Here is a 56194-nt window from a genome sequence, read left to right on the forward strand (position 1 = left end):
CTGACCGCTGACCGCTGACCGCTGACCGCTGACCGCTAACCGCTGACCGCTGACCGCTGACCGCTCACGTCGAAACCTGCCTTCTGCCTCCTCAATACCCACAACAGGTGTCACTTCTAGCAACGGAATCGTGCGACGAAAAAGCTTCAGGAGACTACGATCGGGTAACGTCCAGGTTTTGTACAGCGTAAAGTCAGCTCCCTGTTCAACGGCTTTGATGAGCGCTGTCTGAGGCTCTTGCTGACGAATCGAACCCTGATCCCCCGTTTTAGTCAGGAACCAGGCGATCGATCGAGCATCTTGTTCGACCTGCGATCGGCGTGTGCCAACCTGCCGTCCATAGACGCGAAAATTTTGGAGATTGCCGTAGTAGTTGATGTTGTGCTGGTTAAGTTGTCCCGTTGAAGGCACCACGCCAACGGTCGATCGCAAATAAGGCTGTGCTTGTATGACGGCTGCAATGACTTGCTCGTGGGGGTACGCCTCACCAGTGTAGGCAAAGTGCTGACCAAACACTGTTTGCAGTGGAGTGCTGCCAGGGGACATTGCCACCAGGTTGCTCAACATCAGCGCGATCGCTAATCCAACCGTACTCCACTGTAAAAGTTTCCAGCGCCTGGGCAGCAGCGTCATGCCATATGCCAACAGCAGCGCCACGATCGGCAAATAGGGCACCACGTAGCGATCGTCTTTGTTTACATTCAGCGATGACAGCACATAGCTGCCAGCACAGTAGCCAACCAGCCAGGTCAGCGCCGCTTGTGAAGTCGCGTAGACCTGCTGCCGATAGTTTTTGGGCTTCGGTTCAAAGTCTTCGCCCAGACAGCTCACCCGCGATCGCCGCCAGAAAAACAAAAAGCCGATGAGCGGCACGACCAACAGCGGCAGCGATATCATTGCAGGCATCGCTTTGAGATAGTACGTCCAGGCATCCAGAGACAGCAGGGAGGGATCACGTTCTGCGATCGCCGAATCAACGGTCGCTCGCTTAGTCGCTGACAGCATGAGCAGCCAGTTGGTGCGATACCACGGCAGCCAGATCACGGTTGACAGGCAGACTGCTAACACCAACTGCAAGAGGCGCATCCAGGCCCGCTGCCAGATTGTTTCCACTCCCGCCCATACCAGCGGCACAACGAGAAACAAGAGCGCTGGCTGCTTCACCATCAGCGCGAGACCGAGGGTAATGCCGATCGCGGCGGCTAACAACCAGTCTGAAAGGCTAAAGGATGAAGGATAAAGGCTAAAATCTGTTTCATTTTTTATTCTTAAGCCTTGAGCCTTGAGCCTTCTCCCCTGTCTCCACACGGTCAAACAAGCAAAACAGAGCGTTACCAGGGCTGCAAGGGGAAAGTCGAGCAAAAAATCGAGCCGCACTCGATACAACCCTGGCATAAGTAAGCACAGCCCTGCCGCCCATAGCGCCACGGGGAGGGTGAAAAGACTGATCCCGATGGTGTAAACCGAGCCAAGTAAAAGGGCGCTGAACCAAAGATTGACCAGTGTACTTTGATCAGCGCCACCACCAAACAGACCCACAAAGGGCGCTGTGGTGATGTAAACAAGGGGGGGAATCTTGGAGGACAACTGCCACAAACGCGTCCACCAATCACCTGAGAACCACTGTGGGGTTTGTAGTGCCTGCCAGTAGTTCAGCACGCCAGTCAAATAGTCGGCTTGATCCCAATCGGGTATGCTGTGGTCTAGAGCAAACCAGAGCCGATCGCCGATCGCCCCTACCAGCCAAATTAATCCTAAAATGGGCAAACCCTTCACCCACGGTCGCCGATTGCTTCCAATCACCGTCCAATCTGGCTCGTTAACAGCTTTTTCATCTTGACATGGGGAATCCCCGCTTCCCTAAAAACTTCGCCCTCTGGCTCAAACCCTAGCTGCTGATAAAAGTCCCGTACTGCCTCTTGAGCGTGAATGAGAACTTCTGCAACCTGTGCATTTGTCAAGAACGCCAGCGCTTCTACCATGATACGTTTGCCAATGCCAGAGCCACGTGCCGTTTTGAGCACAGCAACGCGCTCTACTTTAGCTGTGCGATCGTTGAGCCTGCGCATTCTGGCTGTACCGACGGGCTGCCCATCCAAATATGCCAGCAGATGATCAGCCGTCTCGTCTTTGCCATCAAACTCCAGGTCAGCGGCAACGCCTTGCTCGATCTGGAAAACAAGCGATCGAATGTGCTGAATAGCTGGAAAGTCGAGCGAAAAATCTGCAATTTTGATCACTAAATTGTCCATAATGTCTGCTACTAGCGATCGCCCGTTGCTAAATGTGATCAGCAAGTGTAGAAACCTGTTGAAAACCTATGGCAGAGAGTATAACGGATGGTCGATAGTGCCGTCTTCACACAAACCTGCCTTTAATTGACATCAATTCCTGGGAATACTGGCATGAGCACGTCATCACTGCTAAAGAGGGTTGAGTTTAAGCGTTGCGGCTTTAAGCTTTAAAGTTCGTCAGGGAATGACATCACGCGAGGAGAGAACATTGGTAGAAGAACGTGCTTTTTGGTTTGCCTGGTCACAGATAAGTGGCATTGGTCCCATTCTGCTCAGGCGATTGCAGAAGCACTTTGGCTCTTTGGTCACTGCGTGGGATGCCACCGCTTCAGAATTGGTGGAGGTGGAAGGGTTTGGCACTCAGACGGCAGACGCGATCGTGGCAGAGCGCCAGAAACTTGATCCATCAGTGCTCTTAGAACAGCATGAGCGCGAAAACCCCAACTTTTGGACACCCGCCGATGCAGACTATCCTCGCCTGCTGCTGGAAACGCCCGATCCACCAGCGCTACTGTATTATCGGGGCGAGGTCGATCGGCTAGAAAATCAGGGTATCACGCCAATGGTGGCGATCGTCGGCACTCGCGATCCCTCTGATTATGGCAGACGCTGGACTCGCCGCTTGACCACAACACTGGCACAGAGTGGTTTTACGGTCGTTTCGGGGTTGGCAGAAGGCATTGATACTGAAGTGCATCGAAGCTGCATTAGCTTAAATGGTCGTACGCTGGCAGTTCTAGGCACGGGTGTCGATGTCGTGTATCCCTGGTCAAATCGACATTTACACCAGCAGGTAATCGAGCAGGGGCTACTGCTGAGCGAATATCCCGCTGGAACACAGCCCGATCGCACTCATTTCCCTCGCCGTAATCGCATCATTGCGGGACTTAGCCGTGCCACGATCGTCATGGAAGCTCCCATGCGATCGGGTGCCTTGATTACAGCGCATATTGCCAATGACTACGGGCGCGATGTCTATGTGCTGCCAGGTAGTTTGGATAATCCCAAAGCGATCGGCTGTCTCCATCTGCTCAATCAAGGTGCCCATGTCATTCTCAGCGAAGCCAACCTGCTCGAAATGCTGGGTAGCCTGCCGCATCTCGTGCCACCCACACCCGCTCAGCAAACCCAACTTCCGCTCAATCTGGAACCTGAATTAGAGAAAGTCCTGCAAATCCTGACCAACTTTTCTCAGGAAAATAGCGTCGAAGCCCTACCTTTCGATCTCATCGTGCAGCAAACGCAACTTCAGGCAGGCTCTGTCTCCAGCGCCCTGCTACAGCTAGAACTGATGGGCTTAATCTCTCAACAGCCCGGAATGCGGTATCAACGACAGTAAGTTTGCACCATCTTCGCTGAACAATACTTGACGTTTTATTCGCAGTTTGCGAAGATTGCCACATCTCTGTATTCAAGGAAACGACTTTTATGGAAAAAACACTCTCAAATCGAATAAGGCTTTATGCGAGTAATAACAGAATCCAGGCTAGTGAAGTTCTGGGAGAAGCATTCTGATGCAGAAATCAGCTTGCGTTTATGGCGTAAGCTTGCACGGTTAGCGCACTGGCAAAACTTCGTTGAACTGCGTCAAGTCTTTTCCTCTGCTGACCAAGTCGGCAAGTTGACTGTTTTTAACATTGGCGGCAACAAATATCGACTCATTGCTCGTGTCGATTACAACCGTCAAATCATTTATATCCGAAACATTTTTACCCATGCAGAATACGACAGGGGAGACTGGAAAAGCGATTCATGGCTCAAGGAATAGTAGTTCCTATGGTGAGCTATTGAAGGCATTTCCACCCCGACCAGTTAAATCAGAAGCAGAATTTATTGCAACCCAACAGGTGATTGATTCGCTCATCGATCGCGGTGAGCTAACACCCGACGAAGAAGACTATATTGATGTTTTGGGTACGCTCGTCCACGAATACGAAGCGGCGCATGTTCGTATAAAAGACATTTATGGTGTAAAACTTTTGAAGGCACTAATTATTGAATCTGAGCTGCGTCAGAAAGATTTAGTGCCAATTTTCAAAACAGAATCAATCGTGTCTGAAGTCTTAAACGGACAGCGAAAACTAACGGCTGCTCATATTCAAAAGCTTGCCAATTTTTTCCACATTTCTCCGGCTGCTTTTTTCGAGTTGAGACAGAAATAAATTGACGCGATTTTCTGCTGCCCAGTTGGCTGCTTTCCTGCTACCTAATACTCGACATCTACGCCGATCGCGTGACGACAGACGGCGATCGCCAGAGTTGTTCTAAGCGGCTGGCTGGCATCGTTACGTACAGCACATCACCAGCACTAAGGCAAACTTTTAGCAAATCCCAACCGTGAATCGTCTGACTACGCGTCTCCATGTAGAGCGGTACAAAATCGGCAGCGATCGCAGCGTCTTGCACCTGCTTGCCGCAGAAAGGATGCCCAGTCGTGATCAAGGTTGCCAGTGCCACCCAGAGACTGTCAGCCGTCATGCCATTACCAAGAATGCGCCCACCTAAAGCAGCCGCAGCAAACGCGGGAGCGACCAGTTCCGCAGGGCTGAATACTGCGTCAAATTCAAACACCAGTTGCGCCATCCAGGCAAATTCTGGGTCTTGGTAGCGCACGATGACTGAGGTCTTTGGGTTAAGGCTCTTGGCATTTAGGGAAATTTCTAGATTCGCCGTATCGTTGCTGGTGACGGCTAGCAACGACTGTGCCTGCTCAAAATTCGCGGCTTTTAAGGTCGCAGGCATACTGGCATCCCCTTGAATGACGGGAATTTTCATCGCCCGTACAGTGCTTAGAAAGCGGCAGTTGGGGTCTTGTTCAATCACCACCACCTCATGCCCACAGCTATGCAGGTGGCTGACAATTTGCACACCTACACCACCCAGCCCACAAACGACAAAGTGATGACGATGGGGAATACGGGCAGCGTCCCAAAAGCGATCGAACCGGGTGCCCAACACAAAATCATTCAGCAGCGCGTAGGAGATGCCAATGATCGCAGCGCCTACTAGCATGGTGATGACGGTGAAGATCTTTAGATCATCGGGGGCACGTTCTAGCCCAATGTCGTTGCCACCAGCGCCAGTGATAATGCCAACCGAGAAGTAGAGCGCGTCGATCGGGTTGCTATGAAGCATAGACGACGTATAGGTAGCCGTGCTAACCAGAATCATGACTAGCAGCAGCAGCGCCCCAACCAGTAGTGCCCGACTGTGTTCTCGCAAATATTTTAGCCCTAGCGCCAGCCTAGCGATTCTTCGCGTGAGTGACTGCTGAGCAGTGCGCATACTTGGTTTAGTACCAATAATGAGCCGATCGCCTACTTGCAGACGGTAGCCCCGTGTGATCGCTGAGACTAAATCCACCTGGCTATCCACGGGCAAGTAGTAGATCAACATGCGATTGCGATCGTCCCACAGGTCGCTCAGCGTCCTCCCCAACCAGGGATGGTCGTCTTCAATGTGTTCTTCGTGGATGGGCCAGGTTTGCTTGAAGAGGTGCAATTGCCCGATCGCTGCATTACCCAGCGCTGCAAAGACAAAAATCGGTGCCGCCAGGGATGCCACACTCATGCTGATGTGATCCGGCAGCGTTGTATCCAGGCGATCGCCCAGACTTGTGTTGAAAAGCCGATTGATAATGCGAATGCGAGGATTCAGCACTCGCGCTTGCATCAAAACTGCCAGATTCAAGCCATCGTCACTGTCGGTCAGCACCAGCGTTTGCGCGTCTCGAATACCGGCTTGAAGCAGGGTTGCGGCAGACTGGGCATCGCCAATGATAATCTGTTCTTTCTCACTAGCAAGCGGGCGGCTGTGAATGCCTACAACATCCGCTCCCTGCTGTCTGAGCAAGCAGAGAATTTTATACCCAGTCGGACCCAAGCCACAAACGATAATGCGCGGTTTCATGCATTGAGAATGCCGATCGGGCATCAAACTGTTGGATGAGTCCCTCATTTTCGATCGCAGTTGCCATCAGGACTGTAGCTGAAAACACCGTTACTATGAAGAAGGGAGTGGGGAGATGGAGAGGTGAGGGGATAGGGAGATGAGGGGACAGTAGAAGATGACGTTTTGAGTGTCGAACTTGCCTGCTGACCGCTGCCTCCTGCCCTCAGCCTTCTCCCACCCTCTGCCCTCTGCCCTCTGCCTTCTCCCACCTTCTCCCACCTTCTGCCAAACCATGACCTACTACGTAATCTACGACGGCAACTGCAACCTTTGCACTACGCTGGTTCAGCTTTTAGAGCGGTTGGACAAGGGCGATCGGTTTCAGTACATTCCGATGCAAGATCAGCCAGCGTTGAGCCAGTTTGACATCACGCCTCAAGCTTGTGAGCAAGGCATGATTTTGATCAATGCGGCGGCTCCAGAGCAGCGCTGGCAAGGCAGTGATGCGGCTGAAGAAATTGGTCGATTGCTGCCGTTGGGTGATGTCTTTGTGTCTGCCTATCGTGCGCTGCCAGGAGTAAAATGGACGGGCGATCGCGCCTACGCGCAAATCCGCGACAACCGCTATACGCTTTTTGGCAAACGCGATCGCACCTATCAACCGCTGTATCCTGCTGCCTGTGTGTCCGATCGCTGCCGCTTGTGACTCAATCAGATCTGTAATCCTATCAGCAGTGGGCGAATGCGATGAACTCAAGCGGTTCGGTTGCAACGGCACTCTCTTCAATGCTGGGATGTCCCAGTGCCGACCTAATTTGTCGCGCGATTCAGCAACGGGTTTATGGGCGTAGGAGTTGCTTGCGTTAGCTTCAAGAACACATCTGTAAGCGTTGCCCGCTCGGTTTCGAGTCGCACGATCGGCAGCGGTTTCAAAATGTCCAGAACAGGGTAGAGCAAGGTTGGGTCAGGAATGTGAATGGTCGTGCCTTCTACCAGTGCGCCCAGATCAAGCAACCTGGCGACACGATCGTCAGGCAGCGCCGACATTTCCACCCGATAAACAGCACTCGAAAACTGCTGGAGCAACGCTTGGGTTGACTGCTCAGCCACAATTTTTCCCTGATTGATAATCGCAACGCGATCAGACAGTTCTTCGGCGATGTCAAGCTGGTGCGTCGTTAGAAGAACGGCTCGCCCTTCGCTGGCAATCTCGCGTACGAGACGCTTTACGGTTTGCGTCGCTTCTACATCTAAGCCCAGAGTCGGTTCATCTAAGAGGAGTAGCGGCGGCTCGTGGATTAATGCCACCGCGATCGCCACCTTTTGCTGCATTCCGCGCGAGAGTTTCTGTACGTTGGTTGTAGTCTTATGGCTCAACTCAAAACGATCGAGTAGCACCCGCGATCGCTGCCGTGCCACACGTCGTGATAAACCCCGCAGCACCCCGAAATACTCCAGATTCTCGGCTGGAGTGAGCCGCCAGTAAAGATTGCGACTGCCTTCTAGAACTGCTCCCACCGATCGCAGCGCCTGCGAATCGTGGTGCGGATCGCGTCCGGCAATACTAACAGCACCCCGATCGGGCAACACTAATCCTGCAATCATTTTGATGGTGGTCGTCTTGCCAGCACCGTTGGGACCCAAAAACGCGAGTACTTGCTGAGCACCAATCTCTAGGGAAACATCCTGAACGGCATGAGTGATTTTGCCCTGAGTCCGGTAGGCTTTATACAAATGTTGAACTTGGAGCAGAAGCATCACCATACTGATAAACGATCGTGTTACGAAGCGTAACAAATAAGTGAGCCTGATAACCGCGATCGCAAGTGATGCAATTTACGGTTGAGCCTCGCCGAGTGCTTGTCTTACAGTAGACACACCGCTGCAACCTTTTCCTTTAGAATCAAGCTGAAAGTACCATCATTCCTTCTCAATGTTTACGTCTACGGATTTTAACGGACTGCTTAATCAGCGTTTTTTCAATAACTTCCTGCCTGTTCCCGCTACAAACTCGTTAGCAAAGGGCATGATCACCCCTAACGTTGAGTTGCCAGATGTGACTAATGGACGATCGGTCACGCTGACAGACTTTCGCCGTCGTAGACCCGTTGTCTTAGCGTTTACACGCATCTTTACTGAAAAGCAGTACTGCCCATTTTGCTTTCCACACATCAAGGCACTGAATGAGCAGTATGAAGCGTTTCTCGATCGGGATGTCGAACTGTTGATGATTACCAGCACCGACCCACGACAAAGCAAAACCGTTGTGCAAGATTTGGGGTTGAAAATGCCTCTTTTGAGTGACCCAAGCTGCAAAAGCTTTCGTGCTTATCAGACAGGACAGGCACTTGGTGCACCGCTCCCCGCACAGTTTGTACTGAACAAAGTAGGGCAGTTGCGTTACAAACACCTGTTCTCGTTCTTAGACCACAACGCCAGCATAGAGTCATTGCTCAACGCGATCGATCGACTTTAACTAGAACAGCAGACTTTGCTGTTGAGTCGATCGCTGCGGTTACGTATGGCGATCAACTCAACAGGTTATGTTAGTGACGGCAAGCCTTCTAGATGAACTGCTTGAGGTAGGGTTGATCTAAGGGAACGCCAAGCTCATTTGCATGTGCAGTGAGGTGCTCCAGAGTCCAAGCCTGATTCATAGCAGTGGAGATAAGGGCGATCGCAAAACTGTTCGTCCGCGATTAGGCGGCATCCACTTCCATTGCCACTGCGATCGCGTAAGCCTTTGTTCCTCTGCTGATATGCCATTCTCGTCTGGATCTGCCGATGGATCTTCTGGACACGAATTTTCCTACGCGAACGGATAAGTGGAGCTAGAATGTGGCATTGCCATCAATTGAACGACTGGTAATGTCCAATGCACCATTCTCACTATGTATCCTGAGTTTAAAGATTTACCGTTTTATGACAGACCTGACCTGACTCCATACTTAATTCACTTAACTAAAAGTACCAACGAGGGCAAGAGAAAATATTCAGCATTTGATAACCTTGTCAGTATGCTCGAAACTGGAGAGATTTGGGGAAGTCAGAGAAAAGGATACATCAAAGGGAAAAATTCAGCTACTTGTTTTATGGACATACCCTTTGTTTCATTGAAGTATGTTTTGAATAAGGACAACACCGATCGGATGAACCTCGATATGAACCATATGGTATTTTCATTACTAAGAAATATGCTTATAGTCGAGGCTGCCGTCCTGTACTTTATCTTTCACCTGATGAGGAAAAACAGCTATGTATTCCAAAGGAAGAGTTGTAGCGCGTTGTACGTTTTGAAGTGAATCAAAATGGATGGATTATTTGGTTGCATGAGCGTGAGTGGAGATCTCAGGGAGATTTTACCCTTCCAGACAATCCTTATGGAGTTTTATTGAAAGATACTAGAGATGTAGGAAGACTTCAAGAAATAATTGCAGCTAATCCAGAGAAATTCAAATCCAAACCGCGTAGTATTATTCCACTAGAAATTGTTTGTCAAGGTTTAACACATATGTGGTAATTGCCGTTGGTTAAATTCATCAAAAGGATTCGATTTTTCCTTTACTCAATACAGAGCTAATACCCCAAGGTTAGGATCTTCGTGAAATTGCTTAATGTTTTTGTTGTGCGATCGCAACATCTCTTCAATCTGATTGGTTGAGCAGTTACCACGTCGAATCCAAATAACCTTTGGCGGAAACCCTCGTAGAATATTCAACTCACTAAAATCTGAATCTCTGGTTACGACAGTGAAATCATTCTGATTGGCGTACTCCCATAATGTATGATCGCCTGCCTGATCTAAACCAATGAAGAAAACGTGTTGAGAGGCAGGATAAAGATCCGAGAGGCGATTGACCAACCGAGGCGATAGATTCTGATCAAACAACAATTTCATGCTTGAATTGTCAGCGTTTGTTGTTCCCGCTCTGCTGCATAGCTCAGACAAGCCAAGATATCCTCTTGAGTTAGATACGGAAAGTCATCTAGAACTTCCTCATACGTCATGCCTGAAGCCAGATAAGACAACACATCGTAGACTGTGATTCGCATTCCGCGAATGCAGGGTTTGCCGCCTCGCTTTCCAGGTTCGATCGTAATGATGTCTTGATATCGCATGGTTATTCCTCACCCTGACTAGATGGTTGAAAGCTGTGGATCGGGGATAGTAGCTGATTGGGTGGAGAGCGATCGCACCTGTTCGATCGCCCACAACGTCGCCTCTGGGGTTGCTGGAGCCGCAAGGTTTACAGCATCGGCTGAGCCAAACGCTGCCACCGCCTCTCGGATCGCTTCCCGTACCGACATTGCCAGCATCAAGGGCGGTTCACCCACCGCTTTACTGCCGTAGATCACGCCGTCCTGCGCTGCCCGTTCTAGGAGATGAACGCTGAAGTGTGCGGGGATTTCGCTGATGGTGGGAATTTTGTAGGTGCTGGGCGCATCGCTGCGGAGCCGTCCCTGTTCATCCCAGACCAGTTCTTCCATCGTCAGCCAGCCCATGCCCTGCACAAATGCGCCTTCTATTTGCCCACGATCGACCAGGGGATTCAACGACTCGCCCACGTCATGCACGATATCCACCTGCCGGAGTTTGAAGGTGCCCGTGAAGCCATCGACCTCGACTTCGCTCACGGCGGCACCGTAGGCAAAGTAGTAAAACGGTCTACCTTTGCTTGTTACCTCATCCCAATAGATGTGCGGTGTGCGGTAATAGCCCGTGGCAGAGAGGCTGACGCGATCGTCATACGCCTGCCTCACCACATCAAGGAAGGCAATGCGGACTTTGGGATAGGTTTGGCAGAAAATCCAATCGTCTTCAAACACCAGATCTTCGGCTGCGTCCAGGTTCATCATTCTTGCGGCGACAGGAGACAGACGCGCTTTGATGGTTTCACACGCATCTTTTACCGCCTGCCCGTTGAGGTCTGACCCGCTGGAGGCTGCTGTGGCGGAAGTGTTGGGCACTTTGTCGGTGCTGGTGGGCATCAGGCGAAACCTATCCACACTCACGCCCAAAGCGCTGGCTGCCACTTGCAGCATTTTGGTGTGGAGTCCCTGCCCCATCTCAGTGCCGCCGTGGTTAAGCTGAATGCTGCCATCGGTGTAAATGAGCAGGAGCGCGCCTGCTTGGTTGTAGTGGGTTTTGTTGAACGAGATGCCGAATTTGACGGGCGTGATGGCTAAGCCGCGTTTGGTATGGGGATGGGTGCGATTGAAGTCGGCGATCGCCCCTTGCCGCGCTGCAAACTTGGCGTTGGTCTTTGCCTCTTGCCAGACGCGATCGAGGCGATTGTCGTAAATTTCCTGCCCATAATGAGTGGTGTTGGTGTCGCCAGTCCCATGATAAAAGTTGCGTTCGCGCACCACATTAGGCGGCAGGTTGAGAGCACGGGCAACGCGATCGATCACTTCTTCGATCACAATCATGCCTTGAGGTCCGCCAAACCCTCGGAACGCTGTATTCGACACCCGATTGGTGTTCGCAATGAGTCCCGTTACTTTGAGATGGGGAATGTAGTAGGCGTTATCCACATGGAGCATGGCGCGGAGCAGCACCGGGGGCGACAGATCCAGACTCCAACCGCCATCGGCATAGAGGGAGACATCCAGCGCCGTCAGCATCCCTTCGTTTGTAAAGCCGACCTTGTATTGACCAAGAAAGCCGTGGCGTTTGCCTGTGAGCGTCATATCGTGGCTGCGCTTGAGCTTCACGCGCACGGGACGACCTGTTTTGTGAGCCGCGATCGCAGCAACCGACGCGTAGGGGTTCGCTTGGGATTCCTTGCCGCCAAAGCCGCCGCCCATCCGTAAACATGTCACCGTCACCTGATTGCTGTTAATGCCCAGTACCCGTGCCACGATGACCTGCGTTTCGGCGGGATGCTGGGTTGAGGCATAAACCTGATAATGTCCTTCGCCATCGGGTATCACCCAACTTGCCTGGGTTTCCAGATAAAAGTGATCCTGCCCGTTCATCTCGATTTCGCCATCGAGAGAGCGATCGGCTGCATTCAATGCGGCAGTCACATCCCCCTGCCGCATCACCTGTGGCTGGTTGTGGAAGCTCTCGGCGGCGATCGCGGCTTTAATACTTAAGACTGGTTCCAACGGTTCATAGGTCACGACAACTTTTTCAGCTCCCAATCGAGCCGCATCGTCCGTTTCGCCCACCACCCACACGATCGCCTGTCCGTAGTAGCTCACCGCTTCTGTGGGAAACAACTCCTCATCCCGCACGATCACGCCCGTATCGTTTTTGCCGGGAACATCGTCGGCAGTCAGTACGGTGACGACTCCTTCCACCGTTGCAGCACCGGAGACATCAATCCCCGTAATTCTGGCGTGGGCGTAGGGAGCAACCACAGGATACACCGACAGCATCCCCGCAGGCTGACGCTGATCGTCGGTATAGACCGCTTTCCCGCTGACGTGGTAAACAGCGCTTTCATGCTTCGAGGGTTTGCCCACTACGTTCATTTCGTCACCTCTACTTGTTAAACCTGCTGTAAAATCCGTCTTTAAACTCGTGACTGCCATGCTTTCGGATCGCGCCTACCATGAAAAATTGCGGTTACAATGACTCGGCTAGATACAATCCGATAGTACACAGCATACGGAAAGCGCTTTACGACTGCCCGCCGCACATCTCGGTACACAATTGCATACGATTCTGGCATCAAACAAATGCGGTTAGTGACCTCATCAATACAGTCTAGAAACTCATCTCCAAGCCCTGGTTGTTGGCTTTCGTACCAATCGTATGCCTCGTTAAGCTCATTCCGAACCTGTGGACGAAAGACTAAGACATCGTTCATTGCCGTCTCTTAATCGATGCTTTGACTTCTTCCCAGGACAGACTATTGTCTGGATTCATTTCAAAGTCTTTGATCCGGGCATCAAGCTCTCTCTCCTGTGCTTCTGTTAGCTCAGGATAAGCTTGCTCAGCGGCAATACTATCCCAAATTGCTTGTACCAGAAAAAGTCTATCCTCAATACTGAGAGAGGCAATTTCGTTGAGCGTTGCTGTAATATCCATCTTAAAAAACCTGAGTTGAGATTGATCACTAAGTTTCTTGTCTAATTTTCTTGAATGTAGCGAACGGGATTCTGCCCATCAAATTGAATGCTGCAATTTATGATGTGTCCGTCCAAAAATTTTACAATGAGTCTGCCATCTTTTCGATAACTTGAGTTTCGATCAAAGACACCCTCAATCATTTGTATACCTGCAAAATTTACAACCTGGATAGGTGTAATTTGCTGAACTTTATCATCCGAGATAACCCAAACTGGAGATTCAGATTTGGCAAGCAAATCTAGCAGGTTATCGTTTGTTCGGACTTGAAGTATTAGTTTAGACATACTTATTTGAGGCAACTGAACGACTGGCATTCCACAAAAAACTTTTCAAAGAGATTGGCAATTAACAGTTTGCGATAGTCGGCGCTGCCTCGCAGATCGGTTAGGGGTGTGAAGGCTGATCTGAGAGTCGGTTTGATTTGCTGGATGGTTTCCAGCGTCCAGGGTTGCCCGATGAGCATGGCTTCAACCGCGATCGCCCGTACTGGAGTTGCCGCTACGCCCCCATAGGCAAGGCGGGCATGCACAATGCGATCGCTGGCATCCAGATCGATCGTAAACGCGGCTGCAACGATGCTGATGTCATCCGTGCCCCGTTTGCCAATTTTGTATGACTGGCTGAGACGACGCACGGCACCGGACGCGATCGCCCTTGGTATCGTTACTGACACAATCACCTCTTCCGGTTTGAGATCGGTCTGACGGTAGCCTTTGAAGAATTTTGCTAACAGGACGGTGCGGGTTTCGGTGGCGCTGGCGATCGTAATCTCCGCATCCAGTGACAGGAGAACGGGGGGCAGGTCGCCGATCGGGGACGCGGTGCCCAAATTGCCGCCCAGCGTCGCTCGATTGCGGATTTGTCGTGCCGCGAACCAATGCAGCATTTCATCCAGGCTGGGAAAGATGCCGTGTAGATTGGTTTCGATGTGGCTCAGAGGCACGGCTGCGCCGATCGTCACTGCCTCTGGGGTTTGCTCCACGCGCTTGAGTTCTGCCACCGCTTCAAGCGACACCATCACCGGAAAGTGTTGGCGACGATGGGTGAGTTCCAGCCCTAAGTCGGTGGCACCTGCGACCAGCGTGGCGTTTGGATGCTGCTGGAGCAAGGTCAGAACCTCACTTAGCTGAGTGGGACGGTAAAACTGTTGCTCGTTGTCGCTGTAATTCAGTGGGGTAGCATCGATCGCGGCTTGGGTCAATTGTGTTGCAAAGCTATCATCCAGTAAGTCGGGCAGGGCATCATTCACCAACGCAGCCGCGCGACGAATGGAGAGATAGCCCGTACAGCGACACAGATTGCCTTCCACAGAGAAAGCGTCCACGGCGCGATCGTAATATGCCGTAAACAGACTCATGATAAACCCCGGCGTACAGTAGCCGCATTGGGAACCCAGCGTTTCGACCATTGCCGCCTGTACGGGATGCAGTGCCCCGTTTGCGACCCCTTCCACCGTGATGATCGCCCGTCCCGCTACGGATGCCAGGGGAATCAAGCAGCTATTCATCGCCTGATAGTGGGGTTTGCCATCGGCACCTTCAGCGACGATCGCCACGGTACATGCCCCACAGTCGCCATCCGCGCAGCCCTCTTTCGTCCCCACGCGACTGCTGTTACGTAGATATTCCAGCAGCGTCATGGTAGGAGACACGTCTTTAAGGCGGACAGCGTCACCATTAATGGTCAACGTTAAAGTCACATCTGACATGGGCGTTCTTTCGTTGCGTTAACTAAAATTGTCTCTACTTTCACAGTCTTGCTGATTAAGAGTATGAAAAAGCGATATAGATCCCCGACTTCTTTGGGCAATCCTGATTGGATTGGCTGAATCGGATTCAGAAGTCGGGGATCTGGCAAGCATCATCTCTTTATCTAGCAACGCTTCTTTTATTACTGTGTCAGGTGTGGCATGACTTGATTGTTAACTTAGAGACGTTATGGCATGTGTAAGAAATGTTTCTAAGGATTACGGTTGCTCAACCCAGGCATCTCAAAACCTCATTATGCTGGAGAAGACAGGAAAGGGGATACGCATGACTGAGCCGCCACACGATCAAACCTCACAGGTACAACAACTACCAACGCAAAAAACACCAACGATCGCACCCCTAACAACGATAACGATTGCCGTGATTGGCGATGTCCACGATCGCTGGGATGCCGATGATGCGATCGCGCTCAAGCATTTAGGGGTGGATCTGGTGCTACTGGTCGGCGATTTTGGCAACGAATCGGTTAACGTTGTGCGATCGATCGCGGCACTAGATATTCCCAAAGCAGCGATTTTGGGCAATCACGATGCCTGGTACAGCGCGACAGAATGGGGCATTAAGAAATGTCCCTACGATCGCACGCAGGAAGACCGGGTACAGCAACAGTTGGATTTACTGGGAGAGGCGCACGTTGGCTACGGCAAACTCGATTTCCCAGCCTTCAATCTAACGGTTGTGGGGGCGCGTCCCTTTAGCTGGGGCGGGTCAGAATGGAAGAATACGGATAGTTTTTATCGATCGCGCTACGGCATCACCAGCTTTGCCGAATCCACCGAACGAATTGTAGAAGCCGCCAGTAGTAGTGCTTGCGACACCGTGATTTTTCTGGGGCACTGCGGTCCTAAAGGGTTGGGCGATCGCGCCGAAGATATCTGTGGCAGAGATTGGAGTCCTCCGGGTGGCGATCATGGCGATCCAGATTTTGCGGAGGCGATCGAGGCAACCCGTAAGTTAGGCAAAACGATTCCCTTAGTCACCTTTGGGCACATGCACCATCAGTTGCGCCACACCAAACAGCACCAGCGCGTCTCGATCGTCGATCGGGATGGCACCATTTACCTTAACGCTGCCAACGTCCCCCGCATCGTGAAGACGGACACCGATTGTCACCGCAATTTCTCGCTGGTCTCGCTTCAAAATGGGATTGTAACGAAGGCATCCCTTGTTTGGCTAAATCAAGGGATGACCCCGATTTCAGAAACGGTACTTTATCAGGATGAAACGTTCTCTAGTAAACCTCATCAAGGGCGTGAAGCGATCGTGTAGTTTATCAAATCTATGTTGTTTGATTGGGACAAAGAAAAAGCTAGAAGCAACCTGAGCAAGCATGGTGTTTCTTTCGATGAAGCTACTTCTGTCTTTGATGATCCACTATTTTTAACCTTTGCCGATCAGGTACACTCCCTGCAAAAGCGCCGTTTCATTATCATGGGAGAATCAGCCAAAGGGCGATTGCTAGTAGTTGCTTACACTGACCGTGCAGGCATTACACGCCTCATTAATGCCCGTCCAGTTACCCGTAAGGAACGTAAAGCCTATGAGTCAGATCTCTGAAATGGATGACGATTTACGTCCTGAATACGACTTTACTCAACTTCCGGTTGTTGCCCGTGGTCAAGGACGCAAGCAAACCGCCCTTATGGTTCAGCTAGAGCCTGATGTCGCAGCCATGTTTCCAGATGCTGGTGCAGTCAATGAAGGGTTGCGTCTCTTGATGAGATTGATTCAGCAGCCACCATCCCAGCCAGATGTACAGGCTCTAACGACATCAAAAGAGGTGTAGCTATGAGCCTCATGAATTTAGAAGGATAACCTGATATTCCTGGTATGTCCTGCTGATGAGTCATGGTTGAGCGTTAGCGGTCTTTCCTGCTGCTGCACACAACGGATACTGAAACCCGATCGTTCCTCTCCTACAATACGGACGATCGCTCACGTTCAAATAGCCCATGCTCCACTTCTACCAACAGCTTGCGATAGCGCTTCAGGACGGTTCGGTTGTGCTGGCAACGGTCGTCGAGGTCAAAGGATCGGTGCCTAGAGAAGTGGGCGCGATGATGATTGTTTGTGCGGATGGCGAGATTATTGGCACGATCGGCGGTGGGGCAGGTGAAGCCAGCGTGATTGACCAAGCCAGACACGTATGCGTCACAGGTGAAAAGCAAGCAGTCACGATCGACCTTTCAGGCAATCCAGAGCAGCTTAAGCAAGGCATTTGCGGCGGCATGATGCAGGTTTGGCTAGAACGATGGCAAGGTGAACCCGCAATCGCCCTCACCCACGACATCATCGCCCTCCTGCAAACTGGACAATCCGGCTCTCTAGTGCTCCCCTTCACTGCCGATCGATCGCCCTACCTGCTCACACCCCACACCCCACACCCCACACCCCCTACCCCCTCCTTCACCCTCCCCCTTCTCCCACCCCCCACCCTCCTCATCATCGGCGCAGGTCATGTCGCAATCCCTCTGGCGCAAATGGCATATCTGCTTGATTTCCATATCGTCGTGCAGGACGATCGCCCAGAGTTTGCTAACGTTCAGCGGTTCCCCAATGCGACTGTTCTAGCGCAGCCGATTGATACAGCCGTTGCAGCATTGAATGATCGACCGCAGCTTTGTGTTGCGCTGGTGACACGCAGCTATCAGCATGACTTGGCGGCATTGAGAGCGCTGTTGCCGCGATCGCCTCGCTACATCGGCATGATCGGCAGCGCAAAGCGAGTCAAAACCGTGCTGCAAGCGCTGCGAGAAGAAGGCATTCCAGGGATGGATTCATCCTTGGTGGTTTCCCAGCTAGAAGCGGTGTATGCGCCGATCGGTCTGGATCTCGGTGCCCTCACGCCCGCTGAAATTGCCGTCAGCATTTGCGCCGAGTTAATCACCGTTTATCGGGGTGGCAGTGGACGATCGCTCTCCAAGCCGAGCGCGTATGGTGCAGTCAGCAACCGTCCCTGAACAAAAACCACGTCATGAGGCAGCGATCGCCAGACATATTGCCAGATATGATGCGGAGCAAGCACAACAATGAGCAAGAGGGCAAGGCGCTACTCAAATCTCAAACTTCGTTCTTGCTATTCCTTATTCTTTCCCTCTCACCAATGCCCGAATCGTTTCTTCAACCGATCGCGGCTCCCAACCTAACTCTCGTCGGGCTTTGCTGCCATCTACACGGACACAGCGATCGTAGACGTAATGGACGCGCTCTCGGCTTAAGGGCGGTTGCCAGGAGAAAAGACGACCGATCGGATCGAGTAGATTGCCCACCAGTCGCACGATCGCTTCCGGGGTCTCGGCTGGAGCAGGAACGCCAGACTCTTTACTTAACAGCGCAAACATTTCGCGGGTCGTCATATCACCAGCCGAGATGATGTAGCGTTCTCCTCGCTGACCCTTTGCAGCAGCTAAAAGCATTGCTGCTGCCAGATCGTCTACATGCACGATGCCAGTCACGCGATCGCCGCCTGCCCAAAGTTTCAAGCCACCGTTGAGAAACTGTTTCATTACGGGACCAAAATGCGGGTCATCGGCACCAAAAATGCCAGATGGTAAGACGCTGACGACATGAAAACCTTCCGCAGCCGCCCGATCGACCAGTTGTTGCGCCTCGTACTTGGTGCGATCGTATGCCGACGAAAAATCTTCTTGCGTGCGTTCAAAGGTTTCGTCAATGACTTGTCCTTGTGTATCGCCAAAAATGCCGATCGTGCTGCAATACACCATCTTGGAAACGCCTGCTGCCTGAGCTGCCGCCAGCACTGCACGAGTGCCTTCCACATTGACTCGCTCCATCTCTGCTGCATCGACAATACCCAGTTCGACATAAGCAGCCACATGAAAAACTATGTCCACACCCGTCAGAGCTGTTTTCAAAACATCAACATCGCACAAATCCCCATAGACCAACTCCACATTGCATCCATTCAGTCGTGAAAGATTGCTGGATTTCCGCACTAATCCCACAATAGAATCGCCACGCTGCTCCAACGCTTGAATCAAATGCGATGCCGAAAATCCATTTGCCCCAGTCACGAATGCTTTCATGTGGTTAAGATCGGTGAATTGAATGAACAATGCTTCTCTTAAGTGCCATTATTCCGATTTTGTAAAACGTCGAGAATGCGGCAATTTTCGGTTTGCAGTCCTCTGAATTCTGACTGCATTTCTGAGATGTCGCGTTGTGAAGCCGCGATCGCCTGAAGCGTTTCGATTTTCACATTTGCCAATCGATCAATTGCCTGCATTGTCGTTGCTAATTGCTGCGTATTTTCGTTGGCGCGATCGACTAATTGTTCCAGGATAGCTTCAATGCGATCGAGTCGAGTTGGTAAATCATTCGACTGAGTCATAGCGCTCATCGTTATTCTATTTACAATACTCCATCCCAAAGCCCATTTATAGCCGCTTAGAGGATCATTAGCAAGTTTCTTAGCTCAAGCTTTTCTCGTAAATGCGGTAGGTTTTGTAAATCGTGCCGCCAGAAGCTTCGATAAGTTTACGAGAGGGAAAATTGTCTTCGTAAACATGCCCTAGTTCAGCCCGCTTATAAGGTTTTCCCTTCTTAATGCCGCCCTGCAAACCCAAATAAATTAGTCCTAGAGGCACCATTTTACGGCGATATTCTGGGAGAGAACATATAACGATTACTCTTCCTTGATCAATTTGACGGCGATACCAAAGAAACTTGAGGATACCAAGCCAATCAAGCTTACCGTTGACATGCTTGAGCGCAATGTTGTAGTCTGGCAGACCCATCCAAAAGCCAATCATTTCACCGTTGTATTCAGCAACAGGAAAAACATCTGGGTCAACTAAGCTTTGCAGATCACGCGCTTCTTCTAAAAATTCTGCTTCTGTATGAGGTGTTGCGCTCCAATTATTGGCGAACAGGGTACTGAAAAGGCGATGAAGACTAGCGCAATCTTGCCTAAATCCCTCTCCTTTTGTTCTAAGCGGACGAAAGGTTACACCTGATTTCAGCGCAATTCTATAACCCTTCTCAAATTCAGGTGAGAGCGGTTTGTTTAACGGAAAATTGTAAGCGTAAGAATCTTTCGCTTTTTGCCAGCCGTCTTGCTCCACAAACTGCGGGTAGTAAGGCGGATTGTAAGGAGTCATAATCATGGGTGGTGTGTCGAAACCGTCAACCAGGAAGGCGCATCTATTATTGGTGAATAGGTCGATCGGTCCTCGCACAGTCGTCATGCCCTGCGATCGCAACCAATCACATGCTGCATCCAGCAACGCTTTTGCTACCGTAAAATCGGGCACACATTCAAAGTAGCCAAATAGCCCTACCTTCTGCCCTTCGCGATCGATGAGGCGATCGTTCACTGCCGCAACAATCCGTCCTAGAAGTGAGGGGTGAGGAGAGAGGGGTGAGGGGTTGCCTTGCTGCCTTCTGCCTTCTGCCTCCTCACCCCTCACTGCAATAAACTGTTGCAACCGCCCATACTGAAAAAATGGATTCGTTGATGCAAGCTGTTTGGCAATGCTGCTACGTAAAGGCGGCACCCAGTTTGGATCATTAGCATAGACAACCGCTGGAACATCGAGAAACCATTCCTGTTCAGCCGCTGTGGTCACAGGAATGATCTGAACGACGATCGCAGCCGGATTGCCTGACGACGATGACAAGTTTACATTACCAGAGGGATTCATCGATTATTGTCTGCTCTCTACGCTCAATTTAATGGTCATGCAGCCTTTTATCGAGCACTATACAGTTTTTCGTTCATTAATGCCTGCGAAGTTTGGACGATCGTAGACCAGAGGGAAAGTTGCTCAGGGAATCGAGAATATCCGCTGGATTAGGGCATTCGCTAAGCAAGCCAACAGTGACATCCTGACAGATTTCGCGTCTTCTCCTGTCTGCTTCTTCGTCAGCGATGAGTTGGTTTGCTTCTTCAATCAGCCGATTTCTTTTCTCAAGCCAGGGAGGTGCGATCGGCAACCGTCTTGCTTCATGAATGGCATTCTCTGGTTCGCCCTGTTCAATCAATTGCTTGGCTTTTTGCACACGTGACCATAACTCGGCTCTTTGCATCATGGCTGTTTTCTGAGCTTGCCAACGAGGATCATTGGTCATTTGTCCAGCTTCTTGTGCGGCAGTGATGCCATCCTCTTGCTCTAACGCTTGCTGCGCCATTTGCAAATGCTCTTGGTTGTTACTCTCATCGATCTGCTGCTGTTCTTCCCATTGCTGAAGCAACTGCTGGGCGTTTGGGAACGCGTCGCTAGTCGCAGGAACGGCTCTAGCATAGTCAAGCGCCACGGCTAGTTTGTTCACGGCATAGAGTCGTTGAGCCGATTGCAGTAGCTGATCAGACCATTGGTTGATCGATTGTCGAGCCGTGCCATACGAAGGGCTATCGAGTTGAATGTTATTGGCTGAGGCGATCGCGTCTTTGAATTTGCCGATCGCTGCGAATCGTCCAGCACGGTCAAGGTGCATTTTCGCCGGAGCGTCTGCTAGAGGGTCTTGTACGCCTGGCTTGACATCAGCATTGAGAACTGTTGGTTCGCTTTGACCGAATTTCTGCTGCTTCGGCTCTAATCTTTGTCGCTGATTCAATGGTTGTCGGGACTCCAATTGGGCAATCACGAAATTGCTCGTCACGTAAGTCACTACTGAAATTGCCGTCATGCCAACCACGATCGCGATCGTACCGAATAGCATCTGAGGAATGCGGTTAGAGCGCGATGATTCTGTTACCTGACTTGACACATTTGGATAGGAGGTTGATGCCTCTGGCGATGGCAACTTAGGAGTAGACGGTATTGCTACATTGCCATGAGAGAGCGAGTTAAAAAACACTATTTTTTGCGGACAGTTGACTGTTTGCATAGGATGGTAGTAGCAGTAGTGATTAATGGACGCGCGTAACCGTTGCTCCAGGATGGAGCATTCATATTGCAACTAATGTCGCAGTTTTAGCTTTGAAGATTACTTGGTTTGCAAGCCTTAGCTTCTTGCTTTTATGTGTCTTTCTTTTTCTCTTCTTTCTTCTTCTCTTCTCGCTTCTTCCTGTTTTCAGCGAGATATTTTGTGACAGCTTCACCGATTTCTTCTTCTGGGGTTTTCGGCAGCTTAATCTGAGAGAGAAAATCTACAATGATCAGGAAGACTAAACTTGTAAAGATTGCAACAGCAAACGCCATTGTGTTAGTCTCCTTGTACAGGCTTTGAGAACATAGGTTCGACATACAGCGTAATGGTTTGGCGACCAATCACATGTACAATCATTCCAGGAATAAGCGTGATTCCTTGAAGGCAGCGGGCTGTCCACCAGGAACCTTGAAATTTAATTTGTCCCGTTTGTCCAGGTGCGATCGTGCGAGTTACCACAGCATCACCTTCGCGCTTAGCGTGGCAAGCAACACATAGACCGCGCTTGGGCGTATTGTGCTCTGTAACCTCTATTTGAGAAGACGATCTCATTCGGAGAGAATTACTCATACTCATATTGAGCATATTAGGCACTCCTAGATGCAGTAGTTGGTTGTTGAGTTAATTCAGATGATTTCAATCGAGAAGGCTTGTGATAGATTTAGACTAAGCTTTGTGCTTATTCAATCGTCAGTTGATCAATCACCTTTTAGCTATGGAGCATTTAAATGGCTGATCCACAAGAACCTCTGAAGCCTCTCTTAGGTCTTTATGAGGAATTAGAAGGAATACTGGCTTCACTTGAAAGTAGACTGAGTCGTGATGATCTAAAAAATGTTCCAGAGATCCAGAAAGCTTTGGGGGATCTGAAAACTATTCAGAAGCGAGCGGAGGAAGCTAAGCGAAATTACAAGAAAATCAATCCTCAGCTTCCTCCTCGCAATAAGAACTAGTCTTACTTGATTCACGGCAGCGAAATGCTCTTGATTCTTGAGATGTTGTCTTACTAAATGAAATAGACTGCTAGGGTTGAGGAAAGATCTTTTGAATCAAGTAGTCAATCAGATGGCTGACATAGTCTGAGTAGCCAGGAGTTCCTACTTCTTCCATTCGATCTTTAAAGACCGTTAGTGCAGTTGTGTAAAGACTAGCTCCATCGGTCATACCACTTTTCACAGATGAGGTATACCTATCAGTTTCTACTTCGTAAAGATTGTAGTCTTTGATGCAGTATTGGAGCCAATGAATACATTCTTTAAGGTCTTCGGTGAAACAGGGTAAGTGTTTTTCGCTAAGACTGTGACTTGATTTGACCTTTTCAATAGCATCACTTATTAAGGAAGCCTGGTTGTTTTCTTCACTTAAAAAGCTTGCAACTTTTTGGCTAGGTCTCATAAGAGCAACATATCTCTCGTGAAAGCCTAGTAATCCTCGACGAACTTCCTCTAAGATCTTGTCGCGCGTATCGGCTGAAATGCTCGACGACTCTATCGTCTCCAGTACTTTTTCAATTTCCCGCTCAAATTTCGCATAGGATCCAATAATTTCTGACTCAGCCTCTCGCTTTGATTCTTCCTTAATTTTTTCTGAAGCCTCCCTCACAGCGTCTTCGATATCCTGTGAAACCATTCTTTGGGTTCCTGATAAAGCGCCAATTATGGTAGCTGACGAAGCAACCGTTGCCCAAAGCACCCTTTCTACGTCTGAAAGCTCTTTCTTAAGAAGAAAGCTTGGTATAGATCCTGCTGTAAAACCCAAACCAAAAGTAGCAATGCTGAAAAGTGTGACGAAAGGCTTGGAAAATCTTAGCTTTGGAGAAGTTTCCTGAAGCATATATTCATCCTTGAGAAAGTGTTCTAGACAGAATTGTTGACTGAAGAAGTGATGGAAATGATTTAGCGAGAAGAGACAATTTGCTTGTAGAACGGTTTGCGGGCATTGAGGCATTGTTTGAGTTCTTCGGTGAGTGCCCTGGAGCCTTCCATGCGATAGGCTGATGCACGCATGAGTGCAGTTCGCCTGTCTGATAGCGCTCCAAACAGCAAGGTCTTCTCGTCTTGTTGAAGCAGGGCAATCCTGCCAACGCCATAAACTGAGTAGAGTTTCGGGTTTTCGCGGACTGGAAAAATGGAAGCAACAACCGCTTTGTTGGGATGCGACGATCCCATGTAACACATACGATCGCTCCCTTGCCGCATAATGGTGATATAGCGGGAACCACCGCCCCAGTAAGTGCCTGGTTGCAATGGTTTGGCAACGGCTGATTCTGCCAGACAAAGCATGGTAAGCGTTGCGACCACACGTAGCATGAGGGGCGATCGCGCCAATCGTGGTTTTAATGTTTCTGGCTTTACAGTCCGATCGATGGCTGTGTTAATACCAGGGTTGAGTTGACTTGACGCAGCAGTGTGGAAAAGATTAGCTAGTTTCGACATCAACGTTCTCCTGAATTGCCTTGAATCCAGAATGACAAAAGACTAAGGGGTTGCCAATTCAGGCAACTCAAGACTTTTTCACGAAAGAAAATACCTGAAATTGGGTAAAGTTCAGGATAGTTCAGGATAGTTCAGCCTTACACTAGAGCACAGGCATCTACTTTAGGTTTGGCATGAACGCTGACGAAGCACTCAAGTTTGTTGAGCAGCTACTTTTAGAACGGGAAAAACGGCTCAATGATCTCCAAAGAGTCATGTTCAGGGGAGCATGGGAGGGCAAAAGTTCTAAGAAGATCTACCAGGAATGTTCGAGTCGCTGTACGTATCAGCACTTGATTCAAAACGTTGGACCAGAACTATGGCGACTCCTTTCGGACGTTGTGGGCGATCGAGTCAGCAAACGGAATCTGCAAGGACCGATCGAGCGAATGAGAGAACGGCGATCGCACCTGGAACCCAACGGCAGAGCTGTACTTTCTGAGCAATCGCCAGCCGAACCAGGCTTGCGGGCTGAACCAGAACCCAATCCATTCTGGGATGAGCGTAAACCGCAACGAGAAGATTGGGGCGATATTCCAGCAGTGTCGTCAGTGTTTGGGCGCATTAAAGAACTTCAGCAGCTAGAAGAGCGTGTCAGGATCAATGGTTGCCGCTTACTTGTTTTGTTTGGGTCACCTGGCATTGGTAAAACAACGCTGGCAGCAAAATTGGTGCATGAGGTGAGAGACCAATTTGATTACTTTATTTGGCGATCGTTAGAGCGCTCACCCTCTCTACAAGCGCTGACTGCTGAACTTTGCCACTTTCTCTCTGATGGCGAAGATAGCAGCACGGATCTAGCCCGTTTGCTTTATTACCTGCGAAACCGCCCCTGCTTGATTGTTTTGGATGGCTTGGAATCAGTGCTAAGAGGGGGGGTGCACAATGGGTCTTATCGGGACGGCTATGAAAACTATGGCGAACTGCTGAAGGCGATTGGTCAAACTGGGCACCAGAGTTGCTTTGTGTTCACCAGTGCGGAAAAACCGAAAGACGTTGCCAATATGGAAGGTAGTCAGCGTGTCTTTGCCTTAAAGCTGGATGGGTTAGGAGAACTGGCGGCACGAGAATTTTTGACGGCTAAAGGGGCTTTCTCCTGTGCCGATAGCGATTGGCGTTTGATTATTCAGCGCTACGAAGGCAATCCGTCGGCTTTAAATGCGATCGCAACCAATGTCCGTGAAGTGTTTGATGGCGATGTCAAACACTTTTTGGAACAGTTGCAGCAAGGATCGGCATTGTTTGAAGACATTCGATCGCTGCTCGATCGTCAATTTAATCGTTTGTCAGATTTAGAGCGCGACATTGTAGAGTGTTTGGTCACTCGTCATGAACCGCTGACAATTACCGAAATCCTCCAATTCGTAACGCACCCGATCTCTACTGTAGAAGTTCAGGAGGTTTTGCAATCACTGTTCCGTCGATCGCTGATTGAAGGGAGCGCCGCTGGCTATTCTCTACAAACACTGATGACCGAATATGTGATGCATCGAGGACTGAAGTAACTGCTGGCGATCGTTGCAGTTTCATGCTTTTGGCGGATGTAATACAGAGCATTGCGCCTTGAAGACAGTGGTCAGTTGATCAAGTGTCCTGATTATCGTTCCTGGTAGAATAGACTTACCGTACAATCACAGACATTCCAGCAATCGTTCGGTTTTCCCCACCTGGCTGTCAGGTTCCTGTCAGCGTCAGGTATACATCTTTGTTGCTCAAGCGCTTGCGATCGGTTCGTTTGAAACTCTACATACGGGTGCTCCCTAAGGAAGGCTTTTCTAATGTCAGGCTACTCCTACCAAAATTTCCAAAGCGATAAAGAACTTCTCTATACCCATTTACTCAGACTGCGAAAAGTAGAACACCCCCATCAATTGCTCGATCGTCTTCACTACTTGTTTATTGAAGGCAAAGATTACCCTGAGCCTGAAATTTTGGTTTCGCTCAACCGTATCGTGCTTTCAAAATGGGCAGGGCAAGAATTCAATCTCATTCTTAACCGCTGTTGCTACATTTTAATGAATTACTGGTGGTCATACATCGGGCGTGAAGAAACTGCCTTTGAGCTAGTAGAGCTATTTCGAGCAGCGCCATCAACATCTGCTAGTTTTGAAGCAACGCAGCGCTTACGCGAATTAGTGAAGCTCTTCAATCACAGCGAGCAGTACACAGCGTTGAAGCATCGAGTTGCAGCCGCAGAAGAAACCCCTCCCGTTGAAGACGACAAAAGTCAACCCATTAAAAGCTTAGTGCCTCGCTATCCTTACCTTTACCCTCATTGTCTAATGAGCTGGGATAGTAGCGATTTAGGGCATCAAGTAATGAGCCAACTGCAAGCGAAGAAAGAGCAACAATTTGATCACGACTTACATCGATACACGATGCAATTGTTGCGTCGATCGCAGTCTACTCATCAGAACACAGCACCTGCTATCACCAATCCTACTCTGCTGAGTAACCAGCAGTTAGAAACGTCGATTCGTAAATTTGCCGGGAAGGCAGAAGGACCGAAGACGTATCAGGAACTGGCTCAGCAATTTGTTGGTTCCAGTCGTCAGGCATCGTCATACCGAGCGGTAAAACGACAGATGTATGATTATTTGACGGCTTCGATCGACCATTCTAATTGTCCAGATTATGGTAAACACCATTTCAACCGTTGGTTAGCCGATCAATTAGACGCAACGCTACCGCAAAACGATACGCTCAGACCGCACAGTGGCTTGCTCGTGCAAACCTGTGGACAGTTGATCGATTGCTTAATTGCGAACCCGAAGCAGCAGCCAAACAATCACGGCGTTTTCGTTGACCTAACAACTAACTTAGGTGCAACGTTTACGATCGGTCTACTGCTAAAAATCATGCTGCTTTGCCGAGAAGCAAAGGATGCCATGAAGTCGTATTTAGCCAAACGCTTTGCGATCGTGCTCAAGCATTACGAGACGAAAGTTAGAGGCGAGACACAATGGTTGGTTGAATGTCTAGAGAATCTGATGGTTGCTTTTAGCATTCACTTTGGGCAGGCTAACTTTTCTTGGGTCAACCTTATGAGTTAATCGGTTGCTAGTTGTTAGTTTTTAGCCGATAGATTAGCTTATGTCTGCTCAGCAGTACGTCCTTCTCGCTCTAGCAACTAACAACCAACAACTTCCAACCTTTCTCAAGCGCTAATCGTTGGTTCATAGACTAAATCGCGCACTTTCACCATTGTTGCAACCAGACGATCCATTTCCTCTTTGGTATGGAGCGCGTTAACCGTGACACGGATGCGTGGCTTAGCGATGAACCAAATCGGCGAAACCCAAATGCCGTACGCCATCAGTTCTCTAGCGTACATCTTGGGGTTAATTTCGGCTGGCAAAATCACAGGAACGACATTGGTTTCACCGATCGCCATAAAGTCGTTCGCTGCAAGGCGCGATCGCAAGTAGCGATTGTTTTCCTGAAGCTGCTTTACGCGCTCCGGTTCGCGCCGAACGATACGAATGCTCTCCAGCGCAGCAGCGGTCGTCGGTGGTGGTAGAGAAATGGTACCGATCGACGTTGGCGACACATCTAACAAGGGCTTGAGTTCTGCTACATGGCTACTGATAGCGGCTCCGGCTGACGCAGCAAACTTAGAAAACGTTGTCATAATCAGCGGTACAACGCCCCGTTCAATTGCCTGCTGTGGTCGCAGCCCGAAGTGCTCGTAAATACCTCGACCAGTCGGACCGATCGAGCCGCTAGCGTGTGCCTCATCCATCACGAGCACACTACCTTCGTAGTGGCTCATGACATCAAGCATTCCTGGTAAGGGAGCAATGTCACCATCCATTGAGAAGACCGCATCAGAAATAACCATAATGCGATCATCTGGGCGAGCATAGCGCTGTAGCCTGCGAGCAAGATCTTCCGTATCGCAATGACGATAAGCACGGACACGGACTCGCGGATTGTGACCAAAGAGTTTGCCAGAGCGCGTGCCCGAGTGTGCCAGAGCTGACACAATGCAACCATGATTGAGCACATCGGTCAAAATCAGCGTTTCGCGAGAGTGCTGAAAATTGGGCACCGGAATCGCCAGGTGGCAAAAGGCATCAATCAGTGCCTGCATTGCCATCCACGCATTTAAGAAGAGCTGTGTGTGTGGCAGGTCTTTAAATGCCGAAATTTCTTGCTCTAACTGTCGGTGCAAATCAATGCGACCACTCAGCGCCGAGACCGAGCTATTGGACGTGCCGTATTGCAAAATCGCGTCGATCGCTGCCTGTTTTACAGCCTCTTCCTGGTTTAATCCCAGCACATCATTGGTACAGAAAGTAAGAACCGTTCGGCGTTTGCCAGTCGCTTCCTCTTCAATCTCGACGACATTGCCTTGCTTCTTATGACAAATGTAGATGTCGGGATCTAGCCCGCTTTCGTACCAACGCTGGATGTACTCCTTGACAACTTGCACAGTAAACTCCTCTCACCTTTTGTAGATAGCCGAATCGCCTCTCGCTCAACAGTATATTTGCCTAGCAAGTTATTGGCTATCCAGCCCGACAGAATTTTGCACTTCTGTCGGTTTGAACCGTATCAACTAATTTCATAGAGCAGTGTGATGCCAACTCACTTCGATCGCAGACACGATAACAGCCATTTGTGCGCCCTAAAATGCGTACGTTCATCCATGTTTATGTAGAGTCAGCACGGTCAGGCAGCCACCGCTCGTGAGGCAGAGAGGCTTGACTTTCTACAGAGCGATAGACGGCTAGATTCGGCGCTTTGTGCCCATTCATTTGAGTTGGACTAGAACTCTGCTTAAAACGTTCATACTGTCGTATAATCAGCCGCTGGACAGCAATGATAGCAGGATTAATCTCAACGCAACGGCGCGTTGGTTCTGCAAGATATTGGCGTTGTTCGCTTTCCATCATTTCAATGTCTTGTGCCAAAAAACGCATCAAAACAAAGCGCTCTAATAGTCGCTGAAGCAGCGGCTCAATCAGTTTGAGTAAGCGTTGCGGTAGGCGAACTTTAAAGAAAAAGAGCGCAAATGAACGGCTCTCAACGGGGCTTACGGGGAGCCGCATCAGGTACAGTGCTGAAACCCCTCGCAAGCTACTCTGATAGTGGGGATAGCGATACTGCACCGCGATCGGTAAGGTCGTTGCCTGGTCGGCTCGCTCACTCAACCCCAAAAATTTTGCCATCCGTCCTTTGTAAGATACCTGATATTCAGCACAGACTGCATCCTCCGTTTCTTGCAGGCTGAGTAGAAGGGGATCGAACCAGCCTTGCAAATTCTCGTGTAGAAACCCGTGAAACACATCCATTGAGTTCTCATTGCAGATAGAGAAGTGCGCCTTGAAATGACCTGTAACGGGAACTTTAAGCCAGCCCCCTTGCGAATCTTCTGGCATCAGCGGCAGTTGACGATCGGCTGCGATCGCTGGATCGCCTGGAAAGACCCAAAGCAAACCATATTTTTCCTGAACGGGGTAGCTTCGTGCCTGAGCACAAGGCAGCTTTTGACTCGGTGGCAGGTACGGAACATGGACACATTGACCGCTTGGCTCAAATTCCCAACCGTGATACCGACAGGCTAAGTGCTGCCCATGCACTTTGCCTCGATGTAGCTCTACGCCCTTGTGCGGACAGGCATCAGCGAGTGCGTGTGGAGTGCCCGCAGTATCCCGGTAGAGCGCGATCGCTTGCTGCCAAACAGTTACCTTCGTTACCTGACCAGGTTGTAGTTGCTTAGCCCAACCAACTGCGTACCAGTGATTTGGGTTAATTCCAACTTCCCGTATACCTGCCCGAACGGTCTGACTGGTTAAGGTTGTAGCCAGTTCCATTCTTCTCTCCTCCCGCTAGGTCGCCTCGCCACTGTAACGTTCGTCAAACTGCTTCGTCTCAATACAGCCATAGTCCTATTGATTAGGATGGAGTGCAGGGGGAAACCGCCTAAGGGAACCGTCCCTACATCCCTTGATTCCAGTATCCTAAGCGTCATAGCGACCGCTATACGTTGATGGGCTAATAGCCATATTGCGGTTGCATACTAAAATCTCAACGATCTAAAATCTCAAGAATAGTAAACATGGGGAAGATGATAGCACTTAATTTTTGTTTACAAAAGTTTGCTAATTGAGCTGGGCTGGAGAACCAGGTGGCATCCCATCAGCTAGCAAAATCTTAAAATATCCGGTACGCTTCAGTCTAAGGTAAGAGTGAGAAAGTGCAAATGCCCGATCTAACAAAAATGGCTATAGGAGTGACCTGTTTTCTGTTCGCTTTTGTACTTGCCAGTTTGGTGGAATATTGGGTGCATCGCTTGATGCATGTGTCACAGCGACTAGGCGAACGTCACCGTGATCATCACCGTCGTAACGAAGGACAGGGCGTTGTATGGGAATTTCTTGACTATGTGAAGGGCACGTTTGTCATCATGTTGTTGCTGTTTTTTTACTCGCTAGAAGCAGGGCTTGGCTGGTGCTTCGGCGGTCTTGCATTCGCTGCCTTTTCGTCTTATGCCCATCAGTTACAGCATGAAAACCCAACCAGGTGCTTCTGGATGAAGATGCCCGTCCACTACGTACATCACAAGTACGGTATGTGGCACCACAACTTTGGGTTGGCAGTGGACTGGTGGGATCACATTTTTGGCACCTACAAGCCCGTAGATTGGCTGACGGATGAGGAGCTGAGCCGACCCATCCGGGGGTATGCTGAGTTGCGCTGGTGGTAGTGCCCAATTCCAAAGACTTTTGATCGCTCCCGCACGCTCAGGATTTGTCTGTGGTATCGTTCCATAACCCGACTACAAACTACCTCGGAGGAGGCGCTTTGAGCTACTTCCAAGATGCAAAGGCACATTTTATTGCAAGCCATCAGAACCCGATCAATCAAGCGCTGCACCATCTCACCAATCTTTTGGCGATCGCAGCGATCGTTTTTCTGTTCTTTGACTGGCGCGTGACGCTGGTCTGCTTAGTGCTAACCCAAGTCTTTGCACTGGGTGGACATGCCGTCTTTGAAAAAAACGAACCAGCGTTCGTCAAGTATCCCGGTATCACGATCCTGGTAGCGATGTCGTGGTCATTTGAGCGCTGGTTTGGTCTCCGTCAAGTGCTGAATTCCTTCAGCCGCACAGCGCATCCTGAAAATTAAGCTAGGACGATCCTGTCCCAGACTCACCTCCAAAGAGCTAAAGCATTAGGCTTGAAGACTGTGTGAGGATGTTGCCCTCAAAGAGGGTTCCACTCCCATAGCCTCTCCTCGTTCACTGCGTCGATCGCTTGCAAAGCTAAGTTGACTGAGGCTCTCTCTGCTCCAGAAATTCTCCATGTCTTTTTGCTGAGCCGGAGAAGGGATCGATCCATGCGCCTGTCTTCTACTACAAGAGTGCAGTGTCATGGTTCGTGCAGAGTTCGATCATCAAGGCAGGCAATCTAAACGGGTGCTTTGGTGCAAGCGATACACTCTCAAAGTGCGTCACACCCTCTAATTGTTTCTTACCCCCACGAAAGGAGAACTGCATGTACGAAGGTTTACTGGTCGTTGATGCCGATGCTCACAAGCTAGAGAATCCTCTAGTTTTACGAGACTACATTGAACCAGAGTACCGCGATCGCATTGGCTTGGTTGTCGATAGCCTGGGCGACCAACGGGCAAAAGTGATTGATGTGAATCCCGCAACAGGTAAAGCCGACTACCTCCGCATGTTCCCTCAGCCGCAGGGGCTGGGCAAAGGCGGCTTCCGTAATCTCCACCCTGACACCACTCTGGGTGCGATGTTTAACAAGGTGCGGATTCAGCACATGGATCAGGAGGGGGTTGATGTCCAGGTGATCTACGGCACCTTAAACCTGATTTTCTCCAGCCTGTTAGACAAAGACTTGGCGATCGCCCTCTGCAAGGCATACAACAGCTACATCGCTGACGATTGCCGGGGCTATGATCACCGCCTTAAGCCGATCGGTGTCCTGCCACTTCAGGATGTTGATGCCGCTGTCGCCGAAATGCACCGCTGCGTCAATGAACTGGGACTCATTGCGGTGGCAGTTGCACCTAACATGCCGATTCCTCATCCCAAAGCGCCAGATGCCTTCCCCGAAATCCGTACCTGCAAAGCCATCAGTCACCCTGATTTCCGACCCATTCTGCAAGCAGCCGTTGATCTTGACATAGCGTTAGGGATTCATGGCGGTCCTGGTTCTTACATGATGGGCGGCATTTCTGACCACATGGAAACCTTTGTGTTGAACCACATTTTTGTGCAGCGCAACCAGCAGCAGCACGCGATGACCCGCATGGTGTTTGATGGTGCGTTTGAACAGTTTCCGACGCTGCGGGTTGGCTTTCTGGAAGGCGGCTGTGGCTGGGTACCTGACCTTGCCCACGCCATGCACGAACATTGGGAAAAGCGGATTCGCGACTTTGATCCCAAGCATCCCTACCGTCCGTCACTCATGGACTTCACGAAACTGATGATTCAGGAACGCGGCACACACAACAATACCAACATCATCAGCCAGGCGAAAAGCATCTTTGACCTGATGTGGACGAAGGAAAACGACCCCACCAAAATTGATGATGCTAGCCTCTACGAACACTACGATCTGCGCCACCGTGATCCAATGGATTACTTCAAGCGTGGGCAAATCTTTACGTCCTTTGAATCAGATGACCCTGGTCCGTCTTACCTGCCGATCGGTCTAGGTGAAGCGGGCAAGCATCTCACCTGTTTCTCCGGTGACTACGGTCACTGGGACGGCGTTCTAAAGGACTGCGTGAAGGATGCGGCAACAGGCGCAGAATACGATCGCGACTACCTCGAATTACTACTGGGTGGTAACGCGCTGGCTCTATACGGCGATCGTCTTCGCCAAACGCTTCCAGCTTATGTCGCCGCTAAACCCAGTTTGAGCGGGTCTACCCACTAGCGATCGACCTGCGGTTTGAGGTTTGAGTTAGTTGCTTAACTGAAGCCTCAAACCGCTTGAAGGACTCATATGTATAACTCATATGTATTAAGATTAGAAGCTCTTGATGCCAGATTGCTCGGCACGGGAAACAGTATTGCCTAAGCTGCGTTCTCAGATATAGCTGTCGCCACAACGCTTAGGACATTGGAAGCAAAGGGGGTGTGGGGCGTTGCCTCCAGCCAGGGGTTCTACCCCTGTACCCCGTCCTAACCAGTATGGCTGTGGCTATACATCAAATATGGCATCCATTGCCCGCAAGAATTTATTTGAGGATATACCCCGCTTCTTGGTTGCTCAGGCGGGGATTATGTTTGCAGTCAGTCTGGTCACCATTCAGATTGGGATTCTGAATGGCTTTACGCGATCGACGGGTTTGCTCATTGACCAGTCCAGCGCTGACCTTTGGGTTGCTTCTGAAGATATGGTGCATTTGGAAGTCACATCTCCCCTACCGTTGGAGCAGATGGTCAAAGCGCGGGATGTCGAAGGTGTAGAGCGTGCCGAAGCATTGATGATTCGAGCCGCACTCTGGCGCTCCCCTGATCGTCGCATTGCGCCTGTTCGTCTCTATGGCTTTGATCCCAAAGGACAATTGTTCGCAAATTGGAAACTGGCTCAAGGCGAACTAAACGCCTTGAATACCCCGTATACCATGATGGTTGATAAGGCTCAGTTGTCAGCCATTGATTTGAAGCAGGTCGGCGATTCTGGCTCGATCGGTGCCCTTCCGGCAAAATTAGTTGGTTTGGTCGAAAACACTCAATCGATGGCATCCAGTGCGGCTGTCTTCACATCGCTTGAAACGGCAAATGCCTTCTCAACGTCTGGTCTCAGTTCAACGGCAAATATTCGCATTCAAAACGGGGAGGTTCAGGTTCTCAACAATGTCGATGCGGCTCCCGCGCGATCGTCCACTGGTACTCCGCCACCGCCACCCCGCAAGCTCTCTTTGTCCGACTCCATCACCTTTATTCTGATACAGGCAAAGCCTGGTCAGGATCTGCCAACCCTACGCAAGCGCTTAGAGTCAGCTCTCCCTGGTACTCGTGCTTTAACGAGGGCTGAAATGGCACAACAAACCCGTGATTACTGGGAAAAGCGGACTGGAGTCGGCTTTATTTTAGGCTTAGGTGCAACGGTCGGTTTCGTCGTGGGCATGGTGGTGGTCAGTCAAATTCTTTACTCCTCGGTTGCAGATCACATTAAGGAGTACGGCACACTCAAAGCAATGGGTGCATCTGACTGGATCATTTATCGCGTGATTACGGAGCAGGCGCTGTGGATGGCTGTCTTGGGTTACCTACCAAGTATGGTGCTCTGCATTGGCTTAGGTACGTGGACTATGGCAGCGAAGGGTATCATGATTTTGATTAGTCCGATGACGGCTGCTGGTGTCTTTTTGATCACAGTCGTTATGTGCGTTGGATCAGCAATGTTCGCGATTCAAAAAGTGACAAAGGTTGATCCCGCTATTGTGTTTAAGGCATAGCCGTTCCTCAAACTCTGCCGAAAGGAGCGATGCGAATAGGTCTATTGATTCGTTACACTATACAGAGCGTTACGCTATGTAAATTAATCGTTTCAACCGCATTAAGTAGGCTAGCGTGGCTTGACTTTTTAAGGAAAAAGGGTCTGGCTGGGTGAAGCTAATCTAACCACTACGACTTATGCTCGGTTTTTCCGACCTTTTTATGCTTTACCGTTGCTATCTGATCGATTCATCGACTCTAAACGAATGACTGCTTCTCAAGTTAATTTTGCTAGTTTTACTCAGGTTCGCGATCGAGCTGCGTCTCCCTCAGTGGTTGTGGAACGGTATAAGGAGCAGGCTATTGAAGCGACGGGTGTTGAAATGGTATACCACTCTGGTTCGCAAGTTTACCAGGTACTACGTGGAGTGGACTTAGCAATTCAACAAGGCGATATTCAGCTCTTAATGGGACCGTCCGGTTCTGGTAAAACGACGCTGCTGTCGATTTTGGCTGGTATTCTCACCCCGACTGCGGGCAGTGTCAAACTGCTTGGTCAAGAAATTACGAAAATGTCGAGAGAACAACTCGCCCATTTCCGGTTAGAAAACATTGGCTTCATCTTTCAGGGCTTTAATTTGTTTCCAGCTCTAACGGCTTCCGAGAACGTGGAGGTGGCGTTAAAAGTCAAGGGTATTCGTGGTGCCTCTAATCGTCGTCGAATGGCGCAGGAACTGCTCTCACAGGTAAGACTAGACGATCGCAGCAACCATTTGCCACGAGATTTGTCGGGAGGTCAAAAGCAGCGAGTGGCGATCGCCCGTGCGTTAGCAGGCGACCCGCAAATCATCATGGCAGATGAGCCAACGGCTGCACTTGACTCTCATAGTGGGCACGCTGTCATCGAACTCTTACGTCAGCTTGCTAAACAGAGCGCTCGCACGGTCTTAATTGTGACTCACGATCCACGCTTAATTGATGTTGCCGATCGGGTCGCCATACTAGAAGATGGCATTTTGCAGGACTGACTGGCAGTTTGCGGTTGCTAGTTGTTAGTAAGGCTTCAGACGCTGACGATCAACTTTTACACTGTTTTATGTCAGCATTCGTCAACTTAGTGCAGAATCTCCAGCACGGCTTGATTGTGTCGTGTCAGGCTCCGAGCGATTCGCCGATACACAATCCTGTTGTCATTGCGAGCCTTGCCCAAGCAGCCGTCAATCAGGGAGCGGTTGGTGTGAGGCTGGATACACCAAATCACGTAGAGGCAGTACGCCACCAAACCACAGCGCCGATTATTGGGCTATGGAAGCAGCAAATTCCAGGGTTTGAGGTTTACATTACCCCGCAATTTCACCATGCACAGGCGATCGCACAAGCAGGTGCAGACATCATCGCGATCGATGCCACTCTCCGCGCTCGTCCTGGTGGTGAAACGCTAGAGTCACTGATTGCCCGCATTCATACGGAATTGGGCAAACCTGTGATGGCAGATGTGGATACCTTAGAGGCAGCGATCGTGGCTGCCAGGGCTGGCGCTGATCTAATTGGCACCACGCTCTATGGCTATACCACTGCAACAAGCCATCAGAGTCCGCCTGGGTTTGATCTCCTCGCTCAGATGATCAACGCGATCAATGTACCGATCATTTGCGAGGGTGGCATTACGTCACCGCAGATGGCACGACAGGCGCTTGATCTAGGCGCTTATGCAGTAGTAGTTGGTACTGCTATTACTGGAGTCGATCTTCAGGTCAGAGCATACAGCGCAGCACTTCAAACTACCGTTTGCACAGGTAAGACGTTAGCAGAGAGCAAGCACGCTGGCTCGCTACACCATCGTTTTGCGCTGTTTGAGACAGAGAACCAGTCTTACCGCAATTACATCAATGCAAAGCTGGATATATTTAGCGAAGGGTGTTCTGAAGTCGAAGCATTTTTTACAGCCGCCGCACGTCAAACGAAAAAACCGCTGGAAATTCTGCTGCTGGATGAGCAACAAACAATTTTGGGTGGACTTATAGGCTCAACGTCTTGCTGGAACTGGCTTTTAATTGATTTGCTGTGGGTACACGAAGCGTATCGCTACCAGGGTTACGGAAGACAGCTCATGAAATTCGCAGAGCAAGAAGCAAGCAATAGAGGCTGCACGGTTGCCAGATTAGGTACGTTCAGCTTTCAGGCAAGGGGATTTTATGAGAAGTTGGGTTATCAGGTCGTAGCGCAATGGAATGACTATCCACCTGGGCAGGTTCAGTATTGGCTCAAAAAAGCGCTGCCTTAAACGGCTTCTGACAGTGCGTTTGAGCGTTTCAAGATAATCATCTCGGAACCAACGACAGGACTACGAGCAAGCAATTTGCCGGATGCATCGACCATTTCAAGCTTGATGAAGTCCAGCGTTTCAGTACGCCGCAAAATTTCGCCTGCTAAGTTGTCTTGCTGCGATCGGCTCAAGTCATACCACCCATCACTGATATTGACAATCAAGCGGCTACCACGGAAGTTCGCCTGCACAGATTGAACCAAACCGCTGGCATATTGGTTGCTAATGGCTGAGACCTGGTTCTGAATTCGGGCAATTAATGCCTGTTCTGGAGTCAATCTGAGAGGTGGAGGAGAAATGACTGGTTTGCTTGGAGCGGGGCTAATTTCCACGGACTTAGGCACGTCTGGTGCTTTGACAAGGGGTGGAATTGGCGTTGGTGCAGGTATCGGCGAGGGAATAACCGTCTCGGCTGGAGGTGTTTTAGCGATCGTGGTCGGCTGTGGCTTCGCAGGCAGCAGTGACGATGCCGTCCACAAGAAGAGAATGAGGATACCTCCGATCGCTCCAGTTAACGCTTGATCCGAAAACTTGCGGTTGATTGCGGCGGGCAGGCGATCGCGAATTTGCCTGAGAAGCGGTCTCCACGATCGCCAGACCTGCTGCCAGAATGCACGGTACTTCTCCCCCAGCGCGTCAGTCGAAAAGGTCGGTGCCCGTTTATTAGTAAGCGCTTGCGAAGACGAGGGCAAAGCATTCTCAGAAGCCTTACTTGACGCTGGTGCTCTTTTTCTAGCCTGTTTGGGTACAGGTTCAGCTTCCAGGCGCTCAACTGTTTTTTCTAAGAGTTGGATAGTGCTCCGTAACGCTTTAATGCTCTGATTTTTAAGCGGCGGCTGTGCAGCTACAAACGCTTCGCCCACAAGTCTCAGTAGTGTTTGCGGTAGAATTTCATCGTTTTCTGAGGAAGATCTGCGTGTAGGGGTCGATCGCTGGCTGACCATTTCTGGATTTGACGATTCCGCTGCCGTTGAGGGTTGCTCTGCTTCTACGCTTGCCTCTGTTGTAGCAGCTTGTGAAGTTTCTACTGCGGCTTCTAGTGACGGTTCAGAGCTGTTTTCTGTTGATGGAGGCTGATCCTGCGACATAAAATTTCTCTCCCAGGCAGCACAAACAGGCTTAAACGCGGTAGATTCTTACGGGTGCTACCTTAGCAGAGATCATCTTAGCAGTTAGCGGTCAGCTTTCAGCTTTCAGCTTTCAGCGGTTAGCGATCAGTGATCAGATTTCTGTAAGCTTTCATCCTTTAGCCCTCATCCCTTTGTCTATGAGTCTCAGCCGTCGTCAGTTTTTAGTCTTGAGTGGAGCGATCGGTGGGGTTGGCGTGGCGACTCTGGCGCATAAAGTGTTGACGAGCGGTGCTGCTAATCGCCCTCCGTCTCTTCCATCGACAAGTGCGCCCTCGCCTACAGTTGCAGCAACCGGGCAATCAGTGGCAACCACAACAGTGGCAACCACAAACCGTGCGATCGCGCCCAAAGGTTTGTTTGCTCCCGTGCGTGGGGATGCCCGTATTGTCGTCATTAGCGACTTGAACAGTGCCTATGGCTCAACAGACTACGAGGCAGAAGTACACAAGGCGATCGCGCTCATTCCCGACTGGAAGCCGGATGTAGTGCTCGGTGGTGGCGATATGGTCGCTGGTCAGTCGCCGTCACTCGGTCGTGATCAAATTCAAGCAATGTGGGATGGTTTTGAGCGGCACGTTGGCGCACCGCTGCGGCAAACAGGATTACCCTTTGGGTTTACGATCGGGAATCACGATGCTTCAGGAGCGCTGTCTGTTGGGGGTAAGTTTCTGTTTAACGACGATCGTGAACTCACGGCGGCGTACTGGAATGCGCCTGGTCATAACCCGAATCTCCAGTTTGTCGATCGTGCAGGCTTTCCCTTCTATTACACCTTTCAGCACAAAGATATTTTCTATTTGGTCTGGGATGCATCGACTTCTCGCATTCCACCAGAACAGATCGCCTGGGCAGACAAGAGTCTGGCAAGTCCGGCGGCACAATCTGCCAAAATGCGCTTTGCGATCGGGCATCTGCCTCTTTATGCGGTTGCTGTTGGACGTGATGAATTGGGAGAAATTATTGCTGGCGCTGACAAGCTACAGGCGATGCTGGAGAAACATGGCGTGCATACCTACATCAGCGGGCATGACCATGCGTATTACCCTGCTCACAGCGGCAAGCTAGAGCTGCTTCATACCAGCGCCTTAGGTGCGGGTCCACGCCCGTTGCTTAACAGTCGACTGGCACCATTCAAAACGCTCACGGTGATTGATGTTGATTGGGATGCTGCGTCTACTCGCTACACCACCTACAACATGACAACGCTGCAAGTGGTTGATCACAAAACCTTGCCTCGGCTGATTGTAGGACCGACGGGCAGAGTACTGCGGTTAGATGTGCAGGAAAGTGACCTCACGGCGGCAGAGCGATCGCTGACCTTTACGCCAAGTAGCTAAAACAACAGATTCAAACGCTCAGCCAGTGGGCATAGAACGACAGCTTTATGGACGTTTCTACTCCACGATCGTTTGTCAGGTTAGCTCTTTCTATAGGATGAGTTAATGACACGTGGCTTATCACTACACTCGACAGTGTTGTTGTAGGTCAAATTGGTTATGGAAAACATTCAGAATACGATCGAAAATGCAAAAGAGGCGCTGCCGAATCTAACCCCTACACCACCAGGCTTAAAAGCTGAATCGTCTGCTCACGATCTGAAGTCGCGTTTAGAGTGGGGCGAACCGGCGCTGACCATACTAGATGTGCGCGATCGTGATGCCTTCAATCGAGGTCACATTATGGGTGCTATGCCGATGCCTTTAGAGCGGCTAGTCGATGGTGCCCAATCGGTTGACCAGGTGCGTGACATCTATGTTTATGGTGCTACCGACGACGAAACCAATCAGGCAGCAACCAAACTGAAGGAAGCAGGTTTTCTCAATGTGGCGAAGTTAAAAGGTGGCATGGAAGCGTGGAAGGCGATCGATGGTGCAACCGAAGGTCCTGAGGAAATCACTCCTCCTGGTTCCGACGCTTACAACGTGGTTTCTCGCCTTGCTCACCATCAGCAAGTTCAAGAGAAGTAAGGCTCATTTGCGTCAAGTCCCCCTTACAGCCACGAAAGCTGCGTTGGTTCAGCAGATTCCAGGAAGGTACGCTCAACGCTTCCACGCTGATACATCGGCGTTTTGTAGCGACCAACGAAACGGGGGAGTACGCCTGCTTTTTCAAGGCGCGATCGTGCCTGCTTGCCTGAGCAACCCAGAATGGTAGCGGCATCACCTAAAGGCAACCACTGCTTGGCAAAGCGAGGCAGTAACGTCTCATCTGTCTCGTTTTGCACCTCCGTGAGTAACCGTTCTGCCAGGAGCCAGCAAGCGATCGTATCCGCTTCGGCACGATGCGAATGACCCACCGGAAACTGAAAATGCCTGACCAAATCAGGCAAGCTACGGGAGGGCAAATCGGGCAACATCAGGCGAGCCAAAATTACAGTGCAGAGCTGTTCGTTGGGCGATCGCGCAAACGCTATCTCTAGCTGAGCAAGCTCTGCACACAAAAACGCATAGTCAAACGCAAAGTTGTGAGCCGTCAGTACGCCTGTGTTTAGCAATGGTAAATACAGGTGCCAAACATCTTTCGCTAGCGGCGCTTGCTCCACCATCGCCTGATCAATGCCTGTAAACCGTGTAATCATCTCTGGTACAGGCACTTGTGGATTCACTAAATGCGTCTGCTGCTGCCGAATACCCTCGCTCAAAGTCGCCTGTAAAACGGATACTTCAATGACGCGGCAGCCTCCAGAGGCACGATGCCCAGTTGTCTCCACGTCCACAACGGTCAACAGTTGCTGACTGACTCGACGATAAAAAGCAAGAAGGTCGGTTGAGAGCACTGTAAAGACTGTTTAGAGACAAGAACTACAAACTAGGGTGGGCACTGCCCACCCTAGTACAATTCACAAGCTTATTCTAAGACCATTGTCTCAGTGATAACCGTCATCGCATCGCATCAAGAACTGGCATTAACGATCAAGCGACGGCGAGACTTGGTTTTCAGCATTGCCAGCGCCTCTGCCGCGTTTGACGGGCTTAGGCTTGGGCGAACCGCTACCACCATGAGAGCCGCCCCCATGAGATGGCTCCTCAACGTGATCTTGATTGGAACGCATCCAGGTAGGACGAGTCTGGTCGTATGCCATTTGCAGTGCGGCGGCTGCGATCGCGTGTGGCTCATACTCTTCCGACAGTTGTGCCACGATCGGTAAGAAGGATGCCATCCGTTCGCCCACCAGCGCTTCTCGAATTTGACCCTGAAGCTTTTCGAGCTGACGACCTTCAATCTGAGCGCGAGTAGGAATAGAGACAATTTCCAACCGTTGACGCATGTGGAATTCGATATCGCGCAGCTTGCGGCGATCGAGCGAATGTACCAAAGAAATTGCCGTACCTTCTTTACCAGCCCGTCCAGTCCGACCAATACGGTGGACGTAGTTTTCGACGCTATCGGGTAAATCGTAGTTGATCACGTGCGTCAGATCATCAACGTGAATGCCACGAGCCGCAATGTCTGTCGCTACAACCCAGCGCACTTGGCGTTGACGGAACCGTAGCAAAAGACGTTCTCGCTGCGACTGGCTAAGATCGCCATGATATTCATCGACGCTATGACCAGCCGCTTGCAGTTGACTGGTTAGTTCTGCCGCCGCTTTGCGGGTACGGACAAAGATCAGCGCGGCTTCAGGATCTTCCAGTTCCAGGATCGGCTGAAGGGCACGTGCCTTTGTCCAGCCGCGAGGGATCATGTAGGCAACTTGATTGATACGGGTCGGTGCAGTTTTCGGCTGCTCGATCGTGACCGTGATGGGCGATCGCAGGAACTTTGTCACCAACTTCCTCACCGATGGCTCCATCGTGGCAGAGAAGAAAGCCGTTTGGCGCTCGATCGGTGCCTGACTAAGAATTTTCTCTACATCTTGAATAAAGCCCATGTTGAGCATTTCATCGGCTTCGTCAAGCACCATCCAGGTCAACTGGTTTAACCGTAGGTCACCGCGACTAAGAAGATCGAGCACGCGTCCGGGTGTGCCCACAACGATTTGAGCACCGCGCTCAAGGCGAGAAATCTGTTGATCGATCGCCTGACCACCGTAAATGGTGACAACTTTTAGACGGCGATCGTCGATAAAGCCACGAATTGCCTGACCCACTTGCATCGCCAATTCTCGCGTCGGTGTGAGGATAAGCGCCTGCACAGCGGGCAGTTTGACATCAATGCGGTCTAGAATGGGCAACGCAAAAGCGGCTGTTTTACCAGTGCCCGTCTGTGCCTGCCCCACAACATCGCGTCCGCAGAGGAGGTGGGGGATCGCTTGCGCTTGAATCGCAGTAGGGACTGTAAAGTCCATTGTTTCGAGGTGCCGAATACGAGCTTCGGAAAGACCAAGACTATTAAACGAAAGGGTCATTGAATCTCCTAGGTTGAGAATATAAGAGTTAATTAGCTGCAAAAAGTTGACGCAAAGATTCGGTTGGTTGCATTAAGTCAAGTCATGACTTAACGCAGGTACAGCGCTCTGAACGTTGAATCAAGGGACAGCTAATAGCTGCGTGGGAAGCAAATCAGCCGCTGTTGCTACACGACCATACAGGTCATACACATCGGCATCAGCGATCGTCACGGGAACCAGCGTACCCAGTGCTGCGTGACCCTGGACGTAAACCAAGCCATCGACTTCGGGTGAGAAACGAGCAGACCGACCAATCAATTCACCCGTTTCAGGGTTTTCTTGCTCGATCAGGACATCAACCACCTTGCCCACCTCTGCCCGGTTTCGCTTAAGGGAAATGGGCTGTTGGATGGTCATCAGCGCGTCCCGGCGATCGTCCATCACAGACTGAGGTAGTTGATGAGGCAAGCTGTACGCGGGTGTGCCCTCTTCAGCCGAGAAGGTAAAGACACCGACATGATCAAACTCGTGACGCTGCACGAACTCCAGCAGGTGATGGAAATGCTCATCCGTTTCACCGGGGAACCCGACGATAAACGTTGTTCGCAGCACTGCATTGGGGATCGCTGCCTTGATACGATCGATCACGCCATCATTCACCTGCCCCTGCCACGGACGGTTCATCGATCGCAGCACCTCTGGATGAGAATGCTGGAGGGGGAGATCCAGGTAGGGCAAGACGTTGGGCGTAGCCTGAATCGCAGCAATCACGCTGGGGGTCAACCCAGTTGGATAGGCGTAATGCATCCGAATCCAGGGAATATCCACCTTGCCCAACGCCCGCAAAAGCTCTGCCAGACGAGGTTCGCCGTAAATATCCAGCCCATAATTAGTAGTGATCTGGGAAATTAAAATAATTTCCCGCACGCCCTCAGAAACCAATCGTTCTGCTTCCGCCACGATAGACTCGATCGAGCGCGATCGTTGTTTTCCTCTTAAATGAGGAATGATACAAAAGGCACAGCGGTAATCGCAGCCTTCTGCAATTCTAAGGTACGCTACGCCTTCAGTCGTGGTGCGATAGCGGGGCGTTGACTCATCAGCGATGTAAATCGGCTCTTGAGACACTTCCTGAACGCGTTCTCCCGACTCAGCGCGCTCAATGACGTTCACGATTTTGTGATAATCGCCTGTGCCAACGATCGCCACAGCCTCTGGCAGTTCTTCCAAGAGCTGCTCCTGAAAGTGCTGTGCCATACAGCCTGTGATCACAATCTTTTTATCCGCCTCTGCCAACTCTACTAAAGTGCGGACAGATTCTTCGCGGGCAGCTTGAATAAAACTGCAAGTATTGACAATAACGTAATCGGCTAGATCTTCATTGGAATCAACTTCGTAACCTGCTTGAACTAAAAGTCCCAGCATATGTTCTGTATCAATGCGATTTTTTTCGCAGCCCAAATGTGTAACGGCAATCGTTGGCTTGTTGCCCATGAAATCCTATTTCTGATGGAGTTGGGAAGGGTGGTCGGTAAGCTGTAGCGATCGCTCATGCGACGGATTAACCCTTCGCCTCAAACTCAACAGCAGCCTTTGCAGCTACCGCTCATTGCAATCGCCCAGATGTCAACACTGCTTATCATAGCGCAAAAATTAGAATATTACGATACTTTACGCAAATGCCCATGGCATCCTGAACGAGATAGTTGGATGGCAGCGTCTCCATTGAGAGCTAAAGTCCTTTTGCAAGCAATACGAGGACGGTTAAAAGTTATGATTCTAACAGCCAGTCCTTTTCAGATGAGTCCGAATCCTTTACGCACGTGGACTTAATTCAAATCTTCAAGACTTCTAACCCGGTTATTGGTGTTGTTCATCTCTTGCCGCTGCCAACCTCAGCACTGTGGGGTGGCAGTTTGAAGGTAGTGATCGATCGCGCTGAACAGGAAGCCACTGCCCTTGCCTCTGGTGGCGTTGATGGCATCATAGTCGAAAACTTTTTTGATGCGCCCTTTCCCAAGGATCAGGTTGATCCGGCTGTGGTAAGCGCCATGAGCTTGATTGTGCTCCGCCTACAGCAAATGGTGACGCTGCCGATCGGCATTAATGTTTTGCGCAATGATGCAAGGAGTGCGCTGGCGATCGCCACTTGCACCGATGCCCAATTTATCCGCGTCAACGTCCTGACTGGAGTGATGGCAACCGACCAAGGGCTGATTGAAGGCAACGCGCATGAACTGCTGCGCTATCGACGTGAATTGGGTAGCGGGGTCAAAATCTTTGCCGACGTGCTGGTTAAACATGCTCATCCGCTCAGTTCGCCTAATCTGACGGTCGCGGTGCAGGATACTATTGAGCGCGGTTTAGCCGATGCCGTGATTTTATCTGGGTGGGCAACGGGCAGTCCGCCCAGTTTGGACGATCTGGAACTCGCTGCTGCTGCTGCACATGGCACACCTGTCTTCATTGGTAGTGGTGCAGACTGGGAGAACGTTTCGACGTTGATGCAGGCGGCTGATGGTGTGATTGCCTCTACATCCCTCAAGCGGCACGGTCGCCGTGAACAGCCGATCGACCCGATCCGTGTGGGTCGCTTTGTTGAAGCGACTCGCCGCAGTGTTGCCGCCAGGGAGTTAAAGCCGATCGCCTCTATACCTCTGCCTTCTTGATAGACATCATCGGTAGCAGTGCCAATCGTTAGCGATCGGTCACGCGATCAAGCCTTGCTGTCGTGAGAGCACTGTCTTCACTAGGGCTTATACCATTTCACTAAACTGTGGCTACACAGGCAAGCTTCGGCTGGCAGTCAGCGGTCAGTGGTCAGCGGTCAGCAGCAAGAACAAATCTGTAGGGCGATTTTATAGAATTGGTATTGCGCAAACCTCGGAGGTTTTAACCAAGCATCAAGCATCCTCACCAATGTCGTCGCTTTAACCTCAGAGGTTCTGGTCAAACTGCGTCAGTTCTGTTCACTTAAGCACTGTTCTCATAGTGATGGCTGTCTGTCTGGGAGCCGCTGCCTTTGTTTGAATGAGCTGCCTCAAACTTGAAAGGGCTTTGGTGTATTGAGGATCGGCTGCTGTTGCAACCTGACGCTTTTGGACTAGCGTTTTTTTCTGATCATCGGTGAGTCCGACAATCACATCGGGGGTAATACCAACGCGGTTGATATCACGACCTTTAGGGGTGTAGTACTTGGCGATCGTGAGCTTAATCGCAGAACCATCTTCCAGTGGCTGTACGGCTTGCACCAACCCTTTCCCAAACGTGCGCGTACCAACCAGGACAGCACGACCATTATCCTGAAGCGCCCCTGCCAGAATCTCGCTGGCGCTGGCAGAACCACCATCTACTAGCACGACTAAAGGTTTGTTGGTCAGCGATCGCCCGCTTGTTGCATAGCGTTCTCTGACGGCTTGCCGATTGACCAGAGAGACGATCGGCTTTTGCTCCATCCACATGCTGGCAATTTTCAGGCTGGCATCCAGCAGCCCACCGGGATCTGAGCGCAAATCAAGGACGTAGCCTTGCACAGCCTGCTTTTCTAGCGCGACAATGGCTCGATTCATCTCAGCCGGAGATGTCTGTGTGAACTCTGGTAAGCGGATGTAGCCAATCTTGCCAGCGGCAGTCGTTTCGGAACGGAAAGACACTGGATTAAGCCTGATGTTGGCTCTGGTCAGCTTAAACGTAAGGTTTTGGTTCCCACGAAGAATACTGAGCACCACCTGAGTGCCTGCTGCACCTTTGATTTGCTTCACCGCGTCGTTAATATTCATGCCCTGCGTCGATCGCCCATTGATTTTAGTGATCACATCGGCAGGCAAAATGCCCGCAGAAGCCGCAGGCGATTTTTCAATCGGAGCCACAACCGTCAGGGCTTTCGTTTTATCGTTGGCAGCCAGTTCAAGCCCCACACCCGATAGGTTGCCGCTAATTTCAGTATTGAGGGCGTTATACGCCTGTGGTTCAAAGAACTCGGTGTAGCGATCGCCCAGTTTCGCAACCATTTGCTGAATCGCTGCATACGCCTGTTTTTTAGAACTATAGGAGCGACCGATGTAGTCTTGCCGCACCGCTTTCCAGTCCTGCTGGTTAAAACTGCCATCAACGTAGTTTCGATCGAGAATCTGCCAGACTTCATCAACCAATTGTTTCGGACCGGGCTGCGGCTCTGCCCAACTCTTAGAAATGCTGGCAGCACCCGTAACCAGGACAGTTGTAGCCACTAGAACAGCAGTGCGGGCGAGAAATTTCTGCGTAGTCATACGTTGTTCAAACGAATAGGGCTTAGGGGTTTTGGATTAGCGGCATCGCCAGGACGAAGCAAGCATTTGTAGAACGTTAGACTGCCTGACGTGAGAAGAGGTTCAATGCCATTTAAACAATGGTGTCTTAGCCGCTCAGGAGGTTATACAGAAATCACAGCATGGTCTGTAGCCGTCAGCCGTCAGCCGTCAGCGAAAAGCTGATAGCTGATAGCTGATAGCTGATAGCTGATAGCTGATAGCTGATAGCTGATCCAAAAATGTGCAGTTGTTTTTTAGCCAGCTCTTAGGCTCATAAGCTGCGATCGAACATACGTGCGACAGTGGCATTCACGCATGGTTGAGGCGATCGTGTCAGCAAGTCCTGGCGATCGCTTGAGAACAATCACCCATAACGCAACGAATCGGGGAAAATAAACAATACGTTCCTGGTGCATCAGCTATGACCTGTTGTCTCAATCCAGACTGCCAGCATCCCCAAAATGCCGACGAGGCTGAATTCTGCCTGAGCTGTGGCACGAAGCTGATACCGCTATTGAGAGGACGCTATCGAGTGATGCGACCGATCGGGCAAGGGGGGTTTGGCAGAACTTATTTGGCGGCAGACGACGATCGACTCAAAGCCTGGTGCGTCATCAAGCAGTTCTCGCCCCAGTTGCAGGGCACAAAAGCGCTCGAAAAAGCCGTCAAGCTGTTTGAGCAAGAAGCAGTGCGGCTCAATGAATTGGGCGAACATCCACAAATCCCAGCGTTACTGGCGTATTTTGAACACGATCAACGTCTCTATTTAGTCCAGCAGTTCATCGAAGGCAACACGCTGCTGCAAGAACTGGCGCAAAATGGTGTGTTTATCGAGCAGCGCATCCGCGAGGTGCTGGCTGGCATCTTGCCCATCCTCAAATTTGTACATGACCATCAGGTGATTCACCGGGATATTACGCCGTCTAACATCATTCGCCGCAAGTTTGACAACAAGCTGGTGCTGATTGATTTTGGCGTTGCCAAACTGTTGTCGATCGAAACGGCTGCCCAACCGGGGACAAAAATTGGCACCGAAGGCTACGCACCGATCGAGCAGTTGCGGAGCGGTAAAGCGTATCCCGCCAGCGATATCTATAGTTTGGGTGCCACCTGTCTTTTTCTAATGACGCAAATCAAGCCAGAAGATCTCTACGATCCGTTAGAAGGACGCTGGCTCTGGCGCGACCGTTTGAGCGAGAAGGGGCGGACGATTAGTGAACCGATCGCGCAAATCTTAGACAAAATGCTGAAGGATTTGGTCAGCGAACGCTATGCCTCTGCGGATGCGGTGATGAAAGATCTACGGACAGCACTCTCACGTTCCCCGATCGCTGCCAGCAGAAATCCAGTCGCCCCACCAACGGCTTCAGCGCCACCCGCTCCTTCGGTAGCCAGCAACTCACCTGTCAGTCGATCGCCTATCAGTCAGCCAAACGTCAGTAAACCGCCCAGCAATCAGCCACGTGTATCGGGTGCGCCGACCTCCAGAGCACCTGTTTCCAGGCAACCAGCATCAGCGCAGACATGGCACTGCCTCCATACTCTCACGGGGCATTCCCGTTGGGTGACAGCCGTGGCGATCAGTCCTGATGCGCAAACGATCGCCAGTGGTGGCTTAGATGACAGCATTAAAATCTGGGAACGGACAACCGGATCGCTGTTGCAAACGCTAACGGGACATCATAAACCCATCAACTGCCTGAGTATCAGCCCGGATGGACAAACCCTGGTCAGTGGCAGTGATGACGATACGGTTCGTCTCTGGCAACTAGCCGATGGCAATCTGCTGCGAACGCTGGCTGGACACACCAGAGATGTAAACTCAGTTGTGATCAGCACCGATGGGCAACTGCTTGCCAGTGGTAGTGAAGACCGGACGGTAAGGCTATGGAAACTGGCAACAGGTGATCTATTACGCTCCTTTTCCGGGTTGGCTGGCATGGTGCGATCGGTTGCGCTCAGCCCCAACGGTCAATTTCTCGTCAGTGGTGGACTGGATAATCAGATTAAGCTATGGAGCCTGCGAACCAATGAGCCAGTCCGCACCTTGCCCAATGGACACTTCAATTCGGTCAACGCAGTCGTGATTACACCCGATGGTAAGACGCTCGTCAGCGGCAGCAAAGACAAAACCATCAAGGTATGGGATCTGGCTACAGGTGCTGTGGTGCGAACTTTGGCTGGGCACATGGATTCGGTGAACGCGATCGCCCTGAGCGGTGACGGCAAACTCCTGATCAGCGGCAGTAGCGATACCACCATCAAACTCTGGAATCTGGAAGCAGGCAGTCTCATGGGCACTTTGACCGCACACATTAGCGCTGTTAATGCTGTAGCCCTTGCAGCCGATGGACAGGTGCTGGTGAGTGGCAGTTCGGATAGTAAGGTGAAGGTTTGGCAGTTGGGATGAGGTGCGGTTTTGCTTTTGACCCAACTTCAGGGGGTGATTGAACTATGTGTGACGTTAAAACCGCGACTACATAAACCCTCTCAATCGATCGCCGCAAAACGGTTCAAATAGTCCAACAACGGCTTCAAACCGCTAAAAATTTCAATCATTTGAGCCGGAAAGGTAGCCGCTAAAACGGCTTCATCAGACACGGGATGAGTTGCAATCACCTGTTTGAGTCGCAATAGCTCAATCTCTTTGTGGTCACGAGCATACCCTTGCGGAGCCGTCTTCAGTTTTTCGCCGCTGAGTTCACCAAACCACTGCTTAAATGTTTTGTGGTTAAGCAGCGCTTTGAAGGGTTTGGCATCGTGATCGATGGTTTTTCGAAAGCGAGTCAGTTGTGCCGCTGTGGGCATATACAAGCCGCCAGCAAGAAAGGATTGATTCTGCGGTGCAAGGTGCAGGTAGTAGGGCATTCGGGATGACTTTTTGCCGCCAGCCGCGATCGACGCGGCGAAGTGCGTTCGATACGGCGACTTGTCTTTCGAGAACCGAACATCTCGATAAATCCGCATCACGCAGTCTTTGGCAGTAATGTTTCCCAGATCTTCGATCGCTCTAAATTCAGCAATCACTTCATCCACAAGCTGCTCGAATTGCGTTTTGGCATTCTCGTAACTGGCTCGATGCTGCTCAAACCAAGCGCGATCGTTGTTGTCCTGAAGCTGAATCAGGAAATCCAGCACTGGCTTTAGATTGATGGCATTACTCATAATGTTAACGTTCAACATTCCTTAGTTGTAATTACCATCCACTCATTAAATGTAAATAGCACAAGAGATAAAGGTACGTATGAACTGTTTGTTGCTATCAAGCTCGCTCATCTGCTGCTGCCTTTGAACAAAAGAGCCTTTTGTTCGATTTCGTAGACCCCAAGTACCGTTTCGTAGACCTCAAGCGTTATTTAGTAACTCTCAAGCATCGTCTTGTGGACTTCAAGAGTCGTTTTGTAAACCTCAAGAGTCGTTTTGTAGACCTCAAACATCGTGTTCGCTACCTCAAGATGCGTTTCGCAAACCTCAAGAGTCGTATTCGCTATCTCAAGATGCGTTTCCCAGACCTCAAGATGCGTTTCGCAGACCTCGAACATCGTATTCGATCCCTCAAGATGCGTTTTGCAAACCTCAAGAGTCGTATTCGCTATCTCAAGATGCGTTTCCCAGACCTCAAGAGTCATTTCGCAGACCTCAAGAGTCATATCTTAGAACTGATCCTTTAAACGCATCGTGCCTTCAAGAGGACTGATTTAAACTTTCAGACATCGTTGACTGCCAGCAAATCATGCCGTAACCTGTAGCCTGGATGCTTCTCGGTTTTTAACCAGCTTGCCATCTTCCATGTAGATAATGCGATCGGCAACATCAAGCACTCGATTATCATGCGTCACCATCAAAATGGTGCAGCCCTGTTCTCTGGCAAGTTTCTGCATGATATCCACTACATCGCGCCCCGATTGTTTATCTAAGGCAGCAGTCGGTTCATCCGCCAACACGATTTTAGGATGACTGACCAGGGCACGGGCGATCGCCACACGCTGCTTTTGTCCGCCCGACAGGTTTTCTGGATAGTACTGACTACGCTCCTCTAAGCCGACTAGCGCCAGGATCTCCAGGGCACGATCGCGTCGCTCTGCACGAGAATACGTGCCGTGTACTTCCAGTCCCATCATCACGTTTTCTTGAGCAGTGAGACTGCTGTGCAAATTGTGTGCCTGAAAAATGTAACCACAGGAGCGCCGCGCCTTCACTGCAACGGTTTTGGCTGCATCTACCAGTTCTGTATTCAAGATACGGAGGCTGCCCGATTGGGGCGATCGTAGCCCACCCATCAGTGAAAGAAGAGTTGTTTTGCCGGAACCGGATGGTCCCGTGAGAATGACGATTTCACCCGCGACGATCGAGAGATTGATGTCAAACAAAACCTGTTTACGCAGTTCGCCTGTGCCAAAGAAATGGTCGAGTTGCTCAACGTGAATCGCAGGTGTAAAAGCATCAGCGGACTGGCTTTCCGATGTCGGTACTTGATGCATCGTTGCTCCTAAAAACTATCGGCAGGATCGGCAGACTGCACCTTACGCATGGCAATCATGCCAGAGATGGAACACATCACTAGCGTCAGAAAAAAGATAAAGGTAAACCGGGCAAACGTCATGCCGATCGGCAGTGCTGCCACGTTACGAATCAGCGCATACTGTCCTAGCGCCAAAGCTAAGCCAGGAATGAAGCCCAGGGTTGCCAGGATGATGGCTTCCTCAAGCACAATCAAGAGCAAATAGCGATCGCGATAGCCCATTGCCTTGAAGGTTGCATATTCACCCAGATGTTCGTTCACATCGGTCGAAAGAATCTGAAACACAATCACGGTGCCGACGACAAACGCCATGACTGTACCGAACGTGAAGACAATGCCGATCGGTGTCGTTTTTTCCCAGTAGGCTTGCTCAAGAGCAACATAATCTTGCTTGGTAGCCGCGATCGCATCGGGGGGCAAAATCGCTTTGATCTGGCTCAATGCCTGCTGCGGATCAACACCCGGTTTGACTTTAACCAAGCCTAACGTGACCTGCCCCGCACCGCGATCGGGAAAGAACCGCAGGAAATTTTCCTGGCTCGTGATCAGCGTGCCATCACTGGAAAAGGATGCACCCAAGGAAAACAGCCCGACAACTCGAATGCTCCGGCGCTCGATTTCAGTTTTAAGCGTTTGCCCCTTTTCGGCTTGAGCGACCACTGTGGCATAATCACCCCGCGCTAGACGATCGAAGAGAAAGGCATCGGGTTGTTTGAGTTTGTCAAGCTGTTGATTGATTTCTGCCAGGTTAAACGCTGGGCGATCGAGACGTTGACCAACTAGCGTCAGCTGTGTTTTGCGGCGAGTTTGCGGGTTTTTCCATTCTTTGGTGGCAATATACAGCGGCTCGGCAGACTCTATCCCCTCTAGCGCTTGAATTTGATATAAGCGACGACGTGGAAAGGTATTGGATACAGCCAAATCTCGATACTGTGTACTCCGAATGATGATGTCAGCATCTACACCCCGATTGAGCAACGTATTGCTGTCGAAGAGTGCCGCTTGAATGCCCAATTGAGCAAACATCAGTAAGTCAGCAAACCCAATACCAGCGACGGCAACGAGTAACCGCGTTTTATTCTTCTTCAGTTGTAGCCAGCCCAGGGGAGTGCGGTCTTGCATACTCTGCCAAAAGTGGCGTTTCAGTAGACGCGGTGCCTGTTTTGGCTGCGGTTTTTTCTGCTCCGGCAGCGTCAGCGTCATAATTGAATCTCTCCTGTCACCTGCAAGTTGGTCAGTCCAGCCACTTTCTGGATAGAAGCGGCATCAAGCTGCACCCGCACTTCCACAACGCGGGCATCAATGTTGCTGGACGTATCAGAATTCACGACATTCTGGCGCTTGATCTTCACACCGATTTCGCTGACCTTGCCAGAAAGTGGCTCAGCGCGACTGTCGGCAAAGAGTTTGGTCGGTTGTCCCAGTTTCACCTTGCCGATGTCTGTTTCGTAGACTTCCAGCAGAGCAGTCATGTGCTGCGTTTGACCCAGTTCCACAATGCCATCGGTAGAGATCAATTCACCAGGACGAGTGTGAATGTCCAGCACGACACCCGCCTGCGGCGCGCGTACCGAGGCTAGAGCAAGCTGTGCCTTTGCCTGTTGCACCGCCGCGATCGCCTGATCCACCTGTGCCTGTGACGCTTCGACATCAACGGGACGCACTTCAGCAATGCGATCGAGGGTCGCTTTCGCCGATGAGAGTTCGGGCGATCGTGTGGTCTGAATCCGCTTCAGCACCACCTGCGCTTCTTGCAAACTGCGTTGTGCCGTCGCTAAAGTCAAGGTCTTGGTATCCCGAGAAGACGCTGAAGTCGCACCTTGCTGGTATAGCTGTTCGTAGCGCAATGCCTCCGCCTGAGCATTTTGCAGTTCTGCCTGAAGTCGGGCAACGGTTGCTGCTTGTGCCTGACTGTCGCCCTGACGCTGTGCCTCCAAGCGTCCAATCTCGGCTTTCTGAGCGTTTACCTCGCCTCGTTTTGCGCCTGCTTTAACGACTGCCAGATTGGATTGGGCAACCTTTACTTGCTCCTGTGCCTCAGCTAACGCCGCTTGCAGGCGATCGTGGCTATCCAACACAGCCACGACTTGTCCCGCTGTGACCGCATCGCCCTGCTTCACCAACAGTCGATCGACACGGCTACTGCCACCGGATGAACTGGGAGCCGATAGCTTGATGACTTTGCCGCGCGGTTCCAGGTAGCCCAACGCTGTCACTGTCTGAATTTTAGGCGCGACTTCCGTTTGAGCAGGCTGAGTGTTGGCGGACTGCGATCGCCATACATAAACGCCAATGCCTCCCGACAGAAGCAGAGCCGCCACCATCAAAAACCTCCAAGAAGGCAAGCGTTTTCCGATTGCACCGATCAGTTCACTCTGCATGATGCCTGCTCCTGCTAGAATATATTCAACTAAACCGTTTAGTTAAGCAAAGTTGTCTTTAAACTAAACGATTTAGTAAAGTTGTGTCAAGCCTATGTTTTGCTGATGGAATCTGTTAAGCCACCGAACCCCATACGACACCTATCGCCAGAGAAAACTGCTGCCATTCTGGATGGTGCCACGCGCATTTTTCTGGAAGAAGGATATGCTGGCACCACGATGGATCGGGTTGCTATGGCAGCAGGAGTATCGAAACCAACGATCTACAGCCACTTCCAGGATAAGGAGGGTCTGTTTAACGCATTGATGGCGCAAATGGTACAGAAAATGCAGTGGGCACACTGCGCTCAAAGTTTACGGGAGTCGCCCCCAGAGTCACCTGAAGTGGTGTTACGTCAATTGGCAAATAATATGCTGGATAGCTGCATTGGCAACCTTGAACGGATCACCTTCATTCGGCTGGTGATGGGAGAATCTGGTCGCTTTCCAGCACTCGGTCGCGCTTTTGTGCAACACGCCGAAAAACCCACTCTAGAAGCGTTGACGCATTATCTAACCGCTTGCTCAGCACTGCACTTACCCGATCCAGCCGTCGCCGCCCGTATGTTTATGGGTACGGTGATTTATTTCTTCATGACCCAAGAGTTGCTGCATGGGGAGGACATTATTCCACTGGAGCGCGATCGACTGGTCGATCAACTCATTGCTCTCATAGTGACGCATCACTCTGCCACCTCAACCATCGCATCAAGTTAAGCTGGGAAGAAACATAAAACTCATTGCTGATCGCTCTAAGGGGACGCAATCTACTTTCACAACTGCAAACAGTATTGATTGCTACAAAACTCCTTTTGCTTTGGTATGTCTTTAGATAGACTTTTCTTATCTCAGGCATAGGGGTGAGGGAGTGATGTTTCAATTGTGGGTACTCTAGTGACTATCACTTCATTAAAGCGCTCATGGATTCTGCCCAGTACCCGTTTGGGAAGATGCATTACTTCTCCAGAATGGCTGACCATGCAAAATGGCAACGGCAGGAGAGTAAGCGCCACATTCTGCGATCGCAGTTGGGTTTCACGGATGTGACACCGTCTCGCCCCAAGCCCTGTGTTGGGTGCGCTAACTATCATGGAGTTGCGTATGGCTACAGCCGCGAAGCGAGAACGACGCTTATTTGTGGGTTCCATCCTTACGGTTGGCAAAGCAGTAGTACCTGTCCCGATTGGTGTGGCGCTCATTGAGCCAAGAAGTTAGCTAGAGTGGTTGGCAGCTTATCTGCATCTACCCTTTTGCTGCGAGGTCTGTTTTGGCTCGGCTCACGTCACGTCTCTTTTCAAAACGCTCGACCATCTCAAAGGAAACGAAAGCAGGTTTTCGCTCTTCGCGATCGACCCATGCATCTCAGGCGCAGCCTTCACAACAGGCTCACCCAATCAAACGTTTGCTGGACTATGGGCAGGGCTACCACAACCAGGTGCGTTGGGCGATCGCGTGCTCCATTTTAAACAAAGTCTTTGATCTGGCTCCCTCGGCGTTGATTGGGACGGCGATCGACATTGTGGTGCAGCAGCAAAATTCACTGTTCGGTCGTCTTGGCATTCAGGATCTGTTTACTCAATTGGTCATCCTGTCTCTGTTAACGTTTTGCATTTGGGGACTGGAATCAGCCTTTCAATATGCGTACGATCGTCTCTGGCGCAACCTGGCGCAAAACATCCAGCACAACTTACGGCTGGATGCGTATGACCACTTGCAGGAGTTAGAACTGGCATATTTTGAAGAACGCAGCACGGGCGGGCTGCTGTCGATTCTCAATGACGATATTAATCAGCTCGAGCGGTTTCTCAACGGTGGCGCAAACGACCTTTTGCAAGTCAGCACCACTGCCATTATTATCGGGAGCGTGTTTTTTATTCTGGCTCCCACCGTAGCATGGATGGCAGTGTTGCCCATGCCGCTGATCGTTTGGGGTTCAATCATCTTTCAACGCCGCCTCGCACCCCGCTATGCTGATATGCGCGAGAAGGTAAGCTTGCTCAATGGTCGGCTGTCAAACAACCTGAGCGGCATCACCACCATCAAAAGCTTTGCCACTGAAGCATACGAAACGGTACGCATCGCACATGACAGTGAGGCATATCGCCAGAGCAACCGACGCGCGATCGCCCTCAGCGCCGCCTTTATCCCATTGATTCGTATGCTCGTGCTGCTGGGCTTTTTGGCAACGCTGCTGTATGGCGGACAGTTAGCGATCGCAGGCAAGCTTTCGGTTGGCAGCTACAGCGTTTTGATCTTTCTGACTCAATCGTTGCTGTGGCCCCTAACACGTCTGGGCGAAACCTTTGATCTCTATCAGCGGGCAATGGCATCGACCAGGCGGGTGATGGATTTGTTGG

General features: G+C 50.7%; 59 protein-coding genes and 1 pseudogene (1 of these 60 cut by a window edge). 27 read left to right on the forward strand and 33 right to left on the reverse strand.

The window, feature by feature from the left end:
- Positions 1-1803, reverse strand: a 1803-nt coding sequence (locus AC5JO6_RS07530) for an ArnT family glycosyltransferase (RefSeq protein WP_496080440.1), incomplete at its 3' end; no start/stop codon positions are given.
- Positions 1800-2297: a GNAT family N-acetyltransferase gene (locus AC5JO6_RS07535; RefSeq protein WP_496080441.1), complete on the reverse strand. Its 498-nt coding sequence runs from the start codon at positions 2295-2297 to the stop codon at positions 1800-1802. The genes AC5JO6_RS07535 and AC5JO6_RS07530, both read right to left, overlap by 4 nt.
- A gap of 205 nt (positions 2298-2502) precedes the next feature.
- Between AC5JO6_RS07535 and dprA the strand changes: the two genes are divergently transcribed.
- The 3 genes from dprA to AC5JO6_RS07550 all read left to right on the forward strand — a co-directional run bounded on the left by dprA (position 2503) and on the right by AC5JO6_RS07550 (position 4456).
- Entirely contained in the window at positions 2503-3633 is a 1131-nt protein-coding gene (gene dprA / locus AC5JO6_RS07540; protein WP_496080442.1) for a DNA-processing protein DprA, read from the forward strand.
- Between the two features lie 123 nt (positions 3634-3756).
- On the forward strand, positions 3757-4062 hold the full coding sequence (locus AC5JO6_RS07545; RefSeq protein ID WP_496080443.1) for a type II toxin-antitoxin system HigB family toxin: 306 nt from the start codon (positions 3757-3759) through the stop codon (positions 4060-4062).
- Entirely contained in the window at positions 4010-4456 is a 447-nt protein-coding gene (locus tag AC5JO6_RS07550; RefSeq protein ID WP_496080444.1) for a helix-turn-helix domain-containing protein, read from the forward strand. The genes AC5JO6_RS07545 and AC5JO6_RS07550 overlap by 53 nt, the downstream gene beginning before the upstream one ends.
- 58 nt (positions 4457-4514) lie before the next feature.
- On the opposite strand, the gene AC5JO6_RS07555 is transcribed toward AC5JO6_RS07550, so the two are convergent.
- Together AC5JO6_RS07555 and AC5JO6_RS07560 are read right to left on the reverse strand one after the other, a co-directional pair.
- Positions 4515-6203 (reverse strand): potassium channel family protein, encoded by a 1689-nt coding sequence (locus tag AC5JO6_RS07555; RefSeq protein ID WP_496080523.1) that lies wholly within the window; start codon positions 6201-6203, stop codon positions 4515-4517.
- A gap of 93 nt (positions 6204-6296) precedes the next feature.
- On the reverse strand, positions 6297-6479 hold the full coding sequence (locus tag AC5JO6_RS07560; RefSeq protein ID WP_496080445.1) for a hypothetical protein: 183 nt from the start codon (positions 6477-6479) through the stop codon (positions 6297-6299).
- Between AC5JO6_RS07560 and AC5JO6_RS07565 the strand changes: the two genes are divergently transcribed.
- On the forward strand, positions 6478-6891 hold the full coding sequence (locus AC5JO6_RS07565) for a thiol-disulfide oxidoreductase DCC family protein (protein ID WP_496080446.1): 414 nt from the start codon (positions 6478-6480) through the stop codon (positions 6889-6891). The two genes, AC5JO6_RS07560 and AC5JO6_RS07565, sit on opposite strands and share 2 nt — an antisense overlap.
- A 104-nt stretch (positions 6892-6995) precedes the next feature.
- Here AC5JO6_RS07565 and AC5JO6_RS07570 read toward each other — a convergent pair whose 3' ends face one another.
- A complete protein-coding gene (locus AC5JO6_RS07570) occupies positions 6996-7943 on the reverse strand; it encodes an ABC transporter ATP-binding protein (RefSeq protein WP_496080447.1) in 948 nt (315 codons plus the stop codon).
- A gap of 175 nt (positions 7944-8118) precedes the next feature.
- Here AC5JO6_RS07570 and AC5JO6_RS07575 point away from each other — a divergent pair, with 175 nt between their 5' ends.
- The gene (locus tag AC5JO6_RS07575) at positions 8119-8661 is read left to right on the forward strand and encodes a peroxiredoxin-like family protein (protein ID WP_496080448.1); all 543 of its coding nucleotides are present in this window, start codon (positions 8119-8121) and stop codon (positions 8659-8661) included.
- Between the two features lie 822 nt (positions 8662-9483).
- Positions 9484-9705, forward strand: a complete 222-nt coding sequence (locus tag AC5JO6_RS07580; RefSeq protein WP_496080449.1) for a hypothetical protein — start codon at positions 9484-9486, stop codon at positions 9703-9705.
- 45 nt (positions 9706-9750) lie between these two features.
- Here the strand turns inward: AC5JO6_RS07580 and AC5JO6_RS07585 are convergent, their stop codons facing one another.
- Genes AC5JO6_RS07585 through xdhA form a run of 7 tightly spaced genes read right to left on the reverse strand, consistent with a single transcriptional unit; the run spans position 9751 to position 14974 of the window.
- On the reverse strand, positions 9751-10083 hold the full coding sequence (locus AC5JO6_RS07585) for a DUF5615 family PIN-like protein (protein WP_496080450.1): 333 nt from the start codon (positions 10081-10083) through the stop codon (positions 9751-9753).
- Positions 10080-10304 (reverse strand): DUF433 domain-containing protein, encoded by a 225-nt coding sequence (locus tag AC5JO6_RS07590; RefSeq protein ID WP_496080451.1) that lies wholly within the window; start codon positions 10302-10304, stop codon positions 10080-10082. Before AC5JO6_RS07590 ends, AC5JO6_RS07585 begins: the two co-directional genes overlap by 4 nt.
- Before the next feature lie 18 nt (positions 10305-10322).
- Positions 10323-12665 (reverse strand): xanthine dehydrogenase molybdopterin binding subunit, encoded by a 2343-nt coding sequence (gene xdhB, locus AC5JO6_RS07595; protein WP_496080524.1) that lies wholly within the window; start codon positions 12663-12665, stop codon positions 10323-10325.
- Between the two features lie 41 nt (positions 12666-12706).
- On the reverse strand, positions 12707-13003 hold the full coding sequence (locus AC5JO6_RS07600) for a type II toxin-antitoxin system RelE/ParE family toxin (RefSeq protein WP_496080452.1): 297 nt from the start codon (positions 13001-13003) through the stop codon (positions 12707-12709).
- Positions 13000-13224, reverse strand: coding sequence for an addiction module protein (locus AC5JO6_RS07605; RefSeq protein ID WP_496080453.1), 225 nt, complete (start codon positions 13222-13224; stop codon positions 13000-13002). Before AC5JO6_RS07605 ends, AC5JO6_RS07600 begins: the two co-directional genes overlap by 4 nt.
- A gap of 41 nt (positions 13225-13265) precedes the next feature.
- Positions 13266-13580, reverse strand: coding sequence for a hypothetical protein (locus AC5JO6_RS07610; RefSeq protein WP_496080454.1), 315 nt, complete (start codon positions 13578-13580; stop codon positions 13266-13268).
- Positions 13553-14974, reverse strand: a complete 1422-nt coding sequence (gene xdhA, locus AC5JO6_RS07615) for a xanthine dehydrogenase small subunit (protein ID WP_496080455.1) — start codon at positions 14972-14974, stop codon at positions 13553-13555. The genes AC5JO6_RS07610 and xdhA overlap by 28 nt, the downstream gene beginning before the upstream one ends.
- A gap of 325 nt (positions 14975-15299) precedes the next feature.
- Here xdhA and AC5JO6_RS07620 point away from each other — a divergent pair, with 325 nt between their 5' ends.
- The 4 genes from AC5JO6_RS07620 to AC5JO6_RS07635 all read left to right on the forward strand — a co-directional run bounded on the left by AC5JO6_RS07620 (position 15300) and on the right by AC5JO6_RS07635 (position 17995).
- Entirely contained in the window at positions 15300-16304 is a 1005-nt protein-coding gene (locus tag AC5JO6_RS07620) for a TIGR04168 family protein (RefSeq protein WP_496080456.1), read from the forward strand.
- Positions 16305-16316: 12 nt separating this feature from the next.
- Positions 16317-16592 carry a BrnT family toxin gene (locus AC5JO6_RS07625; protein WP_496080457.1) on the forward strand — a complete coding sequence of 92 codons (276 nt, stop codon included), beginning with the start codon at positions 16317-16319 and terminating at the stop codon, positions 16590-16592.
- Positions 16576-16821: a hypothetical protein gene (locus tag AC5JO6_RS07630; protein WP_496080458.1), complete on the forward strand. Its 246-nt coding sequence runs from the start codon at positions 16576-16578 to the stop codon at positions 16819-16821. The genes AC5JO6_RS07625 and AC5JO6_RS07630 overlap by 17 nt, the downstream gene beginning before the upstream one ends.
- Before the next feature lie 166 nt (positions 16822-16987).
- On the forward strand, positions 16988-17995 hold the full coding sequence (locus tag AC5JO6_RS07635) for an XdhC family protein (RefSeq protein WP_496080459.1): 1008 nt from the start codon (positions 16988-16990) through the stop codon (positions 17993-17995).
- A gap of 123 nt (positions 17996-18118) precedes the next feature.
- On the opposite strand, the gene AC5JO6_RS07640 is transcribed toward AC5JO6_RS07635, so the two are convergent.
- The 6 genes from AC5JO6_RS07640 to AC5JO6_RS07665 all read right to left on the reverse strand — a co-directional run bounded on the left by AC5JO6_RS07640 (position 18119) and on the right by AC5JO6_RS07665 (position 22478).
- Complete coding sequence (locus AC5JO6_RS07640) at positions 18119-19081, reverse strand: NAD-dependent epimerase/dehydratase family protein (RefSeq protein WP_496080460.1); 963 nt, start codon at positions 19079-19081, stop codon at positions 18119-18121.
- Positions 19082-19119: 38 nt separating this feature from the next.
- Positions 19120-19386, reverse strand: a complete 267-nt coding sequence (locus AC5JO6_RS07645; RefSeq protein ID WP_496080461.1) for a hypothetical protein — start codon at positions 19384-19386, stop codon at positions 19120-19122.
- 79 nt (positions 19387-19465) lie between these two features.
- Positions 19466-20674: a hypothetical protein gene (locus tag AC5JO6_RS07650; RefSeq protein ID WP_496080462.1), complete on the reverse strand. Its 1209-nt coding sequence runs from the start codon at positions 20672-20674 to the stop codon at positions 19466-19468.
- A 100-nt stretch (positions 20675-20774) separates the two neighbouring features.
- Positions 20775-21884 carry a hypothetical protein gene (locus tag AC5JO6_RS07655; protein WP_496080463.1) on the reverse strand — a complete coding sequence of 370 codons (1110 nt, stop codon included), beginning with the start codon at positions 21882-21884 and terminating at the stop codon, positions 20775-20777.
- A 131-nt stretch (positions 21885-22015) separates the two neighbouring features.
- Positions 22016-22198, reverse strand: coding sequence for a hypothetical protein (locus AC5JO6_RS07660; protein WP_496080464.1), 183 nt, complete (start codon positions 22196-22198; stop codon positions 22016-22018).
- A gap of 4 nt (positions 22199-22202) precedes the next feature.
- On the reverse strand, positions 22203-22478 hold the full coding sequence (locus AC5JO6_RS07665) for an NfeD family protein (protein WP_496080465.1): 276 nt from the start codon (positions 22476-22478) through the stop codon (positions 22203-22205).
- Positions 22479-22654: 176 nt separating this feature from the next.
- Between AC5JO6_RS07665 and AC5JO6_RS07670 the strand changes: the two genes are divergently transcribed.
- Positions 22655-22879, forward strand: coding sequence for a hypothetical protein (locus AC5JO6_RS07670; RefSeq protein WP_496080466.1), 225 nt, complete (start codon positions 22655-22657; stop codon positions 22877-22879).
- Positions 22880-22949: 70 nt separating this feature from the next.
- Here AC5JO6_RS07670 and AC5JO6_RS07675 read toward each other — a convergent pair whose 3' ends face one another.
- Positions 22950-23759, reverse strand: coding sequence for a hypothetical protein (locus AC5JO6_RS07675; protein WP_496080467.1), 810 nt, complete (start codon positions 23757-23759; stop codon positions 22950-22952).
- 62 nt (positions 23760-23821) lie between these two features.
- Positions 23822-24361 carry a hypothetical protein gene (locus AC5JO6_RS07680; RefSeq protein ID WP_496080468.1) on the reverse strand — a complete coding sequence of 180 codons (540 nt, stop codon included), beginning with the start codon at positions 24359-24361 and terminating at the stop codon, positions 23822-23824.
- A gap of 173 nt (positions 24362-24534) precedes the next feature.
- On the opposite strand from AC5JO6_RS07680, the gene AC5JO6_RS07685 reads away from it, so the two are divergent.
- Both AC5JO6_RS07685 and AC5JO6_RS07690 read left to right on the forward strand, forming a co-directional pair.
- On the forward strand, positions 24535-25905 hold the full coding sequence (locus tag AC5JO6_RS07685; RefSeq protein WP_496080469.1) for a helix-turn-helix domain-containing protein: 1371 nt from the start codon (positions 24535-24537) through the stop codon (positions 25903-25905).
- Positions 25906-26178: 273 nt separating this feature from the next.
- Positions 26179-27453 carry a Sll1247 family protein gene (locus AC5JO6_RS07690; protein ID WP_496080470.1) on the forward strand — a complete coding sequence of 425 codons (1275 nt, stop codon included), beginning with the start codon at positions 26179-26181 and terminating at the stop codon, positions 27451-27453.
- 104 nt (positions 27454-27557) lie between these two features.
- Here the strand turns inward: AC5JO6_RS07690 and AC5JO6_RS07695 are convergent, their stop codons facing one another.
- Both AC5JO6_RS07695 and AC5JO6_RS07700 read right to left on the reverse strand, forming a co-directional pair.
- Entirely contained in the window at positions 27558-28835 is a 1278-nt protein-coding gene (locus tag AC5JO6_RS07695) for an aminotransferase class I/II-fold pyridoxal phosphate-dependent enzyme (RefSeq protein ID WP_496080471.1), read from the reverse strand.
- 220 nt (positions 28836-29055) lie between these two features.
- On the reverse strand, positions 29056-30219 hold the full coding sequence (locus tag AC5JO6_RS07700; protein ID WP_496080472.1) for an aromatic ring-hydroxylating dioxygenase subunit alpha: 1164 nt from the start codon (positions 30217-30219) through the stop codon (positions 29056-29058).
- A 389-nt stretch (positions 30220-30608) separates the two neighbouring features.
- Between AC5JO6_RS07700 and AC5JO6_RS07705 the strand changes: the two genes are divergently transcribed.
- The 7 genes and pseudogenes from AC5JO6_RS07705 to AC5JO6_RS07735 all read left to right on the forward strand — a co-directional run bounded on the left by AC5JO6_RS07705 (position 30609) and on the right by AC5JO6_RS07735 (position 37104).
- Positions 30609-31112, forward strand: coding sequence for a sterol desaturase family protein (locus AC5JO6_RS07705; protein WP_496080473.1), 504 nt, complete (start codon positions 30609-30611; stop codon positions 31110-31112).
- A 98-nt stretch (positions 31113-31210) separates the two neighbouring features.
- A complete protein-coding gene (locus AC5JO6_RS07710; RefSeq protein WP_496080474.1) occupies positions 31211-31534 on the forward strand; it encodes an Mpo1-like protein in 324 nt (107 codons plus the stop codon).
- 368 nt (positions 31535-31902) lie between these two features.
- Positions 31903-33309, forward strand: coding sequence for an amidohydrolase family protein (locus AC5JO6_RS07715; RefSeq protein WP_496080475.1), 1407 nt, complete (start codon positions 31903-31905; stop codon positions 33307-33309).
- Between the two features lie 280 nt (positions 33310-33589).
- Entirely contained in the window at positions 33590-34840 is a 1251-nt protein-coding gene (locus AC5JO6_RS07720) for an FtsX-like permease family protein (protein ID WP_496080525.1), read from the forward strand.
- Between the two features lie 246 nt (positions 34841-35086).
- Positions 35087-35848: an ABC transporter ATP-binding protein gene (locus AC5JO6_RS07725; protein WP_496080476.1), complete on the forward strand. Its 762-nt coding sequence runs from the start codon at positions 35087-35089 to the stop codon at positions 35846-35848.
- Between the two features lie 68 nt (positions 35849-35916).
- A pseudogene (locus AC5JO6_RS07730) lies at positions 35917-36726 on the forward strand (N-acetylmannosamine-6-phosphate 2-epimerase); the annotation flags it as partial.
- Positions 36727-36792: 66 nt separating this feature from the next.
- Entirely contained in the window at positions 36793-37104 is a 312-nt protein-coding gene (locus AC5JO6_RS07735) for a GNAT family N-acetyltransferase (protein WP_496080526.1), read from the forward strand.
- Here AC5JO6_RS07735 and AC5JO6_RS07740 read toward each other — a convergent pair.
- Positions 37101-38234, reverse strand: coding sequence for a hypothetical protein (locus AC5JO6_RS07740; RefSeq protein ID WP_496080477.1), 1134 nt, complete (start codon positions 38232-38234; stop codon positions 37101-37103). The two genes, AC5JO6_RS07735 and AC5JO6_RS07740, sit on opposite strands and share 4 nt — an antisense overlap.
- 179 nt (positions 38235-38413) lie before the next feature.
- Between AC5JO6_RS07740 and AC5JO6_RS07745 the strand changes: the two genes are divergently transcribed.
- Both AC5JO6_RS07745 and AC5JO6_RS07750 read left to right on the forward strand, forming a co-directional pair.
- Complete coding sequence (locus AC5JO6_RS07745) at positions 38414-39613, forward strand: metallophosphoesterase family protein (protein ID WP_496080478.1); 1200 nt, start codon at positions 38414-38416, stop codon at positions 39611-39613.
- A gap of 159 nt (positions 39614-39772) precedes the next feature.
- Positions 39773-40243, forward strand: a complete 471-nt coding sequence (locus AC5JO6_RS07750) for a rhodanese-like domain-containing protein (RefSeq protein WP_496080479.1) — start codon at positions 39773-39775, stop codon at positions 40241-40243.
- A gap of 23 nt (positions 40244-40266) precedes the next feature.
- Here the strand turns inward: AC5JO6_RS07750 and AC5JO6_RS07755 are convergent, their stop codons facing one another.
- The 3 genes from AC5JO6_RS07755 to rimO form a co-directional block, all read right to left on the reverse strand.
- Positions 40267-41052 (reverse strand): 3'-5' exonuclease, encoded by a 786-nt coding sequence (locus AC5JO6_RS07755; RefSeq protein ID WP_496080480.1) that lies wholly within the window; start codon positions 41050-41052, stop codon positions 40267-40269.
- A gap of 129 nt (positions 41053-41181) precedes the next feature.
- A complete protein-coding gene (locus AC5JO6_RS07760; RefSeq protein WP_496080481.1) occupies positions 41182-42624 on the reverse strand; it encodes a DEAD/DEAH box helicase in 1443 nt (480 codons plus the stop codon).
- A gap of 120 nt (positions 42625-42744) precedes the next feature.
- On the reverse strand, positions 42745-44100 hold the full coding sequence (gene rimO, locus AC5JO6_RS07765; RefSeq protein WP_496080482.1) for a 30S ribosomal protein S12 methylthiotransferase RimO: 1356 nt from the start codon (positions 44098-44100) through the stop codon (positions 42745-42747).
- Between the two features lie 329 nt (positions 44101-44429).
- Between rimO and btpA the strand changes: the two genes are divergently transcribed.
- On the forward strand, positions 44430-45275 hold the full coding sequence (gene btpA, locus AC5JO6_RS07770; protein WP_496080483.1) for a photosystem I biogenesis protein BtpA: 846 nt from the start codon (positions 44430-44432) through the stop codon (positions 45273-45275).
- A 300-nt stretch (positions 45276-45575) separates the two neighbouring features.
- On the opposite strand, the gene AC5JO6_RS07775 is transcribed toward btpA, so the two are convergent.
- On the reverse strand, positions 45576-46874 hold the full coding sequence (locus AC5JO6_RS07775) for a S41 family peptidase (protein ID WP_496080484.1): 1299 nt from the start codon (positions 46872-46874) through the stop codon (positions 45576-45578).
- A gap of 275 nt (positions 46875-47149) precedes the next feature.
- Positions 47150-47311, reverse strand: a complete 162-nt coding sequence (locus AC5JO6_RS07780; protein ID WP_496080485.1) for a hypothetical protein — start codon at positions 47309-47311, stop codon at positions 47150-47152.
- Positions 47312-47316: 5 nt separating this feature from the next.
- Here AC5JO6_RS07780 and AC5JO6_RS07785 point away from each other — a divergent pair, with 5 nt between their 5' ends.
- Entirely contained in the window at positions 47317-49305 is a 1989-nt protein-coding gene (locus AC5JO6_RS07785) for a protein kinase domain-containing protein (RefSeq protein ID WP_496080486.1), read from the forward strand.
- An 80-nt stretch (positions 49306-49385) separates the two neighbouring features.
- Here the strand turns inward: AC5JO6_RS07785 and AC5JO6_RS07790 are convergent, their stop codons facing one another.
- The 5 genes from AC5JO6_RS07790 to AC5JO6_RS07810 all read right to left on the reverse strand — a co-directional run bounded on the left by AC5JO6_RS07790 (position 49386) and on the right by AC5JO6_RS07810 (position 53798).
- Positions 49386-50060, reverse strand: coding sequence for a DUF2461 domain-containing protein (locus AC5JO6_RS07790; RefSeq protein ID WP_496080487.1), 675 nt, complete (start codon positions 50058-50060; stop codon positions 49386-49388).
- Between the two features lie 191 nt (positions 50061-50251).
- Positions 50252-50545 (reverse strand): hypothetical protein, encoded by a 294-nt coding sequence (locus tag AC5JO6_RS07795; protein ID WP_496080488.1) that lies wholly within the window; start codon positions 50543-50545, stop codon positions 50252-50254.
- A gap of 81 nt (positions 50546-50626) precedes the next feature.
- A complete protein-coding gene (locus AC5JO6_RS07800; protein ID WP_496080489.1) occupies positions 50627-51376 on the reverse strand; it encodes a DevA family ABC transporter ATP-binding protein in 750 nt (249 codons plus the stop codon).
- An 8-nt stretch (positions 51377-51384) separates the two neighbouring features.
- Complete coding sequence (gene devC, locus AC5JO6_RS07805) at positions 51385-52539, reverse strand: ABC transporter permease DevC (protein WP_496080527.1); 1155 nt, start codon at positions 52537-52539, stop codon at positions 51385-51387.
- A 77-nt stretch (positions 52540-52616) separates the two neighbouring features.
- The gene (locus tag AC5JO6_RS07810; protein WP_496080490.1) at positions 52617-53798 is read right to left on the reverse strand and encodes an HlyD family secretion protein; all 1182 of its coding nucleotides are present in this window, start codon (positions 53796-53798) and stop codon (positions 52617-52619) included.
- A gap of 105 nt (positions 53799-53903) precedes the next feature.
- Here AC5JO6_RS07810 and AC5JO6_RS07815 point away from each other — a divergent pair, with 105 nt between their 5' ends.
- From AC5JO6_RS07815 to AC5JO6_RS07825, 3 genes are all read left to right on the forward strand, one after another.
- Positions 53904-54554 (forward strand): TetR/AcrR family transcriptional regulator, encoded by a 651-nt coding sequence (locus tag AC5JO6_RS07815; RefSeq protein WP_496080491.1) that lies wholly within the window; start codon positions 53904-53906, stop codon positions 54552-54554.
- A gap of 203 nt (positions 54555-54757) precedes the next feature.
- Positions 54758-55039, forward strand: a complete 282-nt coding sequence (locus AC5JO6_RS07820) for a hypothetical protein (RefSeq protein WP_496080492.1) — start codon at positions 54758-54760, stop codon at positions 55037-55039.
- A 191-nt stretch (positions 55040-55230) separates the two neighbouring features.
- Positions 55231-56194, forward strand: the 5' portion of a protein-coding gene (locus AC5JO6_RS07825) for an ABC transporter ATP-binding protein (protein ID WP_496080528.1). The gene runs 938 nt beyond the window's last position; the window shows 964 of its 1902 coding nt (coding positions 1-964); its start codon is at positions 55231-55233; its stop codon lies off the right edge, out of view.

This window comes from Tildeniella sp., from assembly GCF_059505325.1.

Excerpts from the sequence above, each read along its gene's own strand:
- AC5JO6_RS07545 (WP_496080443.1), top strand. The coding sequence starts at position 3,757 with ATGCGAGTAATAACAGAATCCAGGCTAGTGAAGTTCTGGGAGAAGCAT.
- AC5JO6_RS07550 (WP_496080444.1), top strand. The coding sequence starts at position 4,010 with ATGCAGAATACGACAGGGGAGACTGGAAAAGCGATTCATGGCTCAAGG.
- AC5JO6_RS07555 (WP_496080523.1), bottom strand. The coding sequence starts at position 6,203 with ATGAAACCGCGCATTATCGTTTGTGGCTTGGGTCCGACTGGGTATAAA.
- AC5JO6_RS07565 (WP_496080446.1), top strand. The coding sequence starts at position 6,478 with ATGACCTACTACGTAATCTACGACGGCAACTGCAACCTTTGCACTACG.
- AC5JO6_RS07560 (WP_496080445.1), bottom strand. The coding sequence starts at position 6,479 with ATGGTTTGGCAGAAGGTGGGAGAAGGTGGGAGAAGGCAGAGGGCAGAG.
- AC5JO6_RS07570 (WP_496080447.1), bottom strand. The coding sequence starts at position 7,943 with ATGCTTCTGCTCCAAGTTCAACATTTGTATAAAGCCTACCGGACTCAG.
- AC5JO6_RS07575 (WP_496080448.1), top strand. The coding sequence starts at position 8,119 with ATGTTTACGTCTACGGATTTTAACGGACTGCTTAATCAGCGTTTTTTC.
- AC5JO6_RS07585 (WP_496080450.1), bottom strand. The coding sequence starts at position 10,083 with ATGAAATTGTTGTTTGATCAGAATCTATCGCCTCGGTTGGTCAATCGC.
- AC5JO6_RS07590 (WP_496080451.1), bottom strand. The coding sequence starts at position 10,304 with ATGCGATATCAAGACATCATTACGATCGAACCTGGAAAGCGAGGCGGC.
- xdhB (WP_496080524.1), bottom strand. The coding sequence starts at position 12,665 with ATGAACGTAGTGGGCAAACCCTCGAAGCATGAAAGCGCTGTTTACCAC.
- AC5JO6_RS07600 (WP_496080452.1), bottom strand. The coding sequence starts at position 13,003 with ATGAACGATGTCTTAGTCTTTCGTCCACAGGTTCGGAATGAGCTTAAC.
- AC5JO6_RS07605 (WP_496080453.1), bottom strand. The coding sequence starts at position 13,224 with ATGGATATTACAGCAACGCTCAACGAAATTGCCTCTCTCAGTATTGAG.
- AC5JO6_RS07610 (WP_496080454.1), bottom strand. The coding sequence starts at position 13,580 with ATGCCAGTCGTTCAGTTGCCTCAAATAAGTATGTCTAAACTAATACTT.
- xdhA (WP_496080455.1), bottom strand. The coding sequence starts at position 14,974 with ATGTCAGATGTGACTTTAACGTTGACCATTAATGGTGACGCTGTCCGC.
- AC5JO6_RS07620 (WP_496080456.1), top strand. The coding sequence starts at position 15,300 with ATGACTGAGCCGCCACACGATCAAACCTCACAGGTACAACAACTACCA.
- AC5JO6_RS07625 (WP_496080457.1), top strand. The coding sequence starts at position 16,317 with ATGTTGTTTGATTGGGACAAAGAAAAAGCTAGAAGCAACCTGAGCAAG.
- AC5JO6_RS07630 (WP_496080458.1), top strand. The coding sequence starts at position 16,576 with ATGAGTCAGATCTCTGAAATGGATGACGATTTACGTCCTGAATACGAC.
- AC5JO6_RS07635 (WP_496080459.1), top strand. The coding sequence starts at position 16,988 with ATGCTCCACTTCTACCAACAGCTTGCGATAGCGCTTCAGGACGGTTCG.
- AC5JO6_RS07640 (WP_496080460.1), bottom strand. The coding sequence starts at position 19,081 with ATGAAAGCATTCGTGACTGGGGCAAATGGATTTTCGGCATCGCATTTG.
- AC5JO6_RS07645 (WP_496080461.1), bottom strand. The coding sequence starts at position 19,386 with ATGACTCAGTCGAATGATTTACCAACTCGACTCGATCGCATTGAAGCT.
- AC5JO6_RS07655 (WP_496080463.1), bottom strand. The coding sequence starts at position 21,884 with ATGCAAACAGTCAACTGTCCGCAAAAAATAGTGTTTTTTAACTCGCTC.
- AC5JO6_RS07660 (WP_496080464.1), bottom strand. The coding sequence starts at position 22,198 with ATGGCGTTTGCTGTTGCAATCTTTACAAGTTTAGTCTTCCTGATCATT.
- AC5JO6_RS07665 (WP_496080465.1), bottom strand. The coding sequence starts at position 22,478 with ATGAGATCGTCTTCTCAAATAGAGGTTACAGAGCACAATACGCCCAAG.
- AC5JO6_RS07670 (WP_496080466.1), top strand. The coding sequence starts at position 22,655 with ATGGCTGATCCACAAGAACCTCTGAAGCCTCTCTTAGGTCTTTATGAG.
- AC5JO6_RS07675 (WP_496080467.1), bottom strand. The coding sequence starts at position 23,759 with ATGCTTCAGGAAACTTCTCCAAAGCTAAGATTTTCCAAGCCTTTCGTC.
- AC5JO6_RS07680 (WP_496080468.1), bottom strand. The coding sequence starts at position 24,361 with ATGTCGAAACTAGCTAATCTTTTCCACACTGCTGCGTCAAGTCAACTC.
- AC5JO6_RS07685 (WP_496080469.1), top strand. The coding sequence starts at position 24,535 with ATGAACGCTGACGAAGCACTCAAGTTTGTTGAGCAGCTACTTTTAGAA.
- AC5JO6_RS07690 (WP_496080470.1), top strand. The coding sequence starts at position 26,179 with ATGTCAGGCTACTCCTACCAAAATTTCCAAAGCGATAAAGAACTTCTC.
- AC5JO6_RS07700 (WP_496080472.1), bottom strand. The coding sequence starts at position 30,219 with ATGGAACTGGCTACAACCTTAACCAGTCAGACCGTTCGGGCAGGTATA.
- AC5JO6_RS07705 (WP_496080473.1), top strand. The coding sequence starts at position 30,609 with ATGCCCGATCTAACAAAAATGGCTATAGGAGTGACCTGTTTTCTGTTC.
- AC5JO6_RS07715 (WP_496080475.1), top strand. The coding sequence starts at position 31,903 with ATGTACGAAGGTTTACTGGTCGTTGATGCCGATGCTCACAAGCTAGAG.
- AC5JO6_RS07720 (WP_496080525.1), top strand. The coding sequence starts at position 33,590 with ATGGCATCCATTGCCCGCAAGAATTTATTTGAGGATATACCCCGCTTC.
- AC5JO6_RS07725 (WP_496080476.1), top strand. The coding sequence starts at position 35,087 with ATGACTGCTTCTCAAGTTAATTTTGCTAGTTTTACTCAGGTTCGCGAT.
- AC5JO6_RS07740 (WP_496080477.1), bottom strand. The coding sequence starts at position 38,234 with ATGTCGCAGGATCAGCCTCCATCAACAGAAAACAGCTCTGAACCGTCA.
- AC5JO6_RS07745 (WP_496080478.1), top strand. The coding sequence starts at position 38,414 with ATGAGTCTCAGCCGTCGTCAGTTTTTAGTCTTGAGTGGAGCGATCGGT.
- AC5JO6_RS07750 (WP_496080479.1), top strand. The coding sequence starts at position 39,773 with ATGGAAAACATTCAGAATACGATCGAAAATGCAAAAGAGGCGCTGCCG.
- AC5JO6_RS07760 (WP_496080481.1), bottom strand. The coding sequence starts at position 42,624 with ATGACCCTTTCGTTTAATAGTCTTGGTCTTTCCGAAGCTCGTATTCGG.
- rimO (WP_496080482.1), bottom strand. The coding sequence starts at position 44,100 with ATGGGCAACAAGCCAACGATTGCCGTTACACATTTGGGCTGCGAAAAA.
- AC5JO6_RS07775 (WP_496080484.1), bottom strand. The coding sequence starts at position 46,874 with ATGACTACGCAGAAATTTCTCGCCCGCACTGCTGTTCTAGTGGCTACA.
- AC5JO6_RS07780 (WP_496080485.1), bottom strand. The coding sequence starts at position 47,311 with ATGCACCAGGAACGTATTGTTTATTTTCCCCGATTCGTTGCGTTATGG.
- AC5JO6_RS07785 (WP_496080486.1), top strand. The coding sequence starts at position 47,317 with ATGACCTGTTGTCTCAATCCAGACTGCCAGCATCCCCAAAATGCCGAC.
- AC5JO6_RS07790 (WP_496080487.1), bottom strand. The coding sequence starts at position 50,060 with ATGAGTAATGCCATCAATCTAAAGCCAGTGCTGGATTTCCTGATTCAG.
- AC5JO6_RS07795 (WP_496080488.1), bottom strand. The coding sequence starts at position 50,545 with ATGACTCTTGAGGTCTGCGAAATGACTCTTGAGGTCTGGGAAACGCAT.
- AC5JO6_RS07800 (WP_496080489.1), bottom strand. The coding sequence starts at position 51,376 with ATGCATCAAGTACCGACATCGGAAAGCCAGTCCGCTGATGCTTTTACA.
- devC (WP_496080527.1), bottom strand. The coding sequence starts at position 52,539 with ATGCAAGACCGCACTCCCCTGGGCTGGCTACAACTGAAGAAGAATAAA.
- AC5JO6_RS07810 (WP_496080490.1), bottom strand. The coding sequence starts at position 53,798 with ATGCAGAGTGAACTGATCGGTGCAATCGGAAAACGCTTGCCTTCTTGG.
- AC5JO6_RS07815 (WP_496080491.1), top strand. The coding sequence starts at position 53,904 with ATGGAATCTGTTAAGCCACCGAACCCCATACGACACCTATCGCCAGAG.
- AC5JO6_RS07820 (WP_496080492.1), top strand. The coding sequence starts at position 54,758 with ATGGATTCTGCCCAGTACCCGTTTGGGAAGATGCATTACTTCTCCAGA.